We start from the raw sequence: 57671 nt of genomic DNA, 5'->3' as shown, positions 1-57671 counted from the left end.
TCCGTTCGGACTTGAGCCGATTGGCAAGATCATCTCCATATTTGGACAAATTAAACAGCCGTTCCAGCATATCCCGGCGGGGTTTTCCCTCCAGCTTCAGGAAATCACTGAATTTGCCCTGGGGCAGCACCACCGTCCGGGTAAAATCGGTGAGACCCAGGCCAATGATTTGCTCACAGGCATTGGTCACCTCGGTGGTTTTATCCGCCAAAACCAATGGTCCTTCGGGCCTTAGTTCCAGCAGCTGACATTTTCCCTGATTGATGCCTTCGTTTTTATTACGCTTAAACTCCCGACTGACCTGATAAGTTTTTTTCTCCGCACCGGAAATGACAAATTCATACACGACACTGGCCTTGTCGTCGTTGACATTGATGTAATTGGTGCTGTTGCGGGACAGCTTGCCATAAAGCGCCAGGGTAATGCCATCGAGAATCGTCGATTTACCGCTACCGGTAGGGCCAAAAATGCCAAAAATACCCGCCTCGGTCAGGGTTTCAAAATCAATTTGCTGTTCATCCTGAAAACTGTTAATGCCTTTAATTTTTAGCCTTATCGGTCTCATTGTTTATCCTCCTCAACAACCAGCGACAGCAGAAGTTCCAGCACCTCATCATCGGCTTCGGTGCCCCGTTCCCGGCGGTAAAATTCTTTAAAGACATCACCAAAGGATTTCTCTGTCAAGGCTTCGAGGCTAGCCTCAGTTTCTAAAGTGGTCAGCCGGGGGATTACTTCCAGAATATCATTCTTATGGGCCTTCATTTTTTTGATTTCATCTTCCCGGATATAATGATCCGTCTCAATTTCCAGATAAACCCAGCAGGATCGATCCGCATTGGCCGCGCATCGGGCGATGGCATCATCGACATTGTCACATTTCCAGACTTCGATGGGCTTATAAACCTTTAAATCAATTTCACGGATCTCATTTTTAACGGTCACGCCATCGGCAACGATAATTTCTGCCACCATGCATTTTTTGTTAAAGGCAATTTCCCGGCGGTTAAAATGAATCGGTGACCCGGCATAGCGGCCCCGGCCATTGGTGCCGGGAATTACCTGTGGTTTATGAATGTGTCCCAATGCGATATAATGGGCTTTTTCGGGAAAGCACTGGCCATCGACAATATAGGTGCCGCCCAGCTGAATGGTTCGCTCTGAACCGGCTTCCTCGCTGCCCATGGCAAAGATGTGGGTGGTCACCAGATTGATTGTATCGTCTCGGAAATGGCACTCCAGTTGCGAAAAATAGCTATGAATCCGATCACTGTAGGACTTGTGATTTTCGTCTTCGGCGGTGGTCAGATCATATAAAACCTCATTGAGCCGTTTTTCACTGGGATAGGGCAAGAGCAGAATCACGGCCCGCTCGCTGTTGATCTCCAGTTCCACATAACCTTCTCCCGCTGCCACCACCTGATGCTGGCCGTAAGCCCCGGTGGGGATGATCGTTTTGGGTACTCCGGCCATCAGAATACCATGATCCCGGGCCAACGGTCCCGGCGCTTCAAGCCGCTGGGGATTATCGTGATTGCCAGCAATCACCAGAATCAGCCGTTTCCCACCGTCGGACAATTGCTTTAGGGTCTCATAAAACAATTCTTCGGCCCGGGCTGGTGGATTATAGCTGTCATAAACATCCCCGGCAATGATCAGCAGATCTATTTTTTCGTCTTTGACGATCTCAACAAAGTCCGCCAGAAAGCTGGCCTGCTCATCCATCCGGCTGTGTCCTTCGATATTTTTGCCTAAATGCCAATCGGCGGTATGTAATATTCTCATTTGGGTGTCCTCACTCGTATCCGTTTTGTTTATTATCCCACAGCCGCTTTTTTTTGTATAGACTAAAAAAGCTCCGACAAATGCCGGAGCGAGAGGTTATTGTGTGCTTCTATCACCATTGTTCTGCAAAGCGTATAATCATTAATCAAAGTTTGTCATTGCACTCTCTTTTGAAGCAAATAAGCCTCTTGTCAAATAAAATCCAGCCAGGGTCGGGATGAGATAGAAAGCTGGCGCATTTGTAATCAAAGCCGAGTTGAAATTCATATATGAAAAAAGAATAGCTGCCGGTGTGTAAGGCATATAATATAAAAAGCCAACAATAAATGCAATAACCAGAAACGGTCCGTTTATTTTAATTTTAAGTGTTGCTGGTTTTCTGGTCAATAATTCTAACAACATTCCAAACATCATGCTAATCAGAGGCAACGTAATAGCCATAAAGAAAAAACCATCACTGAAAAAAAATGGCAAGGTTGAATTAAAGTTTGAATCGATCGGACTATTCTTTACTACAAATTTCACCTTTTCAATAATACCTATATAGATTATCACTGATGGTATAACCAGATACGGATAAATCTTTTCTAAAATTCGCAAAACAAGGGCTTCCTTTCTATAAAAACACTTCACTATTTTTCAGCTATCCATTATTATAATTTATTGGTCGGTGTTTGTAGACGACCTACCTGAAAACAAACTCTCAAACATAAAGAATCCAGATAAAATCGGAATCAGGCATATTAATTGGGTCATAGATTTTTCACTATAAATAATCGCTGGCATTGGCACAAGGATACCTAGATGTATCATAAAATATATCGCTGCACCTATAAGCGCAATCACAACATAGAATAGATCAACTTTAAGTCGCAGCTTTCCACTCTTACACATAAAATGCAGTAGAAAGCCAAGCATAAACCATTTAAAAAATCCAATCAGCATCATCCCCCAAAAACGACTTGAATAAAAACCATAACTCAGCGATTCCATCGTATTAAAGCTGTTCTGAATGGATATGACCCAAGTATCCATCAGTATAAAAAATAGCAGATACCCGATCATTAAAGCAACGTTTATCATTTTTTCCTTCATATCATCATTCTCCTTGTCCGAACAACACCGTCTGCTACTGCCGCAACCAGGGCTGGGCAGACTTTTCTCCCCTTTTATAATTCTGTATGGTGCAGTTCTTATTACTCAATCAGCAATTTTAATTTGTGATAATTAAAATCATTCAGGCCCAGTTTAAGCACTTCTTTGTTTTTCAAACGGACAACTAGAGAGTATGTATCCAACGTTTTTTTCTTCATCTCGTACCGGTCAATATCCTTGATATCAATAACCCTTGAAAAATTGTAGATTAAATAATTGTTACAGATATAAGCCGTATTGTGGAAGATCGATAGATACCAGATAATAGGAATAAAACCGTAGATAATTAAATGATGCGGCTTATCAAAATCCGCATTTGTAAGATTTAATAGACCAATAATGTACAACAGCTTTCCCAACAGAATTTGAAAATAGCCGGAATAATTGCCAATACTTAGCTTACCCTCATAGGGATATTTAAAGATAATTCTAAATCTCAGATTGATATAGAAGAAGATGACGGCAAAGCCAATCAAAATTATGGTGTCAATAGGATTATCAACCTGAAACAATAAGTAAACCGATAATCCCAGGATTATGATTAGTAGTCCTAAATCAAGATAATATTGTTTTTTCATTTTCAAGCACCCCATTAAAATTTCCAGTATGACCGGGAGTTTTTATTTCGAATTTTTGCATTCGCCGGAATTTTGGTCAAAATCCCATAAAATGACAGGACATCCAGACTCGATAAAACCATATTCATAATCGCAATTTTTGATAAAAGTGGGTAATTTATATTTGAGATCATTAAAAAAGAACGGGTATAACCGTTAAAATAATGACCGGAAATATCAGCAGTAATAACAGCCCTTCCTTTTTTATATCGCCAAAAAATGATCGATAAATCGACCCTTTATAACCACCAATAAATTCTGTAAACAAAATCCGATCCGGATAAAGTATTACATGCAGCATTTCGTGAATTGGGATCAAAACTACGAACAAAAAAACGTCTCGCCAACTGTTTGTCATATTCAAATGATAATCCGCTCCCAGCCGGATCTTTAACATCAGCCCAATAATAAACATGGAAATGAGAATAACTGGAATTGACATCAAGCAACGTTTTAAAAAGCTTGGCTCATCGATGGCATGATAACCCTCATTCTCAGGATCAAAGTCGTTGTTTTCCGGAATTTTTTCAAATAGAAATCTCATGATACTGGCTCCTTTTATGTCTTTTACTGGCCTAAATCTACCACACATTTTCATTTGTGCGAGATTATGTTGAAATTGATGTATTTTTTTGTAGTGTTCTAAGATTCTTATTCAAATTTAAAGCGGTATCATTACCCCAACCTTTCGATCTCATAACGCAGCTGCAAAGCTCTGATTTCTTTTCGCTTTAACTGACTAATTGGCAGACAGTCCGAATTTGACATCCTGACCTCATTATATTTAAAGGTGACGACATGTTCATAATTAACCAGATAAGATTTGTGAATCTTCATGAATTGATCACCTTCTAGCTGGGGGTAGATATCCCCTAGCTTGCCGTAAAACATATCTTCTCCCGTTATCGTGGTGATCTTAATCTCCGATTCACACTTTGAAAATAGAGTATATTTTTGATGGGAATCTTATATGTCACGGCTGCCTTTCGATAGCAGAAAACGCCCCCCAGGCAGCCATTTAATTTCATTGCCAGATTAATGTCTTTTATCAGCATTGCTGCATTAATGGGTTTTGAAAGAAAATGCATCGGGCGTACTTCAAAAAGATCTTTATAATAATTTTCTTTCCCAGACACATAGACAATCTGCATCGTTTGATTATCCATCTCCTCGCGGATTTTCCGACCCAGCTCAAGACCATTTAGACCTTCCATTTCAATGTCCAGAAAGACCAGATCAAAATCATGTTCATGTTTTATAAACTCAGCCAGTCTTTCACCAGAATAAAACACATCAATTTCGATTTCCTCGACAAAAATACCTTGGTTTTCTAAAATAATCCCTTCTAATTGAGAACAGATGGCTTTTTTATCATCACATATCCCGATTCTAAACATTTTGGCACCTCTTTTCTAGACAATAAACTCATTTTACCGGAAAATAAAACAACTGTCCAGCCGTGCTAATAATATGAATGCGAATTTATAAACTGTAAGCAATAAAAAACAGTACCAACGAACAATTTTTTGTTCGTTGGTACTGTCAACACTTTCAATAGTAAAAATGTCTATTTATTAGTTGATGGCATCCACAGCGGTCATCAACTCCGAAATCGAGCTGTACCAGTTTTTAATCATATGGCGCATCAGCCCCACCTGTTCAGCTTTGGCCAGCAGCCCAAAGATTGGAATTTTGGAGCCGTAAGCCGCACCGATTTCAGCCCAGGCATCACAGCCGGATGGCCCGACGTAGATAATCAGGTCGGCACTGGTAACCGATGAGATACAAAAATCAAAAACCCGTGTTCCTTCAGCTGACTCAATAAAATGCGTCAGCTCTTTTTGCGAAAGAAAGGCTTCTTCCGGCCGTCCTTCCCGGATCCAGGACAGGATTGTGTGGCCCCGGCTTTCCAATAAATCAGTCAGCATTTCAACCGCATGCTGATGCTTCCATGATGCAGCAATATATATTCTCATGATTCCTCCACTTTGCGAATAAGATAAGCTCTCTGTTTATTATAACCGGCTCTGCTCTTATTCACAAGTAGCGGTTGTCTCTCCAATCGGGAATACCGTGCTGCACCAGTCAAATTATCATTGGATAATTTATTTTACCGCACTGCCGGCAACTTTGACGTTTTTCTTCTGTGGTTTGACTTTACTGCCATTGCCACTGAGCCAAATATAGCCCTTACCCACGGATAACCCCTGCACCACAGTGGTAAACAGCACAATGGCATAGGTCGCGACCAAAAACAGGTTATAGGTTGGGGTTGCCAGCGAGATACTGGTGCCCATAATCAAGGCTAGACACAAGCCGCCTTTTAATCCGGCCCAGGTCATAAAGGCAATAAATCTATGGTTTGGCATGCCCTTGCTCTTTGGCGGATTTTTATTAAAGATCATTGATGCATAGACTCCCGCCAGTCTGGCGATGGTATTGAAAAGAATCGATCCAATGGCAATGGTGAAGATCATCCCCACTGACAGGGTATTGATGTTTTTGATGTTAAGTAATAATACCCCGACTAGCAAAAATAAGATCCCGTTTAGCAGATTATCGACCACTGACCAGAAGGAATAGAATAAATCACGTAATTCCTCGGTCATACAGATATGATTATTTCGCTGCAGTCCGGCAATGGCAGTGGCATAGTAAAGGCCACAGATCACGGCGGCGATGGGACCCGAGAACGAAAAGTATTCACAAACCAGGTAAGACAGCATTACCGTTAAAATACTGGTAAAGATTTTGATAAAGTTATCATTTGACTGCTTAAACACTTCAAACAACAGAAAAGAGATGATAAAACCGACTGCTACGGCCCCCAAAATTTCGGTAGCCAGACCCCAGGTAAAACTCATCACGGAGACACTGTTGCTCGAAAGTTTTAAAGCCGTCAGCAGGGTTGCAAAAATCGCTACGGCCACCCCGTCATTGAACAAGGCTTCACCTTCAATGATCAGGCCAATGCGTTTGGGTAAACCCGCCTTGGCCAGAATACTCATCGCCGAAATCGGATCGGTTGGCGCCACAATCGCTCCCAGAATACAGGCTTCCAGAAAGGTAATGTTGACATGAATCAGATAGCCCAAACCAAAGAACAAGAGTCCATACACCACTGTTGAGACCAGGGTTCCGATTATTGCCATACTGGCAATTAAAAACTTGTCAGCCTTGAAATCGCCAAATTCGATTCGTGAAGCCCCACTAAAGAGCATAAAGCAGAGAACGCCTTTAAATAAGAAATCCGTAAAGTCAAACTCCCGGTAGAGATTTAAAAACTCAATCGGGATATGAACCAGATTCAGGTTTCGGCCAATAATATAAAGCACAACAAAGATAAATCCAAAAACAACCAGTCCGATTTCATAAGGTAGTTTTATTGTTTTTTCATTAATAAAACTAAACACAACCACTAATAAAAGCAGGGCGCTGAACAGGATGAGCAACTGATCAAAGTTATACATTTCTTTCTCCTTTTGATTCATCAAAAAAATTTGCACAAAAAAAAGGCGACAACAAAATAGGCTCACCTTGTTATCACCTTTGATACGTCCGAGTCTAAACAACAGTATACTAACTGATTATTGATGTTAACCTAGTATACTTATGAAACTTCCTGAAGTATAGCACTTTGAAATTGATGTGTCAATGGCTTTTTATAATAATTTTACGTGATTTTTTATGTAAACGAGACGCTGTTTTTTCGTTATTTTTCTATCAAACTTTGTCCTGTTTTCGTAGTATATCCATCGGTTTAACTGGTGCGCACATCTGTAGATAATAACGCATTTTAGGGTGGGGCGTCGACTCAATGGCTGCACCCTCGACATCCGTCATCATCGTAATCGTTTGGCTGATAAAACCTTTTCCGGGAATCATAATCTCAACCGTATCACCAATTGACACCTTGTTGCGCTGTTCAATCAGGGCCATGCCGGTGCGCTCATTATATTCCAGCACCAGACCGACAAAATCATAAGCCCGGGTATAACTGCCGGTTCCGTAATTCTGGTCAGCCGCTGTCGTTTTGCCACTATAAAACCCCTTTGTGTAATTACGATGACTGACCTTGGTAAGCTCCTCATAATAGCTCACATCAAGCTCAGTTACGCCGGGGTGATCAAGACAATAATCGATGGCCTTACGATAGGCTGACACCACCGTCGCCACATAATAAAGACTTTTCATCCGTCCTTCGATTTTAAAGCTATCGACCCCGGCTTTCATCAGATCGGGAATTTCATCGATCAGACATAAATCCTTGGAGTTGAAAATAAACGAACCGCTGGCATCCTCTTCAATCGAAAACGCTTCATCGGGCCGGGTTTCTTCAATCAGGTGATACTTCCACCGACAGGGATGGGCACAGTCGCCCTGATTGGAATTTCGACCAGTCATGTAATGACTAAGCAGACAACGTCCCGAATAAGATATACACATCGCACCGTGTACAAATATTTCAATTTCCATTTCCGGCGCCACCTGTTCCCGGATTTCCCGGATTTCACGAAGGCCCAGCTCCCGGGCCAGGACAATCCGTCTGGCGCCCTGGGCATGCCAGAATGCCACACTCCGCCAATTGGTATTGTTGGCTTGGGTGCTCACCGATATTTTTAAGTCCGGCGCCACTTCCCGAACCACCGAAAAAACCCCGGGATCAGCCACGATTACGCCATCAATTCCGAGACTCTGCAGTTCACTGACATAGTCGGGCAGACCTACCAGGTCGTCATTGTGGGGAATCATGTTCAAGGTGACATAAATTTTTTTATTCTGTTCATGAACATACGCAACAGCCTCTGCCAGTTCTTCATTGTCAAAGTTGTCCGCCTTAGCGCGGAGCCCAAATTTCTTGCCGGCGCAATAGACTGCATCGGCACCGTAATGGAGGGCATACTTCAATTTTTCAAAATTTCCTGCCGGTGCTAATAGTTCCGGTTTTTTCATATGTTTCTCCGTTCTTTAACTCTTGTTTAAATTCTCTTCCTATTAATAATAACTAAATCGTTTCAATATTCTTTTTCCAGCTGATTGCCAACCCGTCTCCTAAGGGCAGGATGCTAGTTATCAATTGGGGGTGATTCGAGATGGTTTCCAGATACACCCGCATCCGTTTAACGATAGTTATTTTCCGGCGAATAACCAGCTCATTGGTGGCAATCATACCTTTAAACAGCACATTGTCAGAAATCAATAGTCCACCAGGTTTTAAGCACCGCAAACAATCATCCAGCAAGTGGATATAGTGACCTTTGGCGCCATCTAAAAAAATCATATCATAGGTTTTCTCCAATTTGGCCAGTTTTTCCTGAGCATCCCCGACCATCAGATTAATCTGATTTTTCAGTCCCAGACTGGTAATATTTTCGTCGGCTTGAACCACCATATTTAAATTTCGTTCAATGGTATCCACCTGTCCCAAAGAACCCATGGCTTGGGCAAAAATTGATGCCGAAAACCCGACGGCTGTACCAACTTCCAGAATGGTTCGAATTTTTTGAGCCGCGATCAATAGTTCAATGTGTTTTTGCACTTCTTTATGGATGATCGGAATCGCATCATCCATGGCTCTTTTGCGGAATTCTTCAATTTGGGGACGATCTGCCGGAATTAATCCTCTCAGATAGTCTTCAATATAATCTTGTACAATTTCACTCACTGTTTTTCCTTCAATCTTCTAAAATAATGGCCCCTTTACGGGGCCATCTGGTTGTTTCATTATTGACTAATTCCCCATGTATTTTTCCACATCCTGAAGATGTTCTTCATAGGTTTCATTAAAATATATTTTTCCCGAATTCATATCAGCGACAAAGTATAAATAGTTGGTTTCAGCCGGGTACAAAGCCGCTTCCAGGGATGTTTCGCCAAAAGAGCAAATCGGTCCATAGGGTAATCCGGTATTGATATAGGTATTATAGGGCGATGGAAATTGGGTTTGTTCAGTGGTTAAAACGGCTGTTTTTTCACCCCGGGCATAATCCACCGTGATATCAGACTGCAGCGGCATATTGGCAGCAATCCGGTTGTAAAAGACACTGGCGGCATTGGCTTTATCTTCAACCAGTTTGGTTTCCAATTCCACAATCGACGCCATAATGACAATCTCATCCACGGTTTTACCCATTTCTTTGGTTCGTTTTAAATAGTCCTGATCATAAACCTCCACAAAACGATCCAACATGGCGGTTACAACTTCTGATGGCTCAGTATCCGGTGAAAAGCTATAGGTATCAGGAAAGAGATACCCCTCCAGAGTGCGGCTCACCCCATCTTTTTCAGTCAGAGGAATGCTACTGAGGATCGGATAATTTTTTTGATATTCGCCCACTTTCTTTGTTTCTTCAATGAAGGCATCAGCATCGCAGACGTTTTTTTCTTCTAAAATTTCGGCAAATTCAGAAATATTGCGGCCTTCTGGTATCGTCACTGTTGCATCAGCCACATCGCCGGCCACCAGACGATCAAGAATCTGCTGCGCTGATTCAGTTGGACTAAAGGCATAATAACCCGATTGGATCTGGTTTGCGGTATTCTCTTTCTTGGCCAGCATTTCAAAGGCAAAAATATCGCGGATCAGGTTGTTTTCTGCCAATATCTCGGCTACCTCACCGATTACGGCTCCATCTTCGATTTGAACGTAGACGAGATCTCCATCTCCCACTGGTTCTAACATTTTTCCGATAAAATAATTAAAGCTAAATACCCCAGTTGCTCCAAAAACGACTAACAATAACAGAATAATTGCAATTAGTTTTCCCGTTTTACGGGATGACGATCTGGTTTGGTTGGTTCGATTACCCATCGTTCACCTGCTTTCATTTCTATAACCATAAAAAGAATATAGGACCGCAGTTGAGGTGGGCACCTATATTCTTTTCAAAATTATTTCTATTTGAATGATTGTTTAAGCGCCACAGCCCTCTTCTTCTGAATCAAACAGATGCATTCCGAGATCCACGGCTTTTGCCATGATGTCGGTGATGTCCTGAAAAATCACGGAAAAATACATTTGCGCCTGAAAAAACTCGGCAATTTCCGGAATGCCCATAATGGTATTGGCTAAGGTGTTATACGCCGAAATCTGCTCTTCGGATAATTCATTACCCAGCATTTGAAAGGATTGAATTTCCATCTGTCTACGCATATAATCCTTGGCCATTTCAAATTTTTCGGGATCCTGCTCAAGTTTTTCTTTCGCTGCTACAAAATTCTTGTATTCGGTGCATTCTTTCAGGGCTCGTGCCAAATTGTTGGCTTCATCATATACATTCATACCTTACTCCTCATTTAAAATTATAGTGGTAACTGTAAACATTTTTTACAATCACCCGATTCAATTTATACTTCCATCAAGATGGGCAGTATCATCGGTTTTCTTTGGGTTTTTTCATAGAGATATTTAAACAGGCTTTCCCGAATCACATTTTTGATGGAATTCCAGTCAATAATACCCTTTTCTTCACAAGATATCAAGGCTTTCTTGACCTCTTCCCGGGCATTATTGATCAGTTCTTCTGATTCTCTTACATAAACAAAGCCCCGGGAGATAATATCCGGTCCTGAAACCGCTTTGCCTTTATGCATGGTGCACACTACAATGAAAAGACCATCTTCTGACAATCGCTTCCGGTCATTAAGAACGATATTACCAATATCGCCAACACCCAGTCCATCAACCAGAATCGGCTCCGCCTGAGTTTTTCCGACAACCTGGACACTCCGTTTATCAATTTCCAGAATATTGCCATTTTCAGCAATAAAGGTTCTTTCTTTATTCATTCCCACATTTTGGGCCAGCTCAGCATGCTGCATCAGCATCCGACTTTCACCATGGACAGGAAGAAAGTGCTTGGGCTTGACCAGGGTAATCATCAGTTTTAATTCTTCCTGACGGGCATGACCAGAAACGTGGATTTCAGCAAACCGTCCGTAAACAACATCCGATCCCAGTTCCACCAGTTTATTAATTACTTCAGAAACCATTTTCTCGTTTCCTGGTACCGGTGATGCCGAAATAATAACCATATCTTCTTTTTTTATGGTCAGGTGACGGTGCTCACCCAATGCCATTCTTCCCAGTGCTGCCATCGGCTCGCCCTGGCTACCGGTGGTAATGATAACCAGTTCTTTGTCCTTATAGTTTTTGATGTCTTTTAGTTGAACCAATACATTGGGTGGTATTTTCATGTATCCCAAATCCATGGCCACTTCAGTGACGTTTTCCATACTTCGGCCACAGATAATGACTTTTCGATTATATTCAACCGCAGCGTCAATTACCTGTTGCAGACGATGGACATTGGAGGCAAAGGTGGTTACGATAATTCTCCCTTTAGCTCCTCGAAACAAATTATACAAGGTTGGTCCCACGGTACTTTCTGAGGGTGTAAACCCAGCCCCTTCAACATTGGTACTGTCTGACATCAGCAGATCCACACCCTGGGAACCAATTTTGGCAAATCGCTGCAAGTCGATTATTTCGCCGCCAATGGGATGATAGTCAATTTTAAAATCACCGGTATGGACAACGGTTGCTGCTGCACATTTGATACAGAGTCCCACGGCATCGGCGATACTGTGGTTGACCCGGATAAACTCAACATTAAATTCGCCAATATCAATCCGATCTTTGGGCTTAACAATAATTCGTGTAGTTTTTGTTAATAAGCCATGTTCCTTCAGCTTTTTATCGATCAGGCCCACAGTGAATTTGGTCGCATAAATGGGGATATTGATCTTTTTCAAGAGATAAACCAGCCCCCCAATATGATCCTCATGGCCATGGGTGATAACGACCCCTTTAATCTTTTCCTGATTTTCGATCAGGTAATTAAAATCCGGTAGGACGATATCGATTCCGAACATATCATCATCGGGAAACTTGAGACCGCAATCGACAAGAATGATGTCATCCTTGTACTCAAATACGTTCAGGTTCTTCCCGATTTCACCTAGGCCTCCTAGTGGTATTAATCTCAGCTTATCTTTGTTTTTCTGAGCCTGAGGTTTTCGTCTGGATCGTGAACGACCTTCCAGTCGTTGGGCCCCCGTTGTTATTAAGTTTTTGTTTTCAGTCAAATTGTTCTCCTTTCGTTATTCCATAACAATCCGAACAGTATCCGTACACCTTAAGTTCGTGATTGATTATAATAAACTCCTTCTTTTCTTCGATTTCTTTTTCCAGAACTTCCAGGAAATCGTCTTGCATTTCGATAACCTTTCCGCACTTTAAACAAATTAAATGATGATGCCAGTGTTTTTCATCCAACTCGCAGAGTTCGTACCGAGCAAAGCCATCATCAAAGTTACGTTTGGTAATGAATCCCATTTCTTCCAATATTTGCACCGTTCGATAAATGGTCGACATTCCCACATCAGGATTGCGCTGTTTAACACCCTGAAATAATTCTTCAACACTAAAGTGCTGCTCCCTGAAGGTCATCAAAACCTCAATGGTAACCAGACGCTGAGGGGTTACTTTGTTCCCTCTTTTTCTGAGCGCATCCACAATTTGTTTTTGGTTATTCATGGTTGTCACACCTCTTTTACAGTCTCTTCTGATAAAACAGTTACAGGCAACTCGCTGATCATTTCTATATTTACTCCATCAATATCACAGGAAAGCGCACGGATCTCTATTCCCAGACTATGACATTGACCCAATAAACGTGAAAATTTGGGATCCATTTTTTTGTTCGGTTGAAACGATTTCGCATCATTGCGTTGCACAACAAAAATAACCCCGGCATGGTACCCCTCCTGGTGAGCCCTGAGTAATTCGGCAAGGTGTTTAGATCCCCGCTCCGTTGGTGCATCGGGAAACATGGCAATCTGATCCACCACCAGATTGACGCTTTTGACCTCGTAATAGGCATATTCGCCACCTTTAAGACAGGCCAGGTCAAACCGACTGTTGCCGTAGGTTACTTCTTGCTTGAGTTCTGAAACATCTGCTTGAGCGTTTAAAAATTCGTAGGCAATCTGGTTAGCCAACATCGAATTGACCGAGACCCAATGGCCGTCTTTTTCGACCAGCAACAGGGTATAGTCGGTTTTACGATGCGGCGCCGGATTCCATGCCAAAATGGCCCGTACCCCAGAAACAAGAAGCTCGCTCATGCGACCGGTATTGGGCACATGAGCGACGATCTCTTCCTGATTAATCATTACCTTGGCAATAAACCGATTGGGTCGGCTAAGAAATATCCCACTTACAAGGGGATATTTACTCAACTTCACCTTCATCTTCGTCTTCCTCAAAATCTTCGTATTCTTCGTCCATAATGCGATCATATTCCGCTTCAATTAAAGCAAATTCTGCTTCATCTTCAACCGGAACCAGAATTTCTCCTTCTTCGTCTTCATCGATAAAGAAAGCAAAAACATCATCACTTTCTTCACCTTCGGTTAACAGCACATAGGTCTTTTCGCCGAGCGGAAATGAAATCTCTAAATCAAACTCTCTTGCAACGCCATTTTCATCTTCTAAAATAATTTTTTCTTCCATATCAACTTCTCTTTCAACTTTATTTTTTTCGTTCATAATCTTGTAATTATACCTTTTTATGCTTAAACAATCCATTATTTATGAACTATTTAACGGCCCGATCCATATAGGATTGGAGGATCATCTGGGCAGCCAGCATATCAATGTAGTCTTTGCGGTTCTCCCGGGAAACGTTACCTTCAATCAGCACTTTTTCAGACCAGGATGAGGTTAATCGTTCATCAATGTAGATGATTTCAATCTTCAGCCGTTTCTTGATAAACTGACAAAAGTTTATTGTTTTTCGGGTTTGAGCCGATTCTGAACCATCCATATTCAGGGGCAGTCCGGCTACTACTTTTTTGATCTCATATCTGGCAATGAGGTCACGAAACGCTTCTAAATCATCATCCCGGGTCTTTCGCTTAAGGGTCATCACCCCCTGGGCAGTAATCTGTAAGGGGTCCGTCACAGCCACCCCAATCCGTTTGTCGCCGACATCAATTCCTAAAATTCTTTCCATTCATAATCCCATCTGTTTATTTTGGCTGTTTAAATCACCTTAATACAAAAATCTCTGCAAGCAGCACTGCAATAGCAACAAAGCACACATTTCTTTTGATCCACCCGAGCTTTGCCATCCGCTACGCTCAGGGCCTGCTGGTTACAACGCCGCACACATTCCCCGCAACCGCTGCACCAGTCACTGATATGCAGCTTTTTGGGAGCACTGGCAACCGCACTCTCCAACCCTTCGGGTATCACTTCACCGTTAAATTTTTTTACATTATACTGCACTTCGTCAACTGATTGAACCCCAATGGCAATGGCATCCAGATCGCTTAAATTTAAAACAAACTCAAAACTGGCCTGTTTTTGAGAAAGCAAATTCCCGCCACCTAATGGCTTCATCCCATAAATGCCCTTCCCCAGGATTTTGGCCTGATGAATGGCGGCGACCATTTCATCCGTCGTTCCATCTTCAATACCGATACCAGTCAAATTGATCAGTGGATGAATCACCTCCAATTCGGGAAAAAGACTGGCCCCAGAAACACCTTCCACCCGATGGGTGGAAATCCCAATGGCTCTGACTTTTCCCGCCTGTCTTGCAGCAATCAACGCCTCGATGGCTTCCCAATGACCTTCGATGGTTTTGCGACTTTCCTGCTCATGGAGCAGGTAAAGATCAATATAATCGCGACCCAACTCAGTCAGGGCCCGATGAAGACTTTTCTGGACCCCAACTGCTGTATAGTCATAGGACTTTGTAGCAATCACCACCTCATGCTGCATCTGAATTGCCTGCCGCAAGTGATCATAATTATTATAGAGATCGGCGGTATCAAAGAAATTCACGCCACCATCTAAGGCGGCAGCGATGATTTCCCGACTCTCCCGAAGGGGTTTGTTCTTCTGAAGGGGACCTATGGTCAAGCTACCAAAGCACATTCGCGATACCATAATGCCGGTATTACCAAGCGTATTCATTTTCATCTGCAAATCGTTTCCTAACCACAAGCTTAATGTTTGTGCGCCTTTGTTTTCCTTAACCTAAGCAAAACAAAATAGGACTGCCTCGGTTGAGACAGCCCCAATTTATCAGCCTACTAAATACTTTTTAAGTAACGTCGTACAAGTTCCTCGAGTAACTCATCCCGTTCAATTTTCTGTATGGCATTTCGCGCTTCTCTGTGACTTGTGATATAGGTCGGATCTCCTGACATGACATAACCTACAATTTGATTGACGGGGTTATACCCTTTTTCAACTAGAGCCTTATGTACATTTCGCATCACTTCGTCGATCTTCTGAGACTTTTCGCTATCGACCTCAAACATAATGGTTCCTCGATCAATCACCGTATTTTCTCCCATTGTCATCTGACCTCCTTCACAATCAATTTATATCATTTTAACCCAAAGCAAAAGAAAAGACAAGTCATATGACGTAATTTTTCTTATTCTTAATAAATTAGTTTAATTGCTCGCGAATGCATGTCTCTCCCTTTGCCAGGGATTCTGCCAGTTTTTCTGGTAGTTTCCCCCCAGCCTGCGCCATATCCGGGCGTCCTCCACCACCTCCGCCAGCGATTGTCGCCACTTCTTTAATGACTTTACCAGCGTGGAAGCCGCGTTTAACGATGTCCGGAGTAGCTGTTGCAACAAAATTAACCTTACCATCCAGCGCACTGCCCAACAAGACAACCCCGGAGCCCATTCGATCTTTTAATAAATCCCCGATGGTTCGCAGCTCTTCCATGGGCATTTTTTCCACTTCAGCAATGGTCACCTGAACACCACTGATGATCTCCATTTTCTGGTGAATATCCATAATCGCATTGCCGGCAAATTTTTGTTTCAGTTCGGCAATGGTTCGTTCCTTCTGTTTGTTGGTTTCAACCAGTTCCGTTACTTTTTCCAACAATTGATCGGGATTGGTTTTCATCAGGTTGGACACCTCAATCAGGGTGTCGTCCATTTTTTCGACCAGATGCCAGGCGTTAAAACCGGTTGCCGCTTCAATTCGACGGACACCGGCTGCTACACCGCCTTCACTGATGATCTTAAACATCCCCACCTTGGCTGAATTACTGATATGACAGCCGCCGCAAAGTTCGGTACTGAAATCACCAACCTTAACAACCCGGACAATCTCACCATATTTCTCGCCAAATAAAGCGGTTGCTCCCAGTTCTTTGGCCTTGTCAATATTGGTTTCAAAAATCGAGACATCATAAGCTGCTAAAATAGCGGTGTTAACAATATCTTCCACCTGTCGTTTTTCATCCCGGGTCATCGCCTGGAAATGGTTGAAGTCAAAACGTAAACGATCCGGTGATACAAACGATCCGGCCTGTTCGACATGATCACCTAAGACCTGTTTTAAGGCTTTGTGCAATAAGTGGGTGGAGGTGTGGTTTCGCTGTACCGCATCTCTTAATTCTTTATTAACCTCGGTAATGACGCTTTCGCCAACCTTAAAGGTTCCCGATTTAACGATCCCGGAATGAATATGGCGGCTCAGGCTGCCTTTTTTACAATCACGGATTTCAATTAAACCATCGCCTTTTTGGATCACGCCATGATCGCCGGTTTGTCCGCCACTTTCAGCATAAAACGATGTCTGATCAAGTAATACCAACACCTCATCTCCGGCCTTGGCTTCATCCACCAGGGCTTCATTCACATAGAGCCCTAAGATGGTTCCTTCAGCTTCGAGGTTATCATAGCCGACAAAGGTATTAACCGCATCCGGACCCAGAGGATTAAAGGGATCGTCCGCCCATACAGCCAGATCACTGTTCAAACGGTCCTGGCGAGCCCGTTCACGCTGTACCTGCATCTCTTTTTCAAACTCGGACTCAAAAATATTAAGTCCCCGTTCCATAATAATCTCTTTGGTCAGATCAAAGGGGAAACCATAGGTATCATAGAGTTTAAATGCGCCTTGTCCAGGAAATGTTTTTTCTTCCATTTCCAGTAGTCGATCAATCTCTTTATTCAAAATGACCAGACCCTGATCAATGGTTTCTTTAAAGCGTTCTTCTTCAATCCGGATCAGTTTTTGAATAAAGTCCTGTTTTTCACGCAGTTCGGGATAAGCGCCTTCCGAAACCCGAATTGCCTCTTTGGCCACATCATATAGGAACAGATCCTTGATCCCCAATAATTTGCCGTGACGAACAGCCCGACGCAGCAACCGCCGCAATACATACCCCCGGCCTTCATTTCCTGGCATGACGCCATCCGCTATCATAAAGGTGACACTACGGATATGGTCAGTAATAACCCGGATTGAAATATCATCCTGAGGGTCATCGCCATAAGCTACCCCGGCCTTTTTACAAATATAGTTAAGCACGTGGCCAACCGTATCTATTTCAAAAATCGTTCCGACCCCCTGCATCACGACGGCCAAACGTTCCAATCCCATCCCGGTATCAATATTGGGCTTGGGCAGAGGATTATAGTTGCCCGCTTCATCTTTATCAAACTGGGTGAAGACCAGGTTCCAGAACTCAACATAGCGGTCGCAATCACAGCCAACCCCACAGGTGGGACTGTCACAGCCAAATTCTTCGCCACGATCAAAATAAAGCTCGGAACAGGGACCACAGGGTCCTAAACCATGCTCCCAGAAATTATCCTCTTTTCCCATCCGGACAATCTTATCTTTGGGAATACCGACGTCCTCATTCCAGATTTTAAAGGCTTCATCATCATCCAAATAAATAGTAATCCAGATCTTATCTTCCGGTATTTCCATCACCTTGGTGCAAAATTCCCAGGCCCAGGGAATTGCTTCTTTTTTAAAATAATCGCCGAAGGAAAAGTTCCCCAGCATTTCAAAAAACGTCCCGTGCCGGGCTGTTTTTCCGACATTTTCGATATCCGGGGTACGAATACACTTCTGACAGGTGGTAACCCGATTTCGGGGCGGAATTTCGTCGCCGGTAAAATAAGGTTTCAGCGGTGCCATCCCCGAGTTAATCAGTAACAGGCTCTTGTCATTAATGGGCACTAACGGAAAACTGTTTAGCCGCAGATGTCCCTTTTCTTCAAAAAATGCCAGATATTTTTCTCTGATTTCATTTAATCCTAATGGTTTCATTTTTTCTCCTATTCAAATTTTTGATTTTTAATTGAAAAGCTTTTAATGCTTTCCGGTGTTTGTAAAAACAAAAAAATCCCCTGCAAGTCTGCAAGGGACGGTTTAATCCGCGGTACCACCCAAATTAGCTGCGAATAATCGGCAACTCACTTTATCAATAACGGTTTCCCGACTGAAAATACTAGTAGAACTTTTATTTCAACTTTCTTCTCAGTTGCTCGAACGGGGCAACTCTAAACCAACGATAAAAGACTTTCAGCCGCGTCTCTCTCTCTGAAATGGTTGTATTTAGAGCCTTCGTTCTCAATGCATTTTAATATTAACCTGTAAGGATGATTATATTAATTCCATATTTAAATGTCAATCCTTTTTTAGATCCGTGACGTCTTTTGAGGCAAATAAGGAAATAATATAACCACCAATTACCTTAATCGTACCCATTATCGGCACTGCCATAATCATCCCGACACCGCCAAACATGGCGCCGAAAAAGAAGATTGAGAAAATAATAAAGACCGGATGAAGCCCCACATTGCCGGACATCAGGGCTGGTGCCAAAAAATTGCCGCACACTACCTGAACCACGCCAATCACAATCAACATTGGAATCATCATCATTGGATTGGTGAATAGTACCAGCAGCATAATCACAATGGTACCCACCGCTGGTCCAAAATAAGGCACCATCGTGGTAACCCCGGCGATTACGCCGATAATACTGGCATAGGGGAGTCCCAGAAAAAAAGCGCCAATCCCGGTGGCAATCCCAGCGATCAGCGAAGTCAAACCCTGTCCCTTGATAAAACCGCCAATGACCAGATCAATATCACAACACATTTTTAGCATACTATTACGATACTGTAGTGGAACCAGATACATAATCCCCTTAATAAAGAATTCTTTATCGATCATCAGAAAAATGGTCACCAGTGGAACAATGATAATGTTCATCAGCTGCCCACTGTTCTGAATCAGCGCATTCGAAATCCCCTGAAGTGCTGTTGCAAATCCCTGCAGGACATTTCCCAACACTTGCTCCAGATTGAAAAACTGAGTAATATCATATCCAGTAAAATTTGAAATATAGTCCGATAGATTGGTTATGTAGGTCTGCATCTGCGTTACAAAGCTTGGAATGCTCTTGATCATACTGGCTATATTGGTAATCAGACTGGGAATAAAACTCATGAAAGCGCCAATCACCAGTGCCAGAACCGCAAAAAACACGATCAATACCGAACTGCCCCGGCTTAACCCTTTATTTTCAAGAATCCTGACCAGTGGATTAAGCAGATAAGCCAACACAATCGCAAAAAAGAAGGGTGCGAACATTCCGGCCAGCGTTGGCCAGATAAAAAAGCACAGCGCCGCAATTAAAACGACGACAATAAGGTTAAGAAATAACAATCTCTTTTTGTTTGATGAATCTTCCATTATTTAACCCCCAGCAATTTATTGGCGATGCCTGTCCCCTGATTTTTAAACCCGATATCAAACATCTCTTTTTCGTAATATAAGACCTGATCCTTATAGACCAGATCAGCGGCCGGAATGATCGCAAAGCCATGATCGATGTCATCAAAAAAACTTCGGGAAATTTCATATTCAGTAATAGCAAATGTATCATCTTCAATGGTCGCATTAACCACGTGCCCAAAAGCCTCTCCGTTTATATCCACGACCTGATAATCCATCAGTGGAAAAGCCTCTTCCAGATACGCTTTCACTTTTTTGCCGTTGACTTTAATAATGTCTTTTTCGTTTCCGATCACCATCCGTTTGTAATTAACGTCGACAATATTTTCAGGTTTGAAAAACTGAGCCTTGGAGAGAATACCGCCGGGATTGATCACCAGATATTTCACAACGTGATCCACCACCACCAGACTCTTGACCAGTCCATGACGTCGGCCATTATTTTGAGAAATAACCACCACATTGAGTAAAATGTTCGCTTTCATTTTGTGTTCCTTTCTTTTTTTGTCATTGTGTTTATTTTACCCTATTATTGTTTATCTTACCCTATTATTTTTTTTATGGCAATGTCGATTTTTCTTTTTTTATAAACAAAAGGACGCTCTAATGCAACTTCTATTTAATAATCGCCAATTCGTCTTTTACATTAAAGACTACATTGAGATGCCTGGCGCTGAAATGATTGACATGGCCGCCGATTTTTTTATCATCAGAGATAAAATGAAAGTGCCACCCCACCACGTTTATACCCTGCGCCGAGGCCGGGCAAAAAATCCCTACCAGGCAACCGCTAATGTTTTTTAAAACCACCACCGATTGGTCACTGACAATTCTATCCAGCGCTTCATAGGGCTTTTTCTGGGGCCACACTCCATGAATCTCAATACTCTCAAATTCCCCTGAAATTCTGGCCAATATCGGGTTTTCAGGATGGGCAATAGCGTGATTAAGCTTTTCACCCGCACAAATCATATCGCCGTTTATTGCCAATATCTGACCCTCACATTTCCCCAAAGCACCCAGGGTTGCAAAAGGTGTTGTGTCTGCCAAACCCGCCACTTCAATGGAGCAATCTCCTAACGCACGATATACCACGCCATCGACAACAATCATTTCGCCATTGAGTTTATCAAACGTGCCAAATCCGGTGTCGCCAAAGGTTAACATCTTTTTTATCGAGATTATTCCATCATACCCTTTGTTTTTAAAAGCCGTCAGCGTTGAAACCTGAAATAGTTTATTATTCCTCATGCGAAGTCCTCCATATTTTCAAAAGAAAGACGCAGTCTCCAGTAACAGAAACTGCGTCTTTGCCGTCTATATGACTATTGTTGTGCTTTTTTATTGTGATAGTCTTCAATCGCAGCCTGAATCGCTTCCGCTGCCAGCACTGAACAGTGAATTTTTTCAGCAGGCAATCCGCCTAAGGCATCAACGACATCCGAGTTTTTAAATTTTCCCGCTTCTTCAATACTCTTACCGATAATCATATCGGTAGCCATGCTACTACTGGCTACTGCAGCCCCGCAGCCAAAGGTTTTAAAGGACGCATCCTCGATGATACCGTCATCGTTAATCTTCAGGAAGATTTTCATAATATCACCACAAGCAGGGCTGCCAACCTGACCAATACCGTTTGCTCCTTCAATCTCACCCACGTGTTTGGGACAGGTAAAATTCTCCATTACTACATCTGTATATTCCATTTTATTTTCTCCTTGTTTATATATTTTAGTTTATTTTTAATGATGATGGTGGTCGGCTTTATCAAAAACCGCATCATCAATCGGACAATCGGCATTGATTGGGGACATTTTTCGCAATCGCTCAATAATCTGGATCAGATTGTCAACTACATAGTTAATATCTTCTGCTGTTGTGTGTTTGCCAATCGTAAGTCGCAGTGATCCGTGGGCAACTCCCGCCGGTAAGCCAATCGCCAGCAACACATGGGATGGATCCAGCGACCCTGATGTACAGGCCGACCCACTGGATCCAGCCACGCCGATGATATCCAAACTGAGTAGAATCGATTCCCCCTCAATATAATCAAAACAGAAATTCACATTTCCGGGCAACCGTTTTTCCGGATGACCGTTTAAACGAACCTGCGGGATATTATCCATGACCCCTTTAATCAGCAAATCTCGTAATTTCTTCATATGAGCAGCATTTTCTTCAAGCTGTTCCGTGGCCATTTCGGCGGCCTTACCAAAAGCCACTATTTCGGCGGTATTTTCTGTCCCAGCCCGTTTTTTTCGCTCCTGAGCGCCACCATGGATTAAATTATCAATGGGTACCCCTTTTCGAATAAATAAAGCACCGATCCCTTTCGGGCCGTATATTTTATGCGCCGATACCGACAATAAATCAACGTTTAAATCCTTTACATCAACCGGGATATTCCCCAGGGCCTGAACCGCATCGGTGTGAAAAATAATTCCTTTTTCCTTGACAATCTCGCCAATTTCTTTGATCGGTTCAATGGTTCCGATCTCATTGTTGGCAAACATGATTGTCACCAGAATCGTGTCTTTGCGGATGGCATTTCGTAAATCATCCAACGAGATCAAGCCATATTCGTCAACCGGCAGATAGGTTACTTCAAAGCCCTGCTTTTCCAGATATTCACAGGTGTGAAGCACCGCATGATGCTCGATGGTAGAAGTGATAATGTGTTTTCCCTTAGCCTGATTTTTCATGGCAATGCCTTTAATGGCCCAGTTATCGGCTTCTGATCCACTTCCGGTAAAATAAATTTCCCGGGGATCGGCGTTGATGGCTTTAGCAATCTGGAGCCGGGCTGCCTCAATGCTTTTTTTAACGCCCCGGCCTTCGGTGTAAACGGAAGAAGGATTTCCGAAATATTCGGTAAAAAATGGCAACATGGTTTCAACAACGGCTGGATCAACTGGCGTTGTTGCGGCATGATCTAAATATATTCGTTTCATAACAATTACCTCTTTCTTGATTATTTACTTAATAAGTCCTGTAATGTGCGATTGTCAATGACATTACTGATACTGTCGCTAATATCTTTCCAAAGCCCTCTGGTCACGCACTCCGGTGATTTGACACAGGTAAGCTTCCCACCGCCATCAATACATTCTGCTAATTCGATCGGACCTTCAAGTGCTCTGATAATTTCACCAACAGTAATATCACCAGGCTCCCGAGCTAACACATAGCCACCCCGGGCACCTCTAATGCTTTTGACCAGACCGGCGTTTTTTAAGGTTGAAAAAAGCTGTTCCATGTAAGAATCCGAAAAATTTTGCTTTTCGGCGATTTCCTTAATTGAAACCGGACCATCTCCAAATTGAAGCGCCAATTCCACCATGGCAAGCACACCATATCGTCCTTTTGTTGAAAGTCTCAATTGCAACACCTCCCTGGATTATTTCCGAGTATTCCACCGGGATTTAATGTCATTATAGCACGAATTTTAAATTTTTCAAGAGGTAAATAAAAAAAGTTTCAAAAAAAAGACCCAAGCTCCGGAAAACCAGAGCATGGATCTTTTAATTAATGCATTCTTATTTTTCGTCTTCGCTATCTCCGAAAAGACCATCGAATAAGTTACCGAATGAATCCCCAAGAGTTACATTAGCGGTTTCTTCATAAACTGTTTTATTCCGATTGTTGCTGCTATGGTTTTGTTGCGGTCTACGATTTCTATCACCGCCACCATAGTTGCTGGATCTTTCGCGATCACCTGAACTGGCATTGCTGCTGTTACTGCTTCGTGGTGTAGGAGCCGGACGTGCAGGCGCTTCTTCAGTTGCTTTTTTACTTAAGCTGATTTTTTCTTTTTCAGGATTAATGCCGATGATTTTTACTTTTAAGACATCACCAGTATTTAAAACTGAAGCAACCGATTCAACCCGGTTGTAGCTGATTTCAGAAACGTGAATTAAACCTTCAACACCTGGAATCACTTCAGCAAAGGCACCAAAATCTAAAATGTTCGTGATGGTAACTTCTACTTCATCATCAACATTATATTTAGCAATGAAATCATCCCAGGGACGATCCATTAATGCTTTAACGCTTAATTTGATTTTTTTGTCTTCATCATTTTTAGCGATTACCTTGGCTTCAATTTCCTGGCCTTTTTCAACAATATCTTTCGGCTCATTAATTTTTTCCCAAGTCAGATCGGAGCGATGAACAAACCCATCGATACCGTCAAGATCGACAAAGATTCCGAAGTTCGTAATGGTTTTAACCACACCCTTGACGACATCATCCACGTTTAATTCGTCAAAACGCTTGTCTTTCATTTCTTTGACTTGTTCCCGACGTTCTTTCATATCTTTTTCCAGAATAATTTTTTGAGAAAGAATCGCACGACGTCGTTTAGGATTGTAATCAATGATGATCCCTTTAACTTTTTCGCCGATCAGGGTGTTCAAATCTTTAACGTAACGAACATGATATTGTGACGCTGGCATATAAATATCGGTAAATCCGATATCAACAATTAAACCATTTCCAGAAATATCTTTGATTGTTCCTTCTAAGATCGTTTTATTATCAAAGGCGTCACTTAACTGTTTCTGTACGAGACGGTTATCATATTTGATTTTTGAAAGTTTTACATTTCCTGAACCCTCATTTAAATCCGTTACGATACACCAAACCTTGTCTCCTAATTGTACAAGTTCAGATAATACCTCATCGCTTCTCCATGTGAAATCATTCTTTTTGATGATACCATCTGCTTTGTAGCCAATGTTTAAGATTACTTCATCTTCGGCAATGTGGATAACTTCACCTTCGATTTCAGCACCCCGACGAATTGTTTTTAATGATTCTTCAATTTCAGCAGCGAAATCGAAATTAGCATCATCATACTCGTCTTTTTCAATGGTTTCCACCACTTCCTCAACTACAACAGGTGGCTGTTCTTCAGTCGCCACTTCTACGACCACGTTTTCCTCAGCAATTTTGTTTTGCTCTTCCATACCTTCCAATACCTCCTTAACGATCCAATCCGGTGTTGACGCTCCTGCCGTAATACCAATTTTTTGGTATTTCATTACCTCAGAGAGATCTAAATCCCGGATGGTTTCTATGTGACAAGTTTTTTCGCAATGGGATTTACAGATATCCACCAATTTTTGGGTGTTCGAACTGTGGTATCCACCGATTACGATCATATATTCTACTTCTTTTGCAGTTTTTGCTGCCGCTGCTTGTCTTTCAGCGGTGGCACTGCAAATAGTATTAAATATAACAACTTCTTTGACTCTTGACCGGATCGCATCACAAATTTCATTGAATCTGGATTCGATGATGGTGGTCTGAGCCACGATACATATTCTATCATATCTTTCAATATTTTCCAACTGATTTATATCATTAATTATTAAAGCTTTTTCCCTACACCAGCCGTTAGCTCCAATTACCTCCGGATGATCCTTGTTTCCCACAATAACGATCTGATATCCGGCCGCATCATGGCTTTCAACTTTTTTTTGAACCGCCCGAACAAAAGGACAAGTGGCATTGATGATAGGAAGTCCTTTTTCCCTGATCGCTTCAATAATATTCTTGCCAACCCCATGTGAGCGCAGAATGATACAGCCGCTATCAATGTTTACAATATCCTCGTCTGCAATAATTGTTACGCCCTGATCAGCCAAACGGTTGGTTTCCTGACGGTTATGGCTGATGGGTCCCAATGTATATATTTTTTCCGGACCGGACTCAAGTGTATCCTGAACCATTTTCATGGCGTTTTCGATTCCAAAACAATAACCCGCCTTGTCGGCTATAATTATTTCCATATTAACCTCAAGTCAATTCCAATCCATAAACTGTATCCATAATTTTCTCACTGAGCTGCCGGGTTTCTTCATCTGTCAGTTTTTTTCCATAGTATTCTTCCAGATAAACGGGCTTGCCAATAATAATTTCGATTTTACTTCTAAACCGGTAGTGTCCTTTGATCCGCACCGGAACAATCGGCGATTTTGTCTTGATCGCAAAGACGACAAAACCACTGGCCGGTGGGGTTCGATCTTCCGGGTTAACCCGATGCCCTTCCGGAAAAATCCCCAGAACCTTGTCTTCCTTGAGAATTTTTAAGGATGTCTTAATGGTTTCCACCCCGACCTTTTCGCGATTAACCGGAAAGGCATTGACCTTTTTGAAAAACCAGCTCAACAAGGGATTTTTAAACAGCTCCGCCTTGGCCATATAGTGGATTTCCCGGGGGGTTGTAAAGGAAATGACGACCGGATCAATATTACTGATGTGATTGGGGCAGATCAGTGCACCACCGCTCTTTGGAATGTTCTCCTTGCCGGTAATGGTGATTCGAAAAAGAATCAAACTAAGCAGATAAGTTAAAAATCGGCCAATTTTATAAATCATCGGCAAACCTCATCAATATAGGTTTTCATTTCCTGGTATACTTCTTCGATGCTTTTCCCGGTGGTGTCAACGACAATGGCATCGGCAACCTTCACCAATGGACCTTCTGAGCGATTGCGATCATTCGTGTCGCGCTTCTCGATGTCGTTTTTGATTTCTGCCAGCGCTTTACCGTTGCCTTTTTCATCCAATTCAATTTTTCTGCGTTTTGCCCGTTCCAGAACATCGGCATCCAGAAAAAACTTCACTTGCGCATCCGGTAAAACCACTGAACCAATGTCTCTACCATCCATGACCACCTCATGATCTTTGGCATATTCCCGTTGTTGAGCAACCATCAGATCCCGAACCGCTTTGATCCTGGCCACATCGGAAGTATGCCGGGAAACCAGGGGCGTCCTAATTTCCTGGGTAACATCTTTTTCATTACAAAATACCTGATTCCCCTCAAAGCGGATCACAGTCGACTGGGCAATTTTTATAATATCATCCTCGTTATCAAAACGATCACCGATCTGATTTAAAACGCAATGGGCAATACACCGATACATGGCACCCGTGTCCAGATAAGTCATGTTATAGGCGGCGGCTATTTTTTTTGCGATCGTACTTTTTCCTGCGCCAGCAGGTCCGTCAATGGCAATTTGCATCTTACTCTCCCTCTTCCAATTCTTTACAAAAAACTATTTAACTGCGTTTCCAGCCAGCCATCCAGTGGAAACAGCAATTTGAATATTATAACCACCGGTCAGAGCATCGACATCGAGCATCTCTCCAGCGATATAAAGATTTTTAATCTTTTTTGATTCCATCGTTCCCGGATCCACCTCTTTAACATTCACACCGCCAACGGTAATAATGGCTTCATTAAAATCCCGCAAACCGGCAATGCCGATTCTTAACTGTTTAAAGCACGCCACCAGCTTTTGTCGCTGTTCTCTGGTGATCTGGTTAACCTTAACCGCCGGATCAATCCCCGACAGGGCTACCATCACGGGAATCATTTTCGATGGCAACAAATCCCCCAGCGCATTTCCAAAATCCTTGTTCTGATATTTAAGAAAATCCCGTTGAATCCGGGCATCCATTTGATCAATACTTAAAGCCGGTTTTAAATCCAATTCCAGACTATAATCTTTGGTATTCCCTACCATATAAGAACTTAGTGATAAAACCAGCGGACCTGAGATTCCAAAATGGGTGAACAGCATCTCACCCAGCATTGACTTGACCTTTTTTTGTCCCTTTGGTGTTTTTTTATATAGGGTTAATACCACATTTTTCAGTGCCAGCCCCTGTAGATCTCGGGGCCAATCTTCTTTGCTATTAATTGGCACCAATCCTGGGGACAACGGTGTGATCTGATGCCCGCTTTTTTCTAGATTCTTAAAAAAATTACCGTCCGAACCGGTGGATGGGTAACTCTTGCCACCGGTTGCCAGAATTACTGCGTCATAACTCCGGGTTTCGCCGTTTTCCAACACAATTCCATTGACGGTATTATTGACAATTAACAGATCAATTATTCTGGTATTTAAATAAATCTGGCAACGGTTGTTTTTTAATGCCGTCTTAAAGCCGCTGATGACATCACTGGATTTATCCGAAACCGGAAAAACCCGATCTCCCCGCTCAATTTTTAAGGGTACCCCATTTTTCTCAAGAAAGGTCATGAAATCCACATTGGTATATGAATATAAGGCACTATACATAAAGTTGTGATTGTGAACAATGCTATCAAAATAGTCGCCGATGCCAACAGCATTCGTCAGATTACAGCGACCTTTTCCGGTGATATAGAGTTTTTTTCCCAGTTTTTCGTTGCTATCATACAAATCAACCTGATGCCCTTTTTCCGCCGCTGCCACCGCCGCCATCATGCCGCCGGGGCCTCCGCCAATTACTGCTATCCTACTCATTGATTATTTTTCCTTTCCCGAACTATTTTTCCAATTCATCGCCGGTGTAAATATAATGCTCTCGCCAAATTTCTTCAAGTTCATTAAAGGTTTCTCTGGTTTTGCCAATATTTCGAAGCCCCACCGAAATCACCAGGGCATTGATGAGCGATAGCGGTGCCACCAGTGAGTCAACAAAGGAGTAAACATTGCTTTTAGCAATCAGCCGATGTTGGGTAAATACATTGATCGGTGCATTCTCATTATCTGAAATCGTAATGATTTTTACCCCTTTGTTTTTTAAAAATTCAACCGCCTCGTAAGTTTTTTGGGCATAGCGGGGAAAACTGATGGCAATAACCACATCTTCTTCATTAACCCGGATCAAATGCTCATAGATATCGGACACTCCATAATTGACCACCCGCACATTATCAAGAATCAGATTAAGATAATAACCAAGATGCTCAGTTAGCAGGGTCGTCGTCCGAAAACCGATGATAATCACTTTTCGGGCATCAAGAATCAGATCAATGCAGGACTTGAAAATTTCATAATCAAACTCCTCAAAAGTGGCATTGATATTTGATAGATCTGACTTTAAAACATTTTGCACGGTTTCCTGCAAGGCTTTTTCTTTTTGCTCATTTCGCAGGGTCATGTCAATTCGCTCGATGGTTGTCAGCTTGCTGTTGATTTCATTTTTTATCGCTCGACGAAACTCCGGATAACCTTCATATCCCAAGGTTACCGAAAAACGCACCACCGTTGCTTCACTGACGCCGACACTTTTTGCCACTGACACCGCCGACATTTCAGCCGCATTTTCATAATGGCTGAGCATAAAATCAGCGATTAATTTATGGGATTTACTGAGCTTTGGATAGCGCTTCTTAATTGCTGAAAAAATATCCCGGCTTTCTTTTACACTTGAAACATCTTTCATTTCTACCTCGTTCTCTGGATGATGACTAATGTCGGGGGGGATTTTCGATTTAATGTTTGAAAATGATGGGCCACAAAAGGGGTTTCCAGCATTTCGCACCAGCCAATCACTGCCTGCGCTTCTTCTGATCCCCCGGGATGCCCCGGATAAAGACAGATGGTCATCATTCCTCCAGTCGATAATAGTCGCAATGCGCTATTAAGTGCTTTGATCGTTGTTTCACCTTCTGTAATAATAGCTGGATCACCGCCGGGGAAATAGCCAAGATTAAACATGACTGCTTTAACAGCCTGCTCGCCTACCCCGGCATCAGCTAGTCGTATTCTTATAAATTCGTGACTATCACATATCAGCGTTACGTTATCTGCAGATTTGCTATTATCCAGCAAACATTTAGTCTGTTGCAACGCAACCGCCTGAATATCAAAAGCAAAAACCCGGCCGCTTTCACCCACACATTGCCTCAGGAACAGCGTATCCTGACCGGTTCCAGCGGTGGCATCAACTACAGTGTCTCCCGGTTTCAGTACCGGTCGCAAAAATTCCCAAGCCAGATCAGTGACCCGCAATGGCTTATTTATCACTGCAACCGGCACAGGGTTTGAAAAACTCACCGACAAAATCCCGATGGATCAGCATTTCCCCTTCTTCTGTTAATTCATGATCTTTAAAGTATGTGGCAAATTCGCCAGTGGCCCCCTGTACCGATAGGGTTGTACAGCCTTCTTCAGCCATTTTATAAAGCAGGGTTCGAATAATGCCATCAAATACCGCCATCGCCTGATCCCCCTGATAGGTCATAATCATCTCGTAAATATCAACCTGTTCTTCACCATAAAAAAAGCGCACGGCTCCCAAAACTTCAGACTTGGCTGTGTCCTCTGCCACGATATACAGATCCCGTTCTTTTTCTTTTTCTGGAAACAACGCCTGAATTTGACTAAAGGCTCTTGGAAATCCTATTTTTATCATTGCTTTTCTCCTTTTAAATAAGTAATTTCGTCATGATTTAAATACCGCCATTCCCCAGGCTTTAGCTTTCCCAAGGTCAGCTCACCAACGGCTACCCGCTTTAAGTCAATGACCGGGTGACCGATCGCTGCGCACATTTTGCGGATCTGTCGTTTTTTTCCTTCGTGAATCCGCATTTCCAACAGACTGGTTTGTCGGTTTACTTTGAGTACCTTGATGGCAGCCGGGGCAGTGTGGTAATCCTCAATATCGATGCCGTGACGGAAGGCTTCCAGACAGCTGTTGTCAGGACAGCCCTTGACCAGGCCAATGTAGATCTTTATAAACTCATGACTAGGGTGAGTCAGCCGGAAGGTCAGATCGCCGTCATTCGTCAGCAGCAGCAGACCTTCGGTATCCATGTCCAGGCGTCCGACAGTGTAAAGCCGTTCTTTTATCGGCACCAGATCCAGCACCCGCTGACGACCATGAGTATCCTCTGAAGTTGATAAGACCCCTTTGGGTTTATTGACCATAAGATAGATTTTTTCCGAGGTATTGAGTCTTTTTCCGGCAACGATAATGTCATCTTGTTCCGGCTCAACCGGGAAACCCGGCTCATGAATCGTAATCCCATTGACCTGAACCAGGCCCTTCTGGATCAATTCTTCAGACTTTCTCCGGGATGCCACCCCGCATTGCGCCATGTATTTTTGAATTCTCACTGGGCTGCCTCCAAAATCCGGGCATCACCCATGGTTTTTTCCAGCATCCCAGCCAGCAACGCTTCACTGGAATCTGCTGAATCTTGCGTTTTGGTCTTGAGTAGTGCCAGATCAAAGCTTTCCTGTTTACCCTGGGAAAAAACCTCAAATTCCGGCAATTCTTTTAAACTGCTTAAGCCCATGGTTTTTAAAAAGGCGTTGGTCGTTTTATAAAGAATCGGTCGACCCGGGGCTTCCAGGCGGCCGCCATCACAGATCAGTCCCCGATCCAGCAAACGCTGAATCGCACTGCTGGAGCTGACTCCCCTGAGTTCATCAACGGCCAGCCGGGTAACCGGCTGACGGTAGGCAATAATCGCCAGAGTTTCCAGAGCAGCCCGGGATAAACCGGTTTTTTCCTGTTGGCGGGTAATTTCTTTGATGTACGCATAGTATTCCGGTTTTGTGGAAAGCTGGTAGGTATCCTTTGTTTGAACCAGACGAATGCCTCTGGCTTTTGATTGATAATCCTGTTTTAGAATCTCCATCGCAAATTGAACTTCCGCTACCGATTTATCGAGACATCGGCACAGTTCCGACATCGATACCCCATCGCCAGCGCCGAACAGAATCCCTTCGATGACGCCAGCCAGTTCATCACTGTTCATTATCCTCCACCTCCCTATGTATTTGAAAATCTATAAACACCCGATTTTGAAGCAGTCTAAGCCCACTGGTCTTAACCATCTCCAGCAACGACAGCAGGGTTACCACCACTTCCTCCCGAGAAATGTCCGGATGAAGCAGCTCTGAAAAGCTGACTCCGGCATCGCCAGCCTGAAGCAGAATCTCCGTTATTTCGGCAATTTTTTCTTCAATACTGAATAATTCCCGGATGATCTTCTGCGGCGGCGCAATCGCCTCATTCTCCTCTTCCTTCTGAAACAAGAGTCGTTTAAAGCACTGTTCCAGGGCGTAGGGATCAATAACCAGCGGCGCCGCTTCCGTATTTTGTGGAATGTACTCCGGATCGCGATAAATGGCACAAAGCTCCTCTTGCTCCCGGGACGCAAAATAACGACTGATCTCTTTAAAGACCTTATATTCCACCAGTTGACGAACCAATCTGGCCTGAAGATCTTCGGCGTCTTCCTGCTCGGTCTCGGTTTTTGGCAGTAATGCCTTGGCCTTGATCTCCAGCAGTCTGGCCGCCATGACAATGAACTCACTAGCCACATCCATATCCATGTCCTGCCAGCTTCGAATCTGCAATAAATACTGATTGGTGATGTCAGCGATGGAAATGTCACAAATATCGATCTTGTTTTTCTGGATCAGATTGATTAACAGATCCAGGGGCCCTTCAAACGTCTCCAAACTAACTGCATATGCCATCATCAGGACCAGATCAGATTAAAAATTGGCAGTAATATCGCAAAAAACAGGCTCGATATCCCATTAATAACAGGATTGATAATGAGTCCCAATAACCCGGTAAATGCCAGAACAAAAATTGCAATCATGCCGTAGCGCTGATATTTATAGTAAGTCATCAATGCTTTTGGCGGTAAAAATAAAACCAGAATCTGGGATCCGTCCAGCGGTGGAATCGGAATAATATTAAAGACCGCAAACATAATATTGTAAATATAAATATACTGCAGCACCAGCATCAATACTTCATTGTTAAGCGGAACCACTGCCAGATAGGCAGCCATTCCTAAAAATGCCAGAATCAGATTGGTGAGCACCCCAGACAGCGATACCACAATCATGGCTTTCTTGCGATCTTTGAAATTTCCGGGATTGACTGGTACCGGTTTGGCCCAACCAAAGCGAAACAGCAGCATTGAGATGAATCCCAGGGGATCGATGTGTTTCAGCGGGTTTAAGGTTAATCGCCCGGCATTTTTAGGGGTTGGATCCCCCATTGAATCAGCGGCATAGCCGTGAGCCATTTCATGAAAACTGATGGCAATCAGTATTCCCGGAAGGCTCAATATTAGATTATAAAAATAGTCTGGTGTAAAATTAAACATTATCCTTACCTCGTAATTTGACATTGCATCTTTGATTTATTCAAACCGCATTTCCATTGAAGCTGCCGCTTGATCAAACCAATTTTACTTTTTTGCTGCTCCTACTCTTAGTTGTTCATTAGATAAGCCAAAGCAATGATGCATAATACAAAATAGATGATTTATTCTAATGCTCTGCATCGAAATAAACCATCTATCCTCATTGAACATTATTACTTTGCTATCATTCTTCTGGCGGCAATGGTAAAATAATAACCCAGTGCTGCCACGGTTTTTCCGTCAATGAACTGTCCGTTAATAAACAGAGTCCGCACCGTCCGTACGGGGATTTTAACAACTCGAATATACTCATCGGGATCTTGTTCCAGAGGATCCCAAACAAACTCCGTCGCACAAAATAGGGTAATTTTCTCCGTACAATAACCAGGCGTCGGAATAAACTCACCCAGTCTAAAAAGATTAAGTGGCCGATAGCCAATTTCCTCCCGACATTCGCGAATCGCTGCTGCTTCCGGATCTTCTCCGTTTTCCAGAAGACCGGCCGGTAGTTCGGTTAGTAGTTGCTGACTGGCAATCCGATACTGTTTAACAAAAAGCATCTGGCCATCTTTAATCGCCAAAACGGCTACTGCCCCCTGATGCTCAACAATCTCCCGCTTTGACAAGCTGCCATCGGGGAGTTCAACTTCATCAATCCGTAGCTTAACAATCCGGCCATCATAAATAGCGTCGCTCTTTATGGTTTTTTCAAACTGTTTCATGTCCACCCTCGGTCTGTTTTTCAGAAATCAATCGCTCCAGTTCATCCATAAACGAAGCAACATCCTTAAATTGTCGATATACTGAGGCAAAACGGACGTAGGCGACCTGATCCATACTCTTTAAGGCAACCATCACCTGTTCCCCAATCAACGAAGAGGGCACTTCTTTCATTTCGCTCTGGTACAGACTTCGTTCCAGATCATCAACCACTGTTTTAATGGCATCAATGGGCACCGGTCGTTTTTCACAGGCCTTAATCATACCATTAAATATTTTGTTTTTATCAAAGGCCGTTCGCTGACCGCCTTTTTTAACAACAATCAGAGGAATGTTCTCCACCCGTTCGTAGGTGGTAAACCGTTTATTACAGCGGTTGCATTCCCGACGACGGCGAATCATTGTTCCTTCTTCAGATGGACGGGAATCGACCACCTTACTGTCATCAAACGCACAATACGGACATTTCATCGGGATTATTCTTGAGTCAGAAAATCTGGAATTGAAAATTCACCAACGGAATCATTGGCGCTCTTGACAACTTTTTTAATAACGGCCTTCTTTTCTTTTTCACCGCCGGATAAAAAACCGGTAGCGATAACGGTAATCTTGATTTCATCGCCAAGCGATTCATCAATGGTGGCCCCAAAAATAACGTTGGCATCTGGATCTGACGCTTCTCTGGCGATGCTGGCAGCCTTATCCACTTCAAATAATGACAGGTCTTCACCAGCAGTGATATTAAGCAGTACACCGGTTGCGCCATCAATCTGAGTTTCCAGTAAGGGACTGAGAATCGCCTGTTTAGCAGCCTCTTCAGCACGGTTATCGCCGGTTGCCCGACCAACGCCCATATGAGCGAGTCCGGTGTCCTTCATAATTGTTTTGACATCGGCAAAGTCAAGACTGATCAGACCTGGCATAGCGATCAGATCGGAAATACTCTTAACCCCCTGAAGCAAAACATCATCAGCCAATTTAAAGGCATCTTTTAGCGAGGTTGATTTATCGGCCATTCGTAATAAACGGTCATTTGGAATTGTTACCAGTGAATCAACATTTTCCTGTAAAAACTCACTGGCGATCTGAGCATTACGCATCCGCACCCGGCCTTCAAAAGAGAATGGCTTAGTGACCACACCAATGGTTAAGATGCCCATATCTTTGGCGATTTTTGCAATAATCGGAGCTGCTCCAGAGCCTGTTCCACCGCCCATACCAGCTGTTAAAAACAGTAGATCGGTGTCTTTGATCATATCGGCAATGGCATCTTTGCTTTCTTCAGCAGCTTTCTGTCCAATCTCTGGATTCCCTCCGGAACCGAGTCCCTGAGTGATTTTTTCTCCGATTTGAAGTTTCTTTTCAGACAAAGCTAAAGCCAGGGCTTGCTTATCGGTATTGATTGCAATAAAATCCACGCCCTTCATTCCGGCTTCAATCATGCGATTAATGGCGTTATTTCCGCCACCACCAACACCTATAACCCGAATTTTTGCAAAATTATCGTAATTCCCATCTAATTCAAACACTTTTATTCCTCCTCTTACTAAACAGCTTTCCCTACTAAATTGATATTACTTGTATCTTTTTTTCTGAAACACTTAGCTAATTTCAGTTGCTTTTAATCGTTTAAAACATCGCTTTCCCCCATTCGGGCTTAAAGAAATGTTCACCCCTTTATATTAACCTTTATTGACAAATTTTTCAACTATTGAATAATAAATTAAGTAAAATAACGTTAATATTTTATTGTTCACAATAATGTCTTGCCGAAATGCCGGGATGTAGCAGAATCTTTAGCGGGGTTTAATGACTGGTTTTGTCCCTGCGGCCAGATTAATAATCATGTTACTGGTGTTTTTATCCAGATTGGTTTGAATGTAAGCCTTATTATCGAGATAATTATTATAATCCCAAAGAATAATGACGGTTCCATTTTTAGTGACAATTTCGTAAGTGTTCACATCCGTCATCCGCACTTCGGAAATCTTTGCCAAGTTACCATCACTTTTCAAATCTTTCAGAATATTCATAACGGTATCAAAGCGCCAGTAGGGCTCAACCACCACTTCCTTACCGATCTCCGATATCGATACCGCATCACTGCCAAAAATTAATGGGATATCCGTTTTTCTTAAATACTCCCCGTCTTCAATCAGTTTTTTGTCTTCAGTGAGATAATAAACCTTGTTATCATAATTGACTGCACAAATCGGTACCGACTCAACCATGCGGATCAGAATCTTATTGGGCATGATCTTTGAAATTTCCAATTCATCCAGATTCATCAGGGCATTAATATTGTAATTTGCCTGATTGACATCGATCAAAAAAATACTTTCGCCCACGTTGATGCCTGATGCTTTTACAACGGTCTCAGTATCAACAATCTCATTTCCAACCACTTCTATTTCAGCAACATTAAATATTCCCAGATTAACAGCCTGATAAGCGCCAAAACTGATCGCACCAATTACCCCTAAAATAACCAGAATGGTAGTCAGCCCTTTCATGATCCGTTTTCGCTTATTGGCCTTTCGTTGCCGACGCCGTTGCTCCCGAAGTTCCTGCTTTGTCGGCTCGTGGTTTTGCGGTTTATTGATGATTTTTTCTTTGGGTTTCTTCTTCTTTGATCGTTTCATTAATTCTCCATTAATTTCTTGATTTCATCATAAATCCGATCTCCGGCATTATTTATACTGAGCGCTTTGGTAATTTGACCCATAGTCTGACGTTTTTTTTCGTCATCCAACAGCGTTTCAACCGTTTGAATCAGTAGCGCTCCAGTCAGATCTTTGTCTTTAATCAGAACCCCGCCGCCCGGATCCGTAATCACCCTGGCATTGAATTCCTGATGGTTTCCGGCGGCCATTGGGTAAGGTACCAGAATTGAAGGTACTCCCACCGCTTGAATTTCCGCCACTGACATGGCACCCGAACGGCTGATCACCAGATCCGCCGCCCCTAAAAGACGATGCACCTCATTACTGTAAGCTTCAACGAAAATATGACCGGATGGGAAAAGCCCCAGGTTTTGAACTTCTTTTTTGATCAACTGGTACTGATCTTTCCCGGTCAAATGATAAATGACCCGATCCTCCCGATTCTGATATGATGCAATCAGCGATAGCGCACTCTGATTGATGGAGCCAGCACCCTGGCTCCCACCCATAATCAGCACCATTTTTTGAGCATCAGAAAGGTTTAAGTGCTTTCGCAATTCGCAGCGGTTGATCTGATAATATTCTGCCCGCACCGGGTTTCCGGCCAGAAAGGTGCCTTCTCCGGGAAAGTATTGTTTTGCCTCATTAAAACTGATGGCAATTCGGTCGACCCGTTTGCCCAGCATCAAATTTGTTTTGCCGGGGTAGGCATTCTGTTCATGAATCATCGTTTTGATCTTTCGACGACTGGCAATTAAAAGCAGGGGTCCAGCGGTAAAGCCGCCAGTACCAATCACCAGGTCGGGCTGATGTTTGGCAATTATTTTTTTGGCATCGCTGAGTCCGTCAAAAATTCCTTTAATCGCTGCCAGAGTTTCCAGGGAAGCTTTTCGTTCAAAGCCCCTGACCCGAATATACTCAATCGGATAGCCATACTGGGGAATTATATTTTTTTCCATCCCAACCAGTGATCCAATAAAAATAATCTCGGCGCCGGGATTTTCTGTTTTTATCTTTTCAGCAATGGCCAGTCCCGGATAAATATGTCCCCCGGTTCCGCCAGCTGCAATCAGTACTTTCACCGTCTACCTCACAATCTTTTTCTTTTTCGCCGCTGGTTTTCTGGTCAGCTCCAATTTCTTGCCAAGATCAACATTTCTGGAAATATTCAGAATCGGCCCCATCATCCCGAATAGAATAACCATCGAGGACCCACCGGCACTGATAAAAGGCAGGGCCATCCCGGTTACCGGGATAATGGCTGAAGCCACCCCAATATTAACCAATACCTGAAATGCCAGTAGCAGCATAACACTGCTGGTATACAGATAGGCGAAGGTGTCCTGAGATTTTTGGGCAATCTGAAAGCCCCGCCAGATGACAAAGGCATACAGCCCCAAAACCAGCAAACAGCCAATAAAACCGAATTCTTCGGCGATGTTGGCAAAGATAAAATCATTCTGTAACTCCGGTAAAAACAGATACTTCTGTTTGCCATTACCCAAGCCCCGGCCAAAAATTCCACCCGTCCCAATCGCTAACAGCGACTGGGAGATCTGGTAATCATACCCACCTTTGCCCAAAAAAACATTGAAACGATCGAGCCGCCAGGGTTCGGCGATCATTAAACCGACCACCGCCAATAATCCAAAGCCCAGATAGGGGTAGAAAAGTTTAAATTTTATCCCGCCAAAATAAAGCACCCCACCGGCGGCCAGAGCAATGGCCATGGCTGCACTTAGCGATGGTTCAATGGCCGTCAGCCCGCAGATCAGCCCCAGCGGCAGCATGCAATTTAATAAAAATGGCATGTTTTCTTTAATAATACCGGGTTTTCGGGAAATAATGGTGCTGAAATAAAGTATTACAGCAACCTTGGCTAATTCTGATGGCTGGAAGGTGGTCACTTTAAAATCGATCCACCGCCTGGCATCATTTACCTTCAGCCCGATTCCCGGGATTAAAACAATAATCAATAGAAAAACGGAAATCACAATGCCCACCAGATAGTATTTTTTATAAATCCGGTAATCGATCCTGCTCATAATCCCCATGACAGTCACACCCAAAATGACAAAAACCAGTTGTTTCAAGAACAGGGCGTAGCCTTTTTCACCACTGATTGTGGATGAGTACATGCTGGCACTGAATACCATAATCACCCCAATACCCGCTAATATCATCAAAGCAATCAAAAAGGGGCGATCTATTTTTCCATTCTTCATGGTTTACTCCTCGGTTTCTTATTGATTTTCGGTCACCAATCGCTTGAATACCCGACCGCGGATCTCATAATTGTCAAACATATCCCAGCTGGCACAGGCAGGCGATAACAAGACGGTATCGCCGGACTCTGCTTGTGCTTTGGCACAGGCAACCGCTTCCTCGTAATTGTCCACCTTGGTGATGGCTAAAACGCCCTTGGCCTTAGCCGCTTTAATCAGGTCATCGGCAGTCACGCCTAAGACAATCAGCAGTTTAACTCGTTTTGCTACCAGTTCCATCAGCTCAGAATAATCTTCTTTTTTATCATAGCCTCCGGCCAGCAGAATAATCGGTTCTTTTACCGCATTGAGCGCCGTGATGGTGGCATTGGTGTTGGTCCCTTTAGAATCGTTGATATAGGTCACCCCTGCAAAACAGCCAACCATTTCCAACCGATGTTCCACGCCTTTAAAGCTTCTCAGCACCTCGACAATAACATCCAACTGAACGTCTGAAAAATAAGCCAGAGTCAGTGCTGCCAGAGCATTCATGGTGTTGTGGGGCCCGATGATGCCCAGCTCATCTTCCCGACAAACAAAGATCTTTTCCTGGCCGTCATTGATATAGATTTCGCCATTTAAACACCAGGCACCATAAGCAACCGTTTTTTGATAACTGAACACTGCTTTTTTAGAAACTGCCTTTTCGCCCAATTGGCAGACTAAGGGGTCATCGCCATTGAGTACCAGCAGATCTTCACTGGTTTGATTTTCAAAGATTCGTCCCTTGGCATTCACATAGTTCTCCATCGTCAGGTGACGATCCAGATGATCAGGGGTCAGATTGAGAATCGCTGCCGCCCGGGGCCTAAAGGTATGAATGGTCTCCAGTTGAAAGCTGCTGATCTCGGTCACAAAGACTTCATCGGCGGTAGCGCTGTCGACATAGTTGGTAATCGGATCGCCGATATTTCCCACCACATAGGTTCCCCGGCCGGAAGCTTTGAATAGTTCGCCCAGCAGCGTTGTGGTGGTGGTTTTTCCATTGGTTCCAGTTACCGCAATAAAAGGTGTTCTTGTCAATCGATAGGCCGCTTCAACCTCTCCAGTGACAGGAATACCCTGTTCGTAGGCCGCTTGAATAATTGGGATGATCAGAGGAACTCCCGGACTGACCACCACTTCATCAATTACCTTTAAAATCTCCAGGCCTGGTTGCATTCCAAAAATCGATTCAAAATTGGGGTTTTTTTCATAATCCAGAATCTGGGGAAACTCTTTTAAAACAATTCCTGCTGCCCGGGTGTCCGTTAACACCACTGCTTCACTGTGTTTTAACAATAATTCGGTGACAGCAACCCCACTCCGTGCGGCTCCGATCACCAGAGTCCTTTTTCTCATAATGCGTTCTCCTATCCTAAACAAATAAATGCAATGGTTACAAAAATAGCGGTGGCGACCCAAAAAACGGTGACAACCCGGGTTTCGCTCCAGCCTGACAATTCAAAATGATGATGAATCGGAGCCATCTTAAAAAATCGCTTTCCCCCGGTGGATTTAAAATAGCCCACCTGAATGACAACCGATAAGGCCTCGATGACAAACAGTGCTCCAGCAATCAGCAAAAAAATCTGCAACTGGGTGATAATGGCCATCACCACCACCGCTCCGCCTAATGCCATGGAACCGGTGTCTCCCATAAAAATGTCCGCCGGATTGGAATTATGTCTTAAAAAGCCCAAACAGCCACCAATGATGGCACCAATAAAAATACTGGTATTGGCCTGGGGCAAAATCAGTGAACCCACAAAAAAGAATATGGCAACAATCAGGGTAACGCCTGACGCCAATCCGTCCAAACCATCGGTTAAATTAACCGCATTGACAATTGATACCACGGCAAAAAAAGTAAAAGGTACATACCAGATTCCAAAATCAACAGTCCGATTCAGCAAGGGTATCACCAGTTCCGAACCAATGGCTGGTGAATAATAGGCATAGAGGGCAATGACCAGCGCACCAATACATTGCAGTGCCATTTTCTGCCAGGCCCGCAGTCCCAGATTATGTTTTTTTGCGACCTTAATATAATCATCAATAAATCCGACACAACCAAAATAGAGCATCACCAGAATCGGAAAAAAATCCCAGCTTCCAATCAACGCCGATAAAACAATAAACGCCACCAGAACGCCCAATTGAATCACCAGGCCCCCCATGGTTGGCGTCCCCGATTTTTCCAGATGGCTTTGCGGGCCTTCTTCCCGGATCGCCTGCCCGAATTTCAGGCGTTTAAGCATCGGGATAAAGCGGGGTGTCACAAAATAGACAACCAAAAAGGAAATCAGTAGACTAATCAACCCTGTTTGCAAACTTGTCATTTCCATTCTTTTCCACCTTCCTTGATAAAATCAATCACCCGTTCCAATCGCATACCCCGGGATGCTTTGATCAGAATAATATCGCCCGGCTCAATAAGCTCTTTTAAACAGGCCCCGGCCGCCAGTGCATCGGCAACCTGATAGACGCTTCCGGCATGATCATAACCCTGACAAATCGCCTGTCCCAGCTGGCCAACACCAATCAGAAGCTCTGCTTTATCCCTGGCATAGTTTCCTACTTCAACATGGGCTGCCGGTCCATGTTCGCCCATTTCCAGCATGTCCCCCAGAACGGCAATCTTTCGCTGGTAGTCACTCCCCAGCGCCGCTAAAACATCCAGCGAGGCTTTCATGGCATCCGGATTGGCATTGTATGAGTCATTTATCACCTTAATTGAGCCCATCGTGAAAATATCCATCCGATTGCCGCTGGGAACAAAAGCGTCCAGCCCGCTTTGAATTTCTGCTTGAGTCATTCCATAAAAATACCCCAAACCGATCGCTACCAGGCAATTATAAACATTATGTTTGCCAGGGTAGTTAAATGTATAGACTTCTTTGCGTTCTTCCCAGGCCACCTGGATTTTCAGGCCCGCTTGAGTTGATGTATAGTGGGTGGCTTTAACAGCATGTTCCCCATCAATACCAAAGGTTCTAACCTGGTAAGGACGCTTCTCTGTTTTTATTTTCTTCAAAAAATCATCATCACCATTTACATAGGCTACACCATCAGCAGTTAAGGTTTGAAGAATTTCTTTTTTGGCCAGGAAAATATTATCCTGGGTTCCCAAGCGTTCAATATGGCTCAGACCAACATTGGTGATCACACTGATTGATGGATCCACCAACTCGATTGATTTTTTTATATCTCCCAGATGATCCATGCCCATTTCGATCACGGCGATTTGATGATTTGGTCCCAAATTAAATAAGGTCTGGGGAATACCGTACTCATTATTGAAGTTTCCTTCTGTTTTTAACGTATTGAACTTTTGCGACAGCACTGCGGCCACCAGGTCTTTGGTGGTTGTCTTGCCACTACTGCCAGTTATGGCAATCACTGGCAGATTGTAACGATGCCGGTTAAAGCTGGCCAATGCTTTCATCGCCGCCAGGGTGGAGTCCACATAAATGACCGTCATTTTCGCTGGGAAGGAGCGGTTTCGCTCTTGAGTCAGACAAACCATCGAACCATTTGAAAAGGCCTGACTGATGTAATCATGACCGTTATTGGTTTCCCCGATAATGGGGATATATAATGCATTATTATTAATTTTACGGCTGTCGATGGCCACATTTGTAATCGACATTGCGGGATTACCCTGGAGCAATCCTCCCCGGGTTATCTGAAGTATTTCATCAATACTGATACTTTCCATGGATACTACCTGAACTTTCTTTCGTATTTGAGTCCGTTCATCGGCGTTGTGCCGTCCTTACCAACAAAACACGTTGCCCAAAAAGACCTAGATATTATATCAAACTTTAAACATAAAGAAAAGCAAGGATTTCCCCCTCGCTTTTCTTTTCATCTTTTATGGGGTAAATGTTACGCTGACGTCACTGCCCTTTTCCACAACCGTTGTTGCAGCTGGTGTCTGACTTGATGCAAAACCATTCCCGGTTATCTTAAGCTTAAGTCCTAATCCCGTGAGGATTTCATTGGCACTTTGAATCGATAACCCTTTTAAGTCAGGAACAATGACCGTTCCAGCTGCCGTACTGTCATCATTTCCCAATGCCAGGATCAATTCACTATTCGGATCGTAAACCGAATTGGTGGGTAAGCTTTGACTGACCACTGTGGAACCGCTGGTGGCTGGATCAACGATATATTTTATTCCCTTTTCATTGAGAATACTGGCGGCAAAATCAATGTTCTGTCCAACCAGGTCGGGCACCGTGATGGTTCCTTTTTGAATTTCTTCCGTTACTGCGCCATTGATCGTGGTATCTGCCGAGTTATAATTGAGCGCCTGTTTGATCAGACTGATGGCAGTTGGTGCCGCACTGGTACTCCCATAGGCCCCTGCCGCCGGCTCATCCAATACGACGTACACCGAATACTTGGGATCTTCCACCGGGGAAAAGCAATAAAAGGAAGTAACATACTTGGAACTGGAATACTCACCATCGATAAACTTTTCAGCCGTCCCGGTTTTCCCGCCAATGCTGTAACCTTCTGAGAGTGCAGTCATATCGGCATCATAACCCACCACCTTGCGCATGATTTCCCTGGTGGCAGCCGATGTTTCTTTTGAAATAATCTGTTTCGGGGACTCACTTGCCTGTCCCTTGGTTTCACTGGAAATAATGGTCGGTTTGACATAATAGCCATTATTGACAACACAGTTCAAGGCACTGACGATTTGAATTGGCGTTACTGCCAAACCCTGCCCAAATGAAAAGGTCGCATAATCGACTTCGTTGACACCACCATTTGCGGTGGACAAACGATTGACAATCCCGGCTTCCTCACCATCCAACTCAATACCAGTGGTTTCACCCAGTCCAAAATTATAGACATACTGATAGAAAACATCGGGGTTCAATTTTTCAATAATCTGTACCAGTCCGGGATTACAGGAATGGGCAATGGCATCCGATACGGTAACACTGCCATGGGGCCCAGTCGCGCAGTTGATTACAGCATCACCAATTTGAATCGATCCCCCACAATAAACCACCGTATCTGGGGTAACTACCCCTTCTTCCAGAGCAGCCGCCCCGGTCAGGGCTTTAAAGGTCGAACCGGGTTCGTAGATAAAACTGACGGCCTGATTTTTATACATCTCAGCCAGTTTTTCCTGCTCGGTTTTGCCCGTCAAATCCGCTGCATGGGTAGCTGCAAAATTGGCATCCAGGGTAAACGGATCGTTAAGGTTATAATCCGGAGTGGTGGCCATGGCCACCACTTCACCGGTTTTTGTTTCCATCACGATCGCCGTTACACTCTTTGTTTTCCAGGTTGCTGCCGCTTCTTCCACCGCCTTTTCAGCCATCAGCTGAATATTACTGTCGATGGTTAAGACAATATCTTCCCCCTGAACCGGTTCTTTTAATATTTTGGTTTGGGATGGAATCTGGTTGCCATCAGCATCTTTCTGAAAATAAACAACCCCGTCTTCACCACTTAAGACATCTTCATAAGTTGCTTCGACACCATAGAGTCCACTATAATCGGTACCGGTAAAACCGAGAATATAGGAGGCGAAGTTCCCGTTGGTATAATACCGCCGGTAATCATCCAGCAGTTCAATGCCATTGTAACTCTCGATTTCGCCATCTTCATCCTTAATCGCTTCCGATTCTTTGATTTCCAGTGCCAGGGCGTTGTCCACCTTCCCTAAAATCAGCACCGGCTGGTTTTCTTTTCGGGTAGCTTTGTCATAGAGCGTTTCATAATTATAATCCAGATCTTTAGCAATTGCCGATGCTACTGCCTCGGGATCTTTTATATTAATCGGTTCAAAATACAAGGTACCATCTTCAACCGTCACCCCGGCAAAGTTATGACTGAGCACAATGACCGCCGCACCCTGGCTGATCCCAGTTTTTACCTCAACAATATCATTCTCCAGAACGGAGATCTTTTTCTGAATTTCTTCAATCTTCAAGCCCAATTTGCTACTAAGTGTTTTGGCCAGACGTTCCGGGTCTTCGACCTCATATGGAATGACGTTAACTGCCGTAGCCGAAGAATCCTTGGCCAGCACATTTTTGTTTCGGTCATAAATGTCGCCCCGGGATGCCTTGATTGGCACTTCTTCAACAAGCTGATCAACTTGCCGTTCATATTTTCCGGTTGAGTTTACAATTTGCAGGGAAAATAATTTCCCAATAACAATAATTAAGCACAATGAAAGTACAACCATGGCAATCATAATGCGATTCTGCTTGCCGACCGGTCCAATCTCTCGTTGTGCCTTCTTTTTTATATTCACATTTTTTCTCCACATTTTTATTTAGCTAAGCTTACCTGATTCAGCTTAAATAAACCCTAACTAAAACAAATTTTCAAACCAGCTTCTGACAATTTGTGAGTCTGTCATCAGTGATTCGTCTGCTTTTTCAGTTACCAGCTCCCGCCGGTATTGCTCCTGAACCGGCTCAGTCATCCCATAACCTCTGGCCTGGGCCTCAATCGATTGAAGGTTCATGTTGGTGACCAGCTGACCTTCTTTGCTGTCATTAACCTGTACGGCATCCTCCAGTGTTTTCTGAAGCTCCCGGATCTCCGTGTTTTTTTCAGTTATGACCGCATGTTGGAACAAGATGCCGATCATCGCTGCAAAAGCCAACAGACCAATGATCATCACATACGAACTCGTGGTCATCCGCTTTCTGTTTTGTTTTGGCATTTTGACTCTTTTTTGCGTGGTTGCCATGGAACACTCCTTTTTTAACTTTCGGTTCCCAGCTTTTCGACAATTCGCAGCTTGGCACTGCGCGAGCGGCGGTTTTCTTCGAGCTCATCAGCCCCTGGGACAATTGGTTTTCTGGAAACAAGCTTAATTAGCGGGGATTTCCCACATACACATTGGGGAAAATCCGAAGGACAGGTACAGGGGTTGGCTTTCTCTTTAAACAATTGCTTTACCACCCGATCCTCCAGGGAATGAAAGGTAATCACACACATTCTGCCACCTGGTTTAAGGGCATCAAGTCCCTGTGTTAAAGCATCTTCCAATATTTTTAGTTCACCATTAACTTCAAGCCGAATAGCCTGAAAAGTTTTGCGTGAAGGGTGTTTTTCCTTAAAACGTTCCCTGGGCGGATAAGCACTTTTGACAATTTCGCTTAACTCCAGGGTGGTTGTGATTCGCTTAAGCGCTCTTGATTTAACAATCGCCTTAACGATTTGACTGGCAAATTTTTCTTCGCCATAAAAAAACAGTATTTTTTTCAGTTCTCCGGGAGCATAGTCATTTACCACCATTTCAGCTGTTAACGCTGCCGACTGGTTCATCCGCATATCCAGCGGACCATCGTTATGATAAGAAAAGCCTCGGGTATCGTCATCCAGTTGAAATGACGAAACCCCGAGGTCATATAGAATACCGTCGATCCCAAAGAGATGGAGGCCCTTTAGAACCTTGGCTAAACTGGCAAAATTACTTTTTACAAAATGTCGCTGACAGGCAAACCCCGCCAAGCGATTCTTCGCATACTCCAAAGCAAAATCATCCTGATCGATGCCAACCAAAATGCCGCTTTCATCGAGTGACTCACAAATCCATTGGGAATGCCCACCACCACCCAGAGTGCAATCCACATAGATGCCTTTTGGTTTGATGTCCAGACCGTCAATGGATTCCCGCAATAATACAGTGGTATGTGAAAATGTTTGTGGTTTCATTTATATTCCCAGCATTGCCATGTTATTGGCAATGTCCTCATAGTTTAAGTCTTCATTATCGTTATAGTCCGTCCACAGTTGACTGTCCCATATTTCCAGGCGATTTGACACCCCGATAATGGTTACCTCTTTGGTAATTTTTGCATATTTTCGCAAAGAAAGTGGTATGCTGGCTCGACCCTGTCGATCCAATTCGCAGTCAGCAGCACCAGCAAAGAAAAATCGGGTAAACGCCCGGGCATCTTTATCCGATACCGGCAGTGCTTTTAATTTACTTTCAAAATTACCCCACTCTTCCATGGAAAAAACAAACAGGCAGCAATCCAGTCCTTTTGTTAGAACAAATTCTCCGCCCAGAGATTCTCTGAATTTTGAAGGAATGATCAATCGTCCCTTGTCGTCGATATTATGTTCATACTCTCCAAAAAACATTCAGATCCTCCTCCTTCTTACTTCGCTCTTCCATTTTCTTCCACATTATACCACACTCCACCACCCTTCACAAGTTACGAAAGCGGCTATTAAGCAAAAAACAAAGATTTATTTTGTTAAAAATTCCCTACATTTGTATTGATTTTACATCAAATAGCTTAAAAATAAATTCGCCTGTTACTGATTGTTCTTAATTTCTACATTAAAACTTGTGATTGTATCCGTTTTGGTTTAAACTAATAAAATAATGAAAATTAAGGAGTTATTTTAAATGAGAGCAGTAGTTACGGTTATTGGAAAAGACCGCACCGGAATAATTTATAATGTATCTAAAATTCTGGCTGAAAATGAAGTCAATATCGAAGACATCAGCCAGACGGTTATGCATGATTTTTTCACCATGATCATGCTGGTGGACATGTCAAATATGTCTGTCGATTTTAATGTCCTGAAAAACGCCCTGGAAACCGTTGGCGAAGACATCGGGATGTCAATCCGCATTCAGCATGAAGATCTTTTCAATGCCATGCACACCATTTAGGCGGCCTGATTATGGCAATGTTTAAAGACGTCCTTGAGACGGTAAGAATGATTGAAAAAGAGCGATTGGACATCCGTACCATCACCATGGGAATTTCATTGCTGGATTGCATTGATTCCTCCGGAGCCAAAAGCCGCCAGAAAATTTATGATAAGATCACGCGCTTAGCCGAAAACCTGGTTAAAGAAGGGGAGCGGATTGAAAATGAATTGGGCATCCCGATTGTCAATAAACGCATCTCGGTGACCCCGATATCACTCATCGCTGGTAGCAGTGATGATCTTAACTATGTTGAATACGCCAAAATCCTCGATGCCGCTGCCGCAACCGTCGGGATTAACTTTATCGGCGGTTTTTCAGCCCTGGTTCCCAAGGGCTTCACCAAAGGCGACCGGATTCTGATCGACTCCATTCCTGAAGCTCTGGCAACCACCAATTGCGTCTGTTCATCGGTTAATCTTGGTTCCTCAAAAGCCGGTATTAATATGGACGCTGTTAAACGACTGGGTGAGGTGATTAAAGAAACCGCCTACCTGACCCGGAATGCTGATTCGATCGGCTGTGCCAAGTTTGTGGCCTTTGCCAATGCCGTCGAAGACAATCCCTTTATGGCTGGCGCCTTTCACGGCGTCGGCGAAGCGGAATCGGTTCTCAATGTCGGGGTCAGCGGCCCCGGTGTTGTCAAGCGGGCCCTGGAAAAAGCCCAGGACGCTTCCTTTGGCGAAATGGCCGAAATTATTAAGAAAACTGCCTTCAAAATTACCCGAGCCGGTCATCTGGTTGGCACAACGGTCGCTGAACGCCTGAATGTCCCCTTTGGTATTTTAGATTTATCCCTGGCACCAACTCCCGAAATCGGCGACAGCGTGGCTCGAATTCTGGAAGAAATGGGCCTGGAACATTGTGGTACCCATGGGACTACCGCAGCACTGGCGATGCTTAATGATGCCGTTAAAAAAGGTGGTATTATGGCATCCACCTCGGTGGGTGGCTTCAGTGGCGCCTTTATCCCGGTCAGTGAAGACGAAGGGATGATTGAAGCAGTCGAATGCGGCGCTCTGACCTTTGATAAACTGGAAGCCATGACCAGCGTCTGTTCAGTTGGGATCGATATGGTCGCCATCCCGGGTGACACCCCAGCTTCCACCATTTCTGGTATTTTAGCTGATGAAGCCGCCATCGGCGTCATCAACAATAAAACCACCGGGGTTCGGGTAATTCCCGTTTATGGCAAAGACGTCGGCGATACTGCCGAATTTGGTGGACTTCTAGGACGAGCTCCGATTATGCCCATCAATAAAAATGACTGTTCAGTTTTTGTAAATCGTGGCGGTCAGATCCCAGCCCCGATTCACAGCTTTAAAAACTAACAACGGATCAACCCAGGAGGCCTGCAACAGCAGGTCTCCTGTTTTATACAAGGAGTAACTAAATGAATCAAGAATTATGGGAAAAATGTGTAACCTATCACGGACATCACTGTCCGGGCCTGGCGATTGGCGTCCGGGCTTCGCTGGAAGCGATCAAAGCGCTTTCGCTCGATATGAGCAGCAATGACAAAATTGTCTGTGTCGCCGAGAATGAATCCTGCAGTGTTGATGGAATCCGGGTGGTGCTGGAATGCACTGGCCAAAAAGGCAATCTGTTTTTCATTCAAGGTGGAAAACAGGCTTTTTCGGTTTTTAATCAAACCACCGGTGCGAGTGTCCGGTTGATTTTAAAAGAGCTGCCAGCAATGGAGCGTGATGAAATGGAAGACTTCCTGCTGAATGAACCTGATGCATCAAATTTATTTGATTTTGAAAAACCCCATTTTGAATTGCCTGAACAGGCTTAATTCCCTCGATGTTTTTAATAACACCGTCAAGCTCAGTCTCTAATCACTGTGGTGGCGGTGTTTTTTAATCGCTATGTGATCACCGATTTATGATACCAGCTGGCGACGCTGATATGGTATACTATAGGCAACCAATAAACCTATAATTATCGAACGAGGTATACCGATGTTTACTCTGCCAACTTACACAGCTCCTGATTTTACAGAAAGCTTTTTTGTTAAAGCCCCCAGTGTTCGAACCATGCCAGCTCCCATGGATGGGGTGGTTCCGGAAAACTTTTATGCCACCACTATCTTCCCCGAATATTTTAAAATACATGATAGCTGGCAGCTAATGGCTGAAAGTCGGATGGACTGTGTGGTCGTAATCGCCGATGATCGGCCCCATGCCATTGAATTCAGAAACGTCAAGAAAGGCGATGCGGTTGTGGTTGGACGTCATGAAGACGGCGAAAACGGTGTTTATGTCGATCATTTTGCTTTCAGAAAAAAACAGGAAAACGGCGATAACTTCTCGTTTCGAACGTCAAACTCCCGGGAAACCGCTTACTCCCGGGACTATGACCGACTTTATGAATTACTCGAGTTTGAACGAGAGAACGGCTATATTTTGTGGGTTCTCGGCCCGGCGGTTACCTTTGATCAGGACTCCCGCAATGCCATGACCCATCTGATCGAGATGGGCTATGTCGATGCCCTCTTTGCAGGTAACGCACTGGCAACCCACGATTTGGAATCCCACTTTTTTAACACCGCTTTGGGTCAGGACATTTACTCCAAAGAAAATAAGTCCCTGGGTCACTATCATCATATTGAAACCATCAATCGGGCCAGGAGCTGCGGTTCCCTGAAAAACCTGATCGAAAAATATAAAATTACGGATGGTATCGTCAATTCCTGTATTACCAATAATATACCCCTGGTTTTAGCCGGTTCGATTCGGGATGATGGCCCCTTACCGGGCGTCTATGCTGATGTTTACAGCGCCCAGGATGCGCTGCGGGTACACACCAGAAAAGCCACCACGATCATCTGTCTGGCAACCCAACTCCATACCATTGCCACTGGCAATATGACCCCCTCCTACCAGGTCATTAATGGCGCAGTGCGACCGGTTTATTTTTATACTGTTGATATCTCCGAGTTTGTGGTAAATAAACTCAAAGATCGGGGCAGCCTCAGCTCCAAATCAATTATCACCAATATCCAGGATTTTGTCGTCAACTTGCAACGCAATTTATCGTTAAAGTAATGTACGTACGCAAAAAAAAGACTTCTGCCGAAGCAAAAGTCTCTACCACTCGATGATAAACTACATAATAGATGGCAAAATTAATGGTAGTACGGAAAAATTAATCAATTGCAGCACCCAGATCGTACAGGCTGGCGGGTCAATGTGACTATCTGCATAACTGTTAAAGGTTAACCCGGCAAACTCTCCGATTAAAGCACCCAAAACCCCAGTGATGGCGGCAGCAATAATCGCTGCCAATGGGCTTAATGTACCCGAGAATACAACAATCGCGGTGGATGCTGCTGGCAATACGATATGATGACAGCCATAGAAAGGTAGTCCCATGCAGGCAAAAATCAGTCCAAATGCGGCGATCCCAAAGGCAAAGCCACCCATCTGTGAGAAAATATATGCGGCTTCTTCAGAACCAGCCAACGCCATGTTTCCAAAAGCTGCCACGATTCCGCCAACCAGAATCCCAAATCCGGCACCGATCACCAGGGTGAAAATCATGTCTGAACCCTGAGGCAGATAATGCCGGGTCACACCGGCTGGCGTTTTTCCGGTTAAACCAGAATTTGTGAAAAGCAAACGCACCAAAATCGCCGAAATAACCACGCTTAAGGCAACCGTATCGGTCCACGCTGCTGATCCAAATACATTAGCTCCGATTAGGGTGCCAATGGTAAAGTTTAATAAGTAACCAATAATACCAAAGATTCCACCAACCAGCAGTACTGAAGCGTCTTTTAAGCCAGCAAGCGGTGTGATAATATCGCCGCCGACTTCCAATTTACCAATTTTTTTAGCATAACCGGCAGCTGCTACTGCACCAGCAAAAGCAATACATGGTGAGAACCATGATCCAAAGCTGACGATACCAATCGCTGGCGCTCCGAAATCTCCGGCAAGAATTGCGGCAACAACTGTTAACCCGGTAAAAATAAATGATGGCACACCGCCGATGGCAGCTGCAAACAGCCCGCCGCCAAACGCAGCAATTAATAATGTTAAGTCCATTTCTTTTCTCCTTTTAATTGTATTGAGATTATCGTAAACACATTAACGTTCATCGAGTGGCTCTGATAATGTTTACAAGATCAGTTTAACAAGAAGAACAAAATTTTGCTATGGTCATCATTGCCAAAATATCTATTCATCTTTGTGCATTAATCACAAGTCAAACGATTAGCATCATGGGCAATCAATAATATCCATCAAACTGTTTTATGATCTAACACTTATTCTTCGCAAAATAAAAAAAGAGCCTGAGCTCTCTTAAATTAAGGGGTTTAGTATAAACTTTACGCCATGCTAAACAGGGGTCACAATCCCTATGTGCTATCATATCCTATTTTTTAGTTAAAATCATCAGCCCTTGGTTACAAAACAGCATGGTTAATCTGTGCATTCTGCACAGATAATTACTCAATTCATTATACACTTTTAAAACTTTTCGGTCTATCATCCCATTTTTATCACAACACTTATTGATGTCTAAGAAATTCTAAAATCCGAAACGAATAGGCTAAATCAAATTGAACCTTTGGATCAGCAAGATCAAGCTGAGTAAGGGCCTTAATCCGCTCCATGCGATAGCTGAGCGTATTGCGATGGATGTGGAGATTTGCGCAGGTTTCTTTGTAATTACATCCATGATCAATCAGTGTATTTAACGTATAAAACAATTCTGATTGATGCTGACGGTCATATTTCTCAAGGATCAGCAAGCTGCTTTGCACAAAGTCCTTAAGATTATTTCTTGTGTCACTATGAATCTTTTCAATCAGATGAAAAAATTTGTAATCCCCATAATGGTAGAATCGCTTTTTTTGATGAACAGACACACCGATTCGGATAGCTGCCCCCGCCTGTAAATAATAGTACTGAAAATTTTCAATCCCATTAAAAAAATCACTCATCCCAATTCGTAGGCCGTGTTTTTCCATAAAACTCTTCAGACGTCTGATTCCTTTTTCGGTTTTTTCTTTTTCCAGGTCGGTACATAAAACAACCATTTGATTGCCATAAAAAATTGCATGGGATTTCGGAAAAACATGATAAAAATCATCTCGTAATGAATCTTTGATCCCTTCCTGATAGAGACCATCGTCATTTTGCTCCGAAACCAGTACACACAGATTGTTACTGCTGTTTAGCTCCGATTCCAGAACCCATGATTTAAAATCAGCGTTTTCCTTATCTCGGCCTTCAATCAAATCCATCAGAATACCCTCATTCATGTTGCCACGAATATATTTATATTGGGGAATTTTTAGAATAATCTCTGTTAACACCTCGTTGGCCAAAAGCAACAACTCTAGATGCTGATTTGTCACTTCTGCATCTTGAAAAAACATCACCATGGCACCAGCATATTTTTCCCGGATAATCACCGGAGACACCAATACCTTCGACTCACTTTCCAGACCAACTATATAAGGTGTTCGTTCCTTGGGAAAACGTTTGACTTCTTCAATGTTGACAATTTCAAATATAAACTCATGGCTGCAAAAGCCTTTGGCGATGGCTAAATTCCAGGAGGGATCGGTGATCTCATTGGTTCGGCTGACGCCGCGAATGGAAAAGTTGATATCAATAAAAACCACCGGTTTTTCCATCAGATAACTGATGGTTTCCACCACCTCTTCGACTGTGTGATTATCCAGTAATAGACTTAATAAGCGATTGCTCTGTCGGTATCTCAGTTCAGTTTGACTTTCCATCGTTGTGCTTTATTTTTTACTCCATTTCAATTGTTTAAATACCTTGCCTATGCTATCGTTGATGACAAGGTTCGCCCGTGAATCCATCGGGGTTGAGGATTTATTGACCAGAACCAGATTTCTACCCCGATAATAATCGATCAAACCTGCCGCCGGGTAAACGCCCAGCGACGTTCCGCCAATAATCAACACGTCAGCATTACTGATGGCCGCAACCGACTGATTCATCACATCGCTATCGAGCCCTTCCCCATATAAAACCACATCTGGCTTGATGGTTCCGCCACAACTGCATTTAGGTACTCCCTGACTTTCCTCGATCATATTAACCGGATAAAACTGATGACAGCGCATACAGTAATTGCGATGAACCGATCCATGCAACTCAAGCACCCGTTTACTACCGGCCAATTGATGGAGTCCATCAATATTCTGAGTAATGACTGCTGTCAACAGCTGTTGTTTCTCCAGCTCTGCCAGTTTTTGATGGGCATCATTGGGTTTTGCCTGCAGATAGAGCATTTTATTCCGGTAAAAATGATAGAATTCTTCTGTGTTATTTATAAAAAATTCATGGGAAAGAATCGTTTCCGGCGGATAACGATAGGTTTGATTGTAGAGCCCATCGACACTCCTAAAATCAGGAATACCACTTTCTGTGGATACGCCAGCGCCACCAAAAAACACAATATTTCCAGCCTTGGCAATCATTTCTTGTAACATTTCGATCTCGTTCATGATTTGACCTCTTTTTTAATATTTTTTGTTAACCTATTTTTCTCAGGAAGTATTTTACCATATCCAGTCCCTTATTTCCTGACTGTTCACAATAACAATCCCCATATCGATCAGCAAATCCATGACATCCTGATAACACAAAAGTATCAACCGTTTCCTTCTGATTAAGTCGAGGAATGATTGACCGCACCTCAAAGGATGCCTCCTGCTCCGAAAAAATCAGCAGGCAGGGACAGACTGGGCTGACATCAAGATAGTCTCTGATTCGTGACCCGTAAAATCCGATCATTCCATCACAATATGGATTTTCTGTCAAACGCCAGGCGATGGTTGCTCCCACACTTGAACCAAAAACAATAATTTTATTATAAAATTTCTTTAATTCTTCAATGTCGGTAGCAATTTCACGATATCGTTCAAAGCTGTTATTCTCTACAAACGCCTGGTAAGCTTCATTGCTTTGAGCGTATTGATAAACACGTTCTTCCGGACTTAAATCCACACAAAAAATGTCATAATCCTGCACTCTAAAAAACTCTGCCCAGTCATGAATATACTGATTCATCCCATAAATTTCCGGAATGATTATAACCGCTCGTTCTGCTTCTGAGTCCTGCCGGGACATTTTTTTCAACACCATTTCTTTTAAAACCGCTGCATGTCATCGTATCTTTACGATAATTGCATCCTCCCATATAAATTCGTTAAAAACCGTCATCCCCATAAAAAAGCCACTGCAAAAATTATTCTTGCAGCGACTTCTATAACAGATAAAAATAGTATCCATCGTCATTTAATCTTCGGCGATTACAATCAAACCATCCATTTCTCCCAAGCTAACCATCGTTGATTTACTGGGATTAATATAAATACCGTAATCCTTTTTAGCATCCTTTTGTTCTGCCGCAATCACATAACCAATAACGATTTCGTTCTTCCTTTTTGCTGCTTCAACCAGCGTGTAATAATTAACTGCTTTATCTGGCTGAATGTATTTTGACGCCCTTTTTATATAAAGCTCCGAACCATCTGCATCAAACAGGTCTTCAAAGACAGTATTAATCATTCTGTTTTCCGAAACCTGAGTTAGCATTAAACTGATCAGTTTTTCACTGACAATAAAGTCGTTGACTCTGGTTACTTCGGCCAGTTTCTTATTTCTAAAATCCAGCATTTCACTGACAACTGAAAAACGACAGTTCAGTTTTTCGGAAATATCTCGAAGCTGAAGCAGAACGACCAGCGTATTGGCATCTGACTCCTGCACATCGAGTTCCGAATTATTTGACAGGATGATGACATGATCGTAATTTTTGACCATCAGTTCGTCTAAAATCCGGCGATCTTTTGGATCTCCCTTCAATAATTCGATTTGCTGATTCACTACCTGACTAAGAGCAATTTGAAACTCTTCGTCTTCAACACAATCTGATACAACAGTCAAAAGCGAACCTTGCGGTACATAATTGTCAATTTCCTGAATAATTAAGTGAGCATTGTCATTCCAACCTAGGATCAGCGTCTTTTCGGGTCGGTCCGGTTGCGATGATGCGTTTTGACGAATTGCTTCAACATCAACCGAAGATTGCTGATCTGATTTTACTCGAATCGTATCATCATCTTCTGAAATGGCAATAATTTGGTCTCCCGGTTTTAGTACCGTGTCCATCGGCGGGTTCAAATATGTTTTCCCCTGGGACTGAACGCCGATCACCGTTGATTTCTCAAACAAAAACAGGGTCTCGCCAAATGTTTTTCCAATCGCTTCTGGACAATCACTGAAATAAATTTCGTCACCACCAAAATCCAACAACTCTGTATAGACTGTTGAAAGACCTGGCTGACGGCAGGTTTGAGCAATTATGCGGGAGATGAGTGTATCACTGAGAATTATTTCCGCCTGATTGTTTCCGGCAATTTGGGCCACTTGAACGTTCTCAGGATCTCGCAAGACGGTAACAATATTATAAGGCTCACTGCGCTTATTCGGATTATTGGTAATAGCCAGAATCGTCTTTATTACTCGGGTATCATCCTCCGGAATGATGATAATTGATCGGGACGTATTTAAACTGACGATTTCCAGATCATCAATATCGATTGGATTTCCCTGACGGGTGACGATTCGGGTCGTTTTTAGATCGGTGATCCGCTCACGAATGGCGTCATCCATTTCGGACTTATCATGATTCCCCATCACAACAATACAAGCATGTTTACGATTGCTGTTCGCTTCAATCAATTCTTCAATAATTGTAAAAATTTGCTCTGACCATCCCAGAATAATGGTTTGATCCTTTTCAATCACTCGGGATCTTCCTTTTCTTAGCGATTCCAATTTTGCTTCAATCCCAGTTGTTAAAATCCCAATCAGGATACTGAGGATAAAGATACCGCCAAGCGTAGTGACAAACATTAAAAAGATATAACCAGCACTACCGGTATCTCCACTGACCGTTCCAGAATCAATGGCACGCATTAATCCCATCCACAGCAGCTCAGTAAAACTTGAGGTTGGCCCGGATTGGGTAATCCAGACGATCAAGGAAATCACAGCAATCATAATTGCCGTCGCACTGGCTAATGACAATAATAGTATACCCGTTCCTTTTGACATCAGATTGTCAAATTTGTACCTAAGTTTTTCTAAAAATCCAACTTCATCCATCTTACACCTCTTTAAAGTTATTAGTTTTAGCCGATTGTCTCGTCTAATGATAATTATTTGAAGGAGTCTATTCTATTTCATTTATAATTTTTACATTTTATCACATTCAGCCATTCGCTTCAATCACTGTTGACACCCTTTTTTTGCAATTGACGATTTCGAATCTTTTTTCCTACACGTCAGAATCTTTATCTTTCTTTTTTTTGAAAAGATTGCCCAAATACATTCCCATTAATGATAAACACCCATATATGCAACCATATATAACTACTTTCATATATATCATCGAGAATACAAGCGGGAGAAAAATGATGCTTATAAAAACCGGATAAAACCAGACGATACCATTTTTAAATCCATATACAAACCCAGCTATTAAACAATATCCGGGAATAATCAAGAGCATAAAGAACAAAAAATATTTTGAATCCGGCTCCAGCATCGGCAAGATAAAAAAGATCACGGCTGTCATTACCAGATATGGTAATACCGGCAATAATAATGGTAAGTTTTTTTTCATTATCGGCTCCCATGACATTTACTACTGAAATTATATTAGTGTATTTCTTTATTATAACATGAATCGCTCATGTTATCGATATTTTATAGTATACATCCGTTTCAGATTGCTCCTAAAATTACTGTCGTTAAATGAAGCTGCAACTCCGCTCCGTTTCACTGCGCATGCGTTTGGGGCCTCGCCCCATAAAAAAATAGATTCATAATGACAGATATTAAGTATCCTTATATCTTTCTCATAACTTTACTGCCGTTTACTCGCTCATGCGGCACTTCGGCGTAGCTAGCGCTGCGCCTTCGTCGCGTCAGTCGCCAGATGGCTCCTTCCTTAAAATATAAAAAATAGAGACCAAAAAACAAATAAAATTTGCTCTTTGGTCTCTATTTTTTATATTTTCGCCGCATGGCTCGTTGTTTCACGCAAAAAAATCCCGCAACGTCCTATCCTCCCAGGCAGTTGCCCACCAAGTACTTTCGGCGCTGGAAGACTTTACTTCTGTGTTCGGTATGGGAACAGGTGTGGCCCTTCCGCCATCGTCGCGAGATTAATTA

General features: G+C 43.2%; 62 protein-coding genes, 1 rRNA gene and 1 other annotated feature (1 of these 64 running past the window's edge). Of the genes, 4 read left to right on the top strand and 59 right to left on the bottom strand.

The genetic code is table 11. The features are described from left to right. The 52 genes from BI182_RS01690 to mraZ form a co-directional block, all read right to left on the bottom strand. Positions 1-565 carry the start of an AAA family ATPase gene (locus BI182_RS01690; protein ID WP_286805072.1) on the bottom strand. The gene continues 2948 nt to the left of window position 1, outside the view, so 565 of the gene's 3513 nt are visible here — the first part of the coding sequence; it begins with the start codon at positions 563-565; its stop codon lies off the left edge, out of view. Further along, on the bottom strand, positions 562-1782 hold the full coding sequence (locus BI182_RS01685; RefSeq protein WP_286805070.1) for an exonuclease SbcCD subunit D: 1221 nt from the start codon (positions 1780-1782) through the stop codon (positions 562-564). Before BI182_RS01685 ends, BI182_RS01690 begins: the two co-directional genes overlap by 4 nt. A gap of 141 nt (positions 1783-1923) precedes the next feature. After that, a complete protein-coding gene (locus BI182_RS01680) occupies positions 1924-2382 on the bottom strand; it encodes a hypothetical protein (RefSeq protein ID WP_187389170.1) in 459 nt (152 codons plus the stop codon). A 60-nt stretch (positions 2383-2442) separates the two neighbouring features. After that, positions 2443-2877 carry a hypothetical protein gene (locus tag BI182_RS01675; RefSeq protein ID WP_148636618.1) on the bottom strand — a complete coding sequence of 145 codons (435 nt, stop codon included), beginning with the start codon at positions 2875-2877 and terminating at the stop codon, positions 2443-2445. Between the two features lie 101 nt (positions 2878-2978). Beyond that, on the bottom strand, positions 2979-3515 hold the full coding sequence (locus BI182_RS01670; RefSeq protein ID WP_286805066.1) for a hypothetical protein: 537 nt from the start codon (positions 3513-3515) through the stop codon (positions 2979-2981). A 172-nt stretch (positions 3516-3687) separates the two neighbouring features. Further along, complete coding sequence (locus BI182_RS01665; RefSeq protein WP_286805065.1) at positions 3688-4098, bottom strand: metalloprotease family protein; 411 nt, start codon at positions 4096-4098, stop codon at positions 3688-3690. 131 nt (positions 4099-4229) lie between these two features. Beyond that, entirely contained in the window at positions 4230-4445 is a 216-nt protein-coding gene (locus BI182_RS01660) for a LytTR family DNA-binding domain-containing protein (protein ID WP_243134732.1), read from the bottom strand. 11 nt (positions 4446-4456) lie between these two features. After that, positions 4457-4951 (bottom strand): LytR/AlgR family response regulator transcription factor, encoded by a 495-nt coding sequence (locus BI182_RS01655; RefSeq protein ID WP_243134730.1) that lies wholly within the window; start codon positions 4949-4951, stop codon positions 4457-4459. 177 nt (positions 4952-5128) lie between these two features. After that, positions 5129-5530 carry a hypothetical protein gene (locus BI182_RS01650; protein ID WP_148636615.1) on the bottom strand — a complete coding sequence of 134 codons (402 nt, stop codon included), beginning with the start codon at positions 5528-5530 and terminating at the stop codon, positions 5129-5131. A gap of 129 nt (positions 5531-5659) precedes the next feature. Next, entirely contained in the window at positions 5660-7024 is a 1365-nt protein-coding gene (locus BI182_RS01645) for a cation:proton antiporter (RefSeq protein WP_286805062.1), read from the bottom strand. Positions 7025-7277: 253 nt separating this feature from the next. Next, positions 7278-8507, bottom strand: a complete 1230-nt coding sequence (locus BI182_RS01640; protein WP_286805060.1) for a peptidase U32 family protein — start codon at positions 8505-8507, stop codon at positions 7278-7280. Between the two features lie 52 nt (positions 8508-8559). Further along, positions 8560-9219: an O-methyltransferase gene (locus BI182_RS01635; RefSeq protein WP_070371059.1), complete on the bottom strand. Its 660-nt coding sequence runs from the start codon at positions 9217-9219 to the stop codon at positions 8560-8562. Positions 9220-9285: 66 nt separating this feature from the next. Next, positions 9286-10365 carry an endolytic transglycosylase MltG gene (gene mltG / locus BI182_RS01630; RefSeq protein ID WP_286805056.1) on the bottom strand — a complete coding sequence of 360 codons (1080 nt, stop codon included), beginning with the start codon at positions 10363-10365 and terminating at the stop codon, positions 9286-9288. Positions 10366-10467: 102 nt separating this feature from the next. Beyond that, on the bottom strand, positions 10468-10836 hold the full coding sequence (locus tag BI182_RS01625) for a YlbF/YmcA family competence regulator (RefSeq protein ID WP_286805055.1): 369 nt from the start codon (positions 10834-10836) through the stop codon (positions 10468-10470). A gap of 65 nt (positions 10837-10901) precedes the next feature. Then, the gene (locus tag BI182_RS01620; protein WP_070371102.1) at positions 10902-12599 is read right to left on the bottom strand and encodes a ribonuclease J; all 1698 of its coding nucleotides are present in this window, start codon (positions 12597-12599) and stop codon (positions 10902-10904) included. 34 nt (positions 12600-12633) lie between these two features. Next, positions 12634-13092 (bottom strand): Fur family transcriptional regulator, encoded by a 459-nt coding sequence (locus BI182_RS01615; protein ID WP_070371062.1) that lies wholly within the window; start codon positions 13090-13092, stop codon positions 12634-12636. Positions 13093-13097: 5 nt separating this feature from the next. Continuing rightward, the gene (gene sfsA / locus BI182_RS01610) at positions 13098-13808 is read right to left on the bottom strand and encodes a DNA/RNA nuclease SfsA (RefSeq protein WP_175440926.1); all 711 of its coding nucleotides are present in this window, start codon (positions 13806-13808) and stop codon (positions 13098-13100) included. Beyond that, complete coding sequence (locus tag BI182_RS01605; protein ID WP_070371104.1) at positions 13789-14070, bottom strand: DUF1292 domain-containing protein; 282 nt, start codon at positions 14068-14070, stop codon at positions 13789-13791. The genes sfsA and BI182_RS01605 overlap by 20 nt, the downstream gene beginning before the upstream one ends. An 85-nt stretch (positions 14071-14155) precedes the next feature. Then, positions 14156-14572, bottom strand: a complete 417-nt coding sequence (gene ruvX, locus BI182_RS01600) for a Holliday junction resolvase RuvX (protein ID WP_070371063.1) — start codon at positions 14570-14572, stop codon at positions 14156-14158. A gap of 29 nt (positions 14573-14601) precedes the next feature. Further along, positions 14602-15546: an aldo/keto reductase gene (locus BI182_RS01595; RefSeq protein WP_070371064.1), complete on the bottom strand. Its 945-nt coding sequence runs from the start codon at positions 15544-15546 to the stop codon at positions 14602-14604. Positions 15547-15659: 113 nt separating this feature from the next. Further along, positions 15660-15926: an IreB family regulatory phosphoprotein gene (locus BI182_RS01590; protein ID WP_014355374.1), complete on the bottom strand. Its 267-nt coding sequence runs from the start codon at positions 15924-15926 to the stop codon at positions 15660-15662. Between the two features lie 97 nt (positions 15927-16023). Continuing rightward, positions 16024-18663, bottom strand: coding sequence for an alanine--tRNA ligase (gene alaS / locus BI182_RS01585; RefSeq protein ID WP_286805050.1), 2640 nt, complete (start codon positions 18661-18663; stop codon positions 16024-16026). Between the two features lie 90 nt (positions 18664-18753). Beyond that, positions 18754-18979: a binding site (T-box leader), on the bottom strand. Positions 18980-19023: 44 nt separating this feature from the next. Then, entirely contained in the window at positions 19024-20097 is a 1074-nt protein-coding gene (locus tag BI182_RS01580; RefSeq protein WP_070371066.1) for an AI-2E family transporter, read from the bottom strand. Continuing rightward, a complete protein-coding gene (locus BI182_RS01575) occupies positions 20097-20624 on the bottom strand; it encodes a PRC-barrel domain-containing protein (RefSeq protein WP_070371067.1) in 528 nt (175 codons plus the stop codon). The genes BI182_RS01580 and BI182_RS01575 overlap by 1 nt, the downstream gene beginning before the upstream one ends. 130 nt (positions 20625-20754) lie before the next feature. Continuing rightward, the gene (locus BI182_RS01570; RefSeq protein ID WP_286805047.1) at positions 20755-21390 is read right to left on the bottom strand and encodes an acetolactate decarboxylase; all 636 of its coding nucleotides are present in this window, start codon (positions 21388-21390) and stop codon (positions 20755-20757) included. 74 nt (positions 21391-21464) lie between these two features. Further along, positions 21465-21845 (bottom strand): iron-sulfur cluster assembly scaffold protein, encoded by a 381-nt coding sequence (locus BI182_RS01565; protein WP_070371069.1) that lies wholly within the window; start codon positions 21843-21845, stop codon positions 21465-21467. 36 nt (positions 21846-21881) lie between these two features. Continuing rightward, positions 21882-23090 carry a cysteine desulfurase NifS gene (gene nifS / locus BI182_RS01560; protein WP_070371070.1) on the bottom strand — a complete coding sequence of 403 codons (1209 nt, stop codon included), beginning with the start codon at positions 23088-23090 and terminating at the stop codon, positions 21882-21884. 20 nt (positions 23091-23110) lie between these two features. Then, a complete protein-coding gene (locus tag BI182_RS01555; RefSeq protein WP_084633598.1) occupies positions 23111-23518 on the bottom strand; it encodes an RrF2 family transcriptional regulator in 408 nt (135 codons plus the stop codon). A 157-nt stretch (positions 23519-23675) separates the two neighbouring features. Beyond that, on the bottom strand, positions 23676-25877 hold the full coding sequence (locus BI182_RS01550) for a bifunctional 4-hydroxy-3-methylbut-2-enyl diphosphate reductase/30S ribosomal protein S1 (protein WP_242871600.1): 2202 nt from the start codon (positions 25875-25877) through the stop codon (positions 23676-23678). A gap of 61 nt (positions 25878-25938) precedes the next feature. After that, positions 25939-26520 carry a lysophospholipid acyltransferase family protein gene (locus tag BI182_RS01545; protein WP_148636603.1) on the bottom strand — a complete coding sequence of 194 codons (582 nt, stop codon included), beginning with the start codon at positions 26518-26520 and terminating at the stop codon, positions 25939-25941. After that, positions 26517-27170 carry a (d)CMP kinase gene (gene cmk / locus BI182_RS01540; protein WP_070371073.1) on the bottom strand — a complete coding sequence of 218 codons (654 nt, stop codon included), beginning with the start codon at positions 27168-27170 and terminating at the stop codon, positions 26517-26519. The genes BI182_RS01545 and cmk overlap by 4 nt, the downstream gene beginning before the upstream one ends. A 33-nt stretch (positions 27171-27203) precedes the next feature. After that, positions 27204-28439 (bottom strand): BaiN/RdsA family NAD(P)/FAD-dependent oxidoreductase, encoded by a 1236-nt coding sequence (locus BI182_RS01535; protein WP_286805039.1) that lies wholly within the window; start codon positions 28437-28439, stop codon positions 27204-27206. Positions 28440-28461: 22 nt separating this feature from the next. Beyond that, positions 28462-29364 carry a MurR/RpiR family transcriptional regulator gene (locus tag BI182_RS01530; protein ID WP_070371075.1) on the bottom strand — a complete coding sequence of 301 codons (903 nt, stop codon included), beginning with the start codon at positions 29362-29364 and terminating at the stop codon, positions 28462-28464. A 2-nt stretch (positions 29365-29366) separates the two neighbouring features. Continuing rightward, a complete protein-coding gene (gene mnmM, locus BI182_RS01525) occupies positions 29367-29978 on the bottom strand; it encodes a tRNA 5-(aminomethyl)-2-thiouridylate-methyltransferase MnmM (RefSeq protein WP_286805036.1) in 612 nt (203 codons plus the stop codon). After that, positions 29938-30336 (bottom strand): hypothetical protein, encoded by a 399-nt coding sequence (locus BI182_RS01520; protein WP_250933534.1) that lies wholly within the window; start codon positions 30334-30336, stop codon positions 29938-29940. The genes mnmM and BI182_RS01520 overlap by 41 nt, the downstream gene beginning before the upstream one ends. Continuing rightward, a complete protein-coding gene (locus BI182_RS01515) occupies positions 30333-31022 on the bottom strand; it encodes a pseudouridine synthase (RefSeq protein ID WP_286805129.1) in 690 nt (229 codons plus the stop codon). The genes BI182_RS01520 and BI182_RS01515 overlap by 4 nt, the downstream gene beginning before the upstream one ends. A 14-nt stretch (positions 31023-31036) precedes the next feature. Then, positions 31037-31687 (bottom strand): SMC-Scp complex subunit ScpB, encoded by a 651-nt coding sequence (gene scpB, locus BI182_RS01510; RefSeq protein ID WP_286805033.1) that lies wholly within the window; start codon positions 31685-31687, stop codon positions 31037-31039. Continuing rightward, complete coding sequence (locus BI182_RS01505; RefSeq protein WP_286805031.1) at positions 31677-32417, bottom strand: segregation and condensation protein A; 741 nt, start codon at positions 32415-32417, stop codon at positions 31677-31679. Before BI182_RS01505 ends, scpB begins: the two co-directional genes overlap by 11 nt. After that, on the bottom strand, positions 32417-33058 hold the full coding sequence (locus BI182_RS01500; RefSeq protein ID WP_286805029.1) for a site-2 protease family protein: 642 nt from the start codon (positions 33056-33058) through the stop codon (positions 32417-32419). Before BI182_RS01500 ends, BI182_RS01505 begins: the two co-directional genes overlap by 1 nt. Before the next feature lie 212 nt (positions 33059-33270). Further along, positions 33271-33819 carry an NUDIX hydrolase gene (locus tag BI182_RS01495; RefSeq protein WP_228881078.1) on the bottom strand — a complete coding sequence of 183 codons (549 nt, stop codon included), beginning with the start codon at positions 33817-33819 and terminating at the stop codon, positions 33271-33273. Then, entirely contained in the window at positions 33806-34288 is a 483-nt protein-coding gene (nrdR, locus tag BI182_RS01490; RefSeq protein WP_070371081.1) for a transcriptional regulator NrdR, read from the bottom strand. Before nrdR ends, BI182_RS01495 begins: the two co-directional genes overlap by 14 nt. 5 nt (positions 34289-34293) lie before the next feature. Continuing rightward, positions 34294-35346 (bottom strand): cell division protein FtsZ, encoded by a 1053-nt coding sequence (gene ftsZ, locus BI182_RS01485; RefSeq protein WP_035356806.1) that lies wholly within the window; start codon positions 35344-35346, stop codon positions 34294-34296. 267 nt (positions 35347-35613) lie between these two features. Continuing rightward, positions 35614-36459, bottom strand: a complete 846-nt coding sequence (locus BI182_RS01480) for a cell division protein FtsQ/DivIB (protein WP_070371082.1) — start codon at positions 36457-36459, stop codon at positions 35614-35616. Beyond that, positions 36459-37562, bottom strand: coding sequence for an undecaprenyldiphospho-muramoylpentapeptide beta-N-acetylglucosaminyltransferase (gene murG / locus BI182_RS01475; protein ID WP_070371083.1), 1104 nt, complete (start codon positions 37560-37562; stop codon positions 36459-36461). The genes BI182_RS01480 and murG overlap by 1 nt, the downstream gene beginning before the upstream one ends. 3 nt (positions 37563-37565) lie before the next feature. Continuing rightward, a complete protein-coding gene (gene ftsW, locus BI182_RS01470; protein ID WP_250933543.1) occupies positions 37566-38705 on the bottom strand; it encodes a putative lipid II flippase FtsW in 1140 nt (379 codons plus the stop codon). 18 nt (positions 38706-38723) lie between these two features. Beyond that, positions 38724-40085 (bottom strand): UDP-N-acetylmuramoyl-L-alanine--D-glutamate ligase, encoded by a 1362-nt coding sequence (gene murD, locus BI182_RS01465; protein ID WP_286805020.1) that lies wholly within the window; start codon positions 40083-40085, stop codon positions 38724-38726. Between the two features lie 11 nt (positions 40086-40096). After that, entirely contained in the window at positions 40097-41071 is a 975-nt protein-coding gene (gene mraY, locus BI182_RS01460) for a phospho-N-acetylmuramoyl-pentapeptide-transferase (RefSeq protein WP_070371086.1), read from the bottom strand. Continuing rightward, positions 41062-42444: a UDP-N-acetylmuramoyl-tripeptide--D-alanyl-D-alanine ligase gene (locus BI182_RS01455; RefSeq protein WP_070371087.1), complete on the bottom strand. Its 1383-nt coding sequence runs from the start codon at positions 42442-42444 to the stop codon at positions 41062-41064. The genes mraY and BI182_RS01455 overlap by 10 nt, the downstream gene beginning before the upstream one ends. 156 nt (positions 42445-42600) lie before the next feature. Continuing rightward, on the bottom strand, positions 42601-45009 hold the full coding sequence (locus tag BI182_RS01450; RefSeq protein ID WP_148636597.1) for a PASTA domain-containing penicillin-binding protein: 2409 nt from the start codon (positions 45007-45009) through the stop codon (positions 42601-42603). A gap of 60 nt (positions 45010-45069) precedes the next feature. Next, the gene (locus tag BI182_RS01445) at positions 45070-45453 is read right to left on the bottom strand and encodes a hypothetical protein (RefSeq protein WP_286805015.1); all 384 of its coding nucleotides are present in this window, start codon (positions 45451-45453) and stop codon (positions 45070-45072) included. A gap of 14 nt (positions 45454-45467) precedes the next feature. Further along, complete coding sequence (gene rsmH, locus BI182_RS01440) at positions 45468-46424, bottom strand: 16S rRNA (cytosine(1402)-N(4))-methyltransferase RsmH (protein ID WP_286805013.1); 957 nt, start codon at positions 46422-46424, stop codon at positions 45468-45470. Continuing rightward, positions 46425-46856, bottom strand: a complete 432-nt coding sequence (mraZ, locus tag BI182_RS01435) for a division/cell wall cluster transcriptional repressor MraZ (RefSeq protein WP_070371091.1) — start codon at positions 46854-46856, stop codon at positions 46425-46427. It abuts the gene before it with no gap. 271 nt (positions 46857-47127) lie between these two features. On the opposite strand from mraZ, the gene BI182_RS01430 reads away from it, so the two are divergent. The 4 genes from BI182_RS01430 (at position 47128) to BI182_RS01415 (ending at position 50486) form a co-directional block, all read left to right on the top strand. Further along, a complete protein-coding gene (locus BI182_RS01430) occupies positions 47128-47397 on the top strand; it encodes an ACT domain-containing protein (protein WP_070371092.1) in 270 nt (89 codons plus the stop codon). Positions 47398-47408: 11 nt separating this feature from the next. Further along, positions 47409-48767 carry a PFL family protein gene (locus BI182_RS01425; protein ID WP_070371093.1) on the top strand — a complete coding sequence of 453 codons (1359 nt, stop codon included), beginning with the start codon at positions 47409-47411 and terminating at the stop codon, positions 48765-48767. 62 nt (positions 48768-48829) lie between these two features. Beyond that, positions 48830-49234 (top strand): formylmethanofuran dehydrogenase subunit E family protein, encoded by a 405-nt coding sequence (locus BI182_RS01420; RefSeq protein WP_148636595.1) that lies wholly within the window; start codon positions 48830-48832, stop codon positions 49232-49234. 166 nt (positions 49235-49400) lie between these two features. Next, on the top strand, positions 49401-50486 hold the full coding sequence (locus BI182_RS01415) for a putative NPN-dependent ornithine cyclodeaminase (protein WP_286805007.1): 1086 nt from the start codon (positions 49401-49403) through the stop codon (positions 50484-50486). A 60-nt stretch (positions 50487-50546) separates the two neighbouring features. Here the strand turns inward: BI182_RS01415 and BI182_RS01410 are convergent, their stop codons facing one another. The 7 genes from BI182_RS01410 to rrf all read right to left on the bottom strand — a co-directional run bounded on the left by BI182_RS01410 (position 50547) and on the right by rrf (position 57664). Further along, a complete protein-coding gene (locus tag BI182_RS01410) occupies positions 50547-51488 on the bottom strand; it encodes a DUF7973 family transport facilitator (protein ID WP_070371096.1) in 942 nt (313 codons plus the stop codon). 467 nt (positions 51489-51955) lie between these two features. Further along, entirely contained in the window at positions 51956-53194 is a 1239-nt protein-coding gene (locus BI182_RS01405) for a PucR family transcriptional regulator (protein ID WP_228881097.1), read from the bottom strand. Between the two features lie 9 nt (positions 53195-53203). Continuing rightward, positions 53204-53932, bottom strand: a complete 729-nt coding sequence (locus BI182_RS01400) for an NAD-dependent protein deacylase (RefSeq protein ID WP_070371098.1) — start codon at positions 53930-53932, stop codon at positions 53204-53206. 28 nt (positions 53933-53960) lie between these two features. Further along, complete coding sequence (locus BI182_RS01395) at positions 53961-54557, bottom strand: dienelactone hydrolase family protein (protein ID WP_070371099.1); 597 nt, start codon at positions 54555-54557, stop codon at positions 53961-53963. Between the two features lie 168 nt (positions 54558-54725). Then, on the bottom strand, positions 54726-56600 hold the full coding sequence (locus BI182_RS01390; RefSeq protein WP_070371100.1) for a CASTOR/POLLUX-related putative ion channel: 1875 nt from the start codon (positions 56598-56600) through the stop codon (positions 54726-54728). Between the two features lie 172 nt (positions 56601-56772). Then, positions 56773-57120, bottom strand: coding sequence for a hypothetical protein (locus BI182_RS01385; RefSeq protein ID WP_070371101.1), 348 nt, complete (start codon positions 57118-57120; stop codon positions 56773-56775). A 427-nt stretch (positions 57121-57547) separates the two neighbouring features. Next, a 5S ribosomal RNA gene (gene rrf / locus BI182_RS01380) occupies positions 57548-57664 on the bottom strand. Between the last annotated feature and the right edge of the window lie 7 nt (positions 57665-57671).

The sequence above is a fragment of the Acetobacterium sp. MES1 genome, assembly GCF_002237635.1.
GTDB classification, from domain to species: Bacteria; Bacillota; Clostridia; order Eubacteriales; family Eubacteriaceae; genus Acetobacterium; species Acetobacterium wieringae.
This window is presented reverse-complemented; position numbering and strand designations above follow the sequence as displayed.

Coding starts and splice junctions, on each gene's coding strand:
- BI182_RS01530 (WP_070371075.1), bottom strand. CDS start 29,364: ATGAAAGATGTTTCAAGTGTAAAAGAAAGCCGGGATATTTTTTCAGCA.
- BI182_RS01580 (WP_070371066.1), bottom strand. CDS start 20,097: ATGGAAGATTCATCAAACAAAAAGAGATTGTTATTTCTTAACCTTATT.
- BI182_RS01400 (WP_070371098.1), bottom strand. CDS start 53,932: ATGAACGAGATCGAAATGTTACAAGAAATGATTGCCAAGGCTGGAAAT.
- mraZ (WP_070371091.1), bottom strand. CDS start 46,856: ATGTTTTTTGGAGAGTATGAACATAATATCGACGACAAGGGACGATTG.
- ruvX (WP_070371063.1), bottom strand. CDS start 14,572: ATGGAAAGAATTTTAGGAATTGATGTCGGCGACAAACGGATTGGGGTG.
- BI182_RS01665 (WP_286805065.1), bottom strand. CDS start 4,098: ATGAGATTTCTATTTGAAAAAATTCCGGAAAACAACGACTTTGATCCT.
- rsmH (WP_286805013.1), bottom strand. CDS start 46,424: ATGAAACCACAAACATTTTCACATACCACTGTATTATTGCGGGAATCC.
- sfsA (WP_175440926.1), bottom strand. CDS start 13,808: ATGAAGGTGAAGTTGAGTAAATATCCCCTTGTAAGTGGGATATTTCTT.
- BI182_RS01395 (WP_070371099.1), bottom strand. CDS start 54,557: ATGTCCCGGCAGGACTCAGAAGCAGAACGAGCGGTTATAATCATTCCG.
- BI182_RS01405 (WP_228881097.1), bottom strand. CDS start 53,194: ATGGAAAGTCAAACTGAACTGAGATACCGACAGAGCAATCGCTTATTA.
- BI182_RS01520 (WP_250933534.1), bottom strand. CDS start 30,336: ATGATAAAAATAGGATTTCCAAGAGCCTTTAGTCAAATTCAGGCGTTG.
- BI182_RS01505 (WP_286805031.1), bottom strand. CDS start 32,417: ATGATGGCATATGCAGTTAGTTTGGAGACGTTTGAAGGGCCCCTGGAT.
- BI182_RS01565 (WP_070371069.1), bottom strand. CDS start 21,845: ATGGAATATACAGATGTAGTAATGGAGAATTTTACCTGTCCCAAACAC.
- BI182_RS01670 (WP_286805066.1), bottom strand. CDS start 3,515: ATGAAAAAACAATATTATCTTGATTTAGGACTACTAATCATAATCCTG.
- BI182_RS01445 (WP_286805015.1), bottom strand. CDS start 45,453: ATGGCAACCACGCAAAAAAGAGTCAAAATGCCAAAACAAAACAGAAAG.
- BI182_RS01480 (WP_070371082.1), bottom strand. CDS start 36,459: ATGAAACGATCAAAGAAGAAGAAACCCAAAGAAAAAATCATCAATAAA.
- BI182_RS01650 (WP_148636615.1), bottom strand. CDS start 5,530: ATGAGAATATATATTGCTGCATCATGGAAGCATCAGCATGCGGTTGAA.
- BI182_RS01575 (WP_070371067.1), bottom strand. CDS start 20,624: ATGAAAGCGAACATTTTACTCAATGTGGTGGTTATTTCTCAAAATAAT.
- scpB (WP_286805033.1), bottom strand. CDS start 31,687: ATGAACAGTGATGAACTGGCTGGCGTCATCGAAGGGATTCTGTTCGGC.
- BI182_RS01415 (WP_286805007.1), top strand. CDS start 49,401: ATGTTTACTCTGCCAACTTACACAGCTCCTGATTTTACAGAAAGCTTT.
- BI182_RS01425 (WP_070371093.1), top strand. CDS start 47,409: ATGGCAATGTTTAAAGACGTCCTTGAGACGGTAAGAATGATTGAAAAA.
- BI182_RS01535 (WP_286805039.1), bottom strand. CDS start 28,439: ATGAGTAGGATAGCAGTAATTGGCGGAGGCCCCGGCGGCATGATGGCG.
- BI182_RS01420 (WP_148636595.1), top strand. CDS start 48,830: ATGAATCAAGAATTATGGGAAAAATGTGTAACCTATCACGGACATCAC.
- BI182_RS01570 (WP_286805047.1), bottom strand. CDS start 21,390: ATGAGGAATAATAAACTATTTCAGGTTTCAACGCTGACGGCTTTTAAA.
- BI182_RS01590 (WP_014355374.1), bottom strand. CDS start 15,926: ATGGGAGAAAATACGGTGATTGATCGAGGAACCATTATGTTTGAGGTC.
- BI182_RS01660 (WP_243134732.1), bottom strand. CDS start 4,445: ATGTTTTACGGCAAGCTAGGGGATATCTACCCCCAGCTAGAAGGTGAT.
- BI182_RS01495 (WP_228881078.1), bottom strand. CDS start 33,819: ATGAAACAGTTTGAAAAAACCATAAAGAGCGACGCTATTTATGATGGC.
- BI182_RS01655 (WP_243134730.1), bottom strand. CDS start 4,951: ATGTTTAGAATCGGGATATGTGATGATAAAAAAGCCATCTGTTCTCAA.
- murD (WP_286805020.1), bottom strand. CDS start 40,085: ATGAGAAAAAGGACTCTGGTGATCGGAGCCGCACGGAGTGGGGTTGCT.
- mraY (WP_070371086.1), bottom strand. CDS start 41,071: ATGGAAATGACAAGTTTGCAAACAGGGTTGATTAGTCTACTGATTTCC.
- BI182_RS01455 (WP_070371087.1), bottom strand. CDS start 42,444: ATGGAAAGTATCAGTATTGATGAAATACTTCAGATAACCCGGGGAGGA.
- BI182_RS01545 (WP_148636603.1), bottom strand. CDS start 26,520: ATGATTTATAAAATTGGCCGATTTTTAACTTATCTGCTTAGTTTGATT.
- cmk (WP_070371073.1), bottom strand. CDS start 27,170: ATGCAAATTGCCATTGACGGACCTGCTGGCGCAGGAAAAAGTACGATC.
- BI182_RS01675 (WP_148636618.1), bottom strand. CDS start 2,877: ATGAAGGAAAAAATGATAAACGTTGCTTTAATGATCGGGTATCTGCTA.
- BI182_RS01390 (WP_070371100.1), bottom strand. CDS start 56,600: ATGGATGAAGTTGGATTTTTAGAAAAACTTAGGTACAAATTTGACAAT.
- BI182_RS01385 (WP_070371101.1), bottom strand. CDS start 57,120: ATGAAAAAAAACTTACCATTATTATTGCCGGTATTACCATATCTGGTA.
- alaS (WP_286805050.1), bottom strand. CDS start 18,663: ATGAAACCATTAGGATTAAATGAAATCAGAGAAAAATATCTGGCATTT.
- ftsW (WP_250933543.1), bottom strand. CDS start 38,705: ATGAAGAATGGAAAAATAGATCGCCCCTTTTTGATTGCTTTGATGATA.
- BI182_RS01640 (WP_286805060.1), bottom strand. CDS start 8,507: ATGAAAAAACCGGAACTATTAGCACCGGCAGGAAATTTTGAAAAATTG.
- mltG (WP_286805056.1), bottom strand. CDS start 10,365: ATGGGTAATCGAACCAACCAAACCAGATCGTCATCCCGTAAAACGGGA.
- BI182_RS01645 (WP_286805062.1), bottom strand. CDS start 7,024: ATGTATAACTTTGATCAGTTGCTCATCCTGTTCAGCGCCCTGCTTTTA.
- BI182_RS01685 (WP_286805070.1), bottom strand. CDS start 1,782: ATGAGAATATTACATACCGCCGATTGGCATTTAGGCAAAAATATCGAA.
- BI182_RS01500 (WP_286805029.1), bottom strand. CDS start 33,058: ATGTTTAATTTTACACCAGACTATTTTTATAATCTAATATTGAGCCTT.
- BI182_RS01605 (WP_070371104.1), bottom strand. CDS start 14,070: ATGGAAGAAAAAATTATTTTAGAAGATGAAAATGGCGTTGCAAGAGAG.
- BI182_RS01430 (WP_070371092.1), top strand. CDS start 47,128: ATGAGAGCAGTAGTTACGGTTATTGGAAAAGACCGCACCGGAATAATT.
- BI182_RS01615 (WP_070371062.1), bottom strand. CDS start 13,092: ATGAATAACCAAAAACAAATTGTGGATGCGCTCAGAAAAAGAGGGAAC.
- nrdR (WP_070371081.1), bottom strand. CDS start 34,288: ATGAAATGTCCGTATTGTGCGTTTGATGACAGTAAGGTGGTCGATTCC.
- BI182_RS01595 (WP_070371064.1), bottom strand. CDS start 15,546: ATGAAAATGAATACGCTTGGTAATACCGGCATTATGGTATCGCGAATG.
- BI182_RS01550 (WP_242871600.1), bottom strand. CDS start 25,877: ATGAAAATGGTTCAGGATACACTTGAGTCCGGTCCGGAAAAAATATAT.
- BI182_RS01625 (WP_286805055.1), bottom strand. CDS start 10,836: ATGAATGTATATGATGAAGCCAACAATTTGGCACGAGCCCTGAAAGAA.
- nifS (WP_070371070.1), bottom strand. CDS start 23,090: ATGAAACGAATATATTTAGATCATGCCGCAACAACGCCAGTTGATCCA.
- BI182_RS01410 (WP_070371096.1), bottom strand. CDS start 51,488: ATGGACTTAACATTATTAATTGCTGCGTTTGGCGGCGGGCTGTTTGCA.
- BI182_RS01515 (WP_286805129.1), bottom strand. CDS start 31,022: ATGGCGCAATGCGGGGTGGCATCCCGGAGAAAGTCTGAAGAATTGATC.